Source organism: Pelagimonas sp. (assembly GCF_050633425.1).
Lineage (GTDB): Bacteria > Pseudomonadota > Alphaproteobacteria > Rhodobacterales > Rhodobacteraceae > Pelagimonas.
This window is the reverse complement of the sequence record NZ_JBOEGM010000013.1, coordinates 280,827-326,767: the sequence shown is the minus strand read 5'-3', so window position 1 is coordinate 326,767 and position 45,941 is coordinate 280,827. Positions and strand designations below refer to the sequence as shown.

General features: G+C 56.4%; 45 protein-coding genes and 1 tRNA gene (1 of these 46 only partly in view). 30 read left to right on the top strand and 16 right to left on the bottom strand.

Going from position 1 to position 45,941, the window contains the following annotated elements:
- Positions 1–193: 193 nt before the first annotated feature.
- Positions 194–280 (bottom strand) — tRNA-Leu (locus ACRBB0_RS12760).
- Between the two features lie 203 nt (positions 281–483).
- On the opposite strand from ACRBB0_RS12760, the gene ACRBB0_RS12755 reads away from it, so the two are divergent.
- Both ACRBB0_RS12755 and lipB read left to right on the top strand, forming a co-directional pair.
- Positions 484–732, top strand: a complete 249-nt coding sequence (locus ACRBB0_RS12755; RefSeq protein WP_431374811.1) for a hypothetical protein — start codon at positions 484–486, stop codon at positions 730–732.
- A 112-nt stretch (positions 733–844) separates the two neighbouring features.
- Entirely contained in the window at positions 845–1,525 is a 681-nt protein-coding gene (lipB, locus tag ACRBB0_RS12750; RefSeq protein WP_431374810.1) for a lipoyl(octanoyl) transferase LipB, read from the top strand.
- Between the two features lie 252 nt (positions 1,526–1,777).
- Here the strand turns inward: lipB and ACRBB0_RS12745 are convergent, their stop codons facing one another.
- Both ACRBB0_RS12745 and ACRBB0_RS12740 read right to left on the bottom strand, forming a co-directional pair.
- Complete coding sequence (locus ACRBB0_RS12745) at positions 1,778–1,993, bottom strand: hypothetical protein (RefSeq protein ID WP_431374809.1); 216 nt, start codon at positions 1,991–1,993, stop codon at positions 1,778–1,780.
- Between the two features lie 308 nt (positions 1,994–2,301).
- Positions 2,302–2,766, bottom strand: a complete 465-nt coding sequence (locus ACRBB0_RS12740) for an Lrp/AsnC family transcriptional regulator (RefSeq protein ID WP_431374808.1) — start codon at positions 2,764–2,766, stop codon at positions 2,302–2,304.
- 122 nt (positions 2,767–2,888) lie between these two features.
- On the opposite strand from ACRBB0_RS12740, the gene ACRBB0_RS12735 reads away from it, so the two are divergent.
- A complete protein-coding gene (locus ACRBB0_RS12735) occupies positions 2,889–3,926 on the top strand; it encodes a Glu/Leu/Phe/Val family dehydrogenase (protein WP_431374807.1) in 1,038 nt (345 codons plus the stop codon).
- 494 nt (positions 3,927–4,420) lie between these two features.
- Entirely contained in the window at positions 4,421–6,094 is a 1,674-nt protein-coding gene (gene ctaD, locus ACRBB0_RS12730) for a cytochrome c oxidase subunit I (RefSeq protein WP_431374806.1), read from the top strand.
- Positions 6,095–6,373: 279 nt separating this feature from the next.
- On the opposite strand, the gene ACRBB0_RS12725 is transcribed toward ctaD, so the two are convergent.
- Positions 6,374–6,994: a LysE family translocator gene (locus ACRBB0_RS12725; RefSeq protein WP_431374805.1), complete on the bottom strand. Its 621-nt coding sequence runs from the start codon at positions 6,992–6,994 to the stop codon at positions 6,374–6,376.
- 216 nt (positions 6,995–7,210) lie between these two features.
- Here ACRBB0_RS12725 and ACRBB0_RS12720 point away from each other — a divergent pair, with 216 nt between their 5' ends.
- The 5 genes from ACRBB0_RS12720 to ACRBB0_RS12700 all read left to right on the top strand — a co-directional run bounded on the left by ACRBB0_RS12720 (position 7,211) and on the right by ACRBB0_RS12700 (position 10,196).
- Entirely contained in the window at positions 7,211–7,774 is a 564-nt protein-coding gene (locus tag ACRBB0_RS12720) for a hypothetical protein (protein WP_431374804.1), read from the top strand.
- A gap of 107 nt (positions 7,775–7,881) precedes the next feature.
- Positions 7,882–8,208 (top strand): ArsR/SmtB family transcription factor, encoded by a 327-nt coding sequence (locus ACRBB0_RS12715; RefSeq protein WP_431374803.1) that lies wholly within the window; start codon positions 7,882–7,884, stop codon positions 8,206–8,208.
- 26 nt (positions 8,209–8,234) lie between these two features.
- Positions 8,235–8,690, top strand: coding sequence for an SRPBCC domain-containing protein (locus ACRBB0_RS12710; protein WP_431374802.1), 456 nt, complete (start codon positions 8,235–8,237; stop codon positions 8,688–8,690).
- An 84-nt stretch (positions 8,691–8,774) separates the two neighbouring features.
- Positions 8,775–9,284 (top strand): DUF2244 domain-containing protein, encoded by a 510-nt coding sequence (locus tag ACRBB0_RS12705; protein ID WP_431374801.1) that lies wholly within the window; start codon positions 8,775–8,777, stop codon positions 9,282–9,284.
- A 3-nt stretch (positions 9,285–9,287) separates the two neighbouring features.
- The gene (locus ACRBB0_RS12700) at positions 9,288–10,196 is read left to right on the top strand and encodes a hypothetical protein (RefSeq protein WP_431374800.1); all 909 of its coding nucleotides are present in this window, start codon (positions 9,288–9,290) and stop codon (positions 10,194–10,196) included.
- 74 nt (positions 10,197–10,270) lie between these two features.
- Here ACRBB0_RS12700 and ACRBB0_RS12695 read toward each other — a convergent pair whose 3' ends face one another.
- Positions 10,271–10,735 carry a GatB/YqeY domain-containing protein gene (locus ACRBB0_RS12695; protein ID WP_431374799.1) on the bottom strand — a complete coding sequence of 155 codons (465 nt, stop codon included), beginning with the start codon at positions 10,733–10,735 and terminating at the stop codon, positions 10,271–10,273.
- A 199-nt stretch (positions 10,736–10,934) separates the two neighbouring features.
- Between ACRBB0_RS12695 and carA the strand changes: the two genes are divergently transcribed.
- Together carA and ACRBB0_RS12685 are read left to right on the top strand one after the other, a co-directional pair.
- Positions 10,935–12,080 (top strand): glutamine-hydrolyzing carbamoyl-phosphate synthase small subunit, encoded by a 1,146-nt coding sequence (gene carA / locus ACRBB0_RS12690; RefSeq protein ID WP_431374798.1) that lies wholly within the window; start codon positions 10,935–10,937, stop codon positions 12,078–12,080.
- 76 nt (positions 12,081–12,156) lie between these two features.
- Positions 12,157–14,040 (top strand): glycosyltransferase, encoded by a 1,884-nt coding sequence (locus tag ACRBB0_RS12685; protein ID WP_431374797.1) that lies wholly within the window; start codon positions 12,157–12,159, stop codon positions 14,038–14,040.
- Between the two features lie 6 nt (positions 14,041–14,046).
- Here ACRBB0_RS12685 and ACRBB0_RS12680 read toward each other — a convergent pair whose 3' ends face one another.
- The gene (locus tag ACRBB0_RS12680) at positions 14,047–14,706 is read right to left on the bottom strand and encodes a GntR family transcriptional regulator (protein WP_431374796.1); all 660 of its coding nucleotides are present in this window, start codon (positions 14,704–14,706) and stop codon (positions 14,047–14,049) included.
- Positions 14,707–14,805: 99 nt separating this feature from the next.
- Here ACRBB0_RS12680 and ACRBB0_RS12675 point away from each other — a divergent pair, with 99 nt between their 5' ends.
- The 3 genes from ACRBB0_RS12675 (at position 14,806) to ACRBB0_RS12665 (ending at position 17,027) form a co-directional block, all read left to right on the top strand.
- Complete coding sequence (locus ACRBB0_RS12675; RefSeq protein WP_431374820.1) at positions 14,806–15,450, top strand: pyrimidine 5'-nucleotidase; 645 nt, start codon at positions 14,806–14,808, stop codon at positions 15,448–15,450.
- A 97-nt stretch (positions 15,451–15,547) separates the two neighbouring features.
- A complete protein-coding gene (locus tag ACRBB0_RS12670; RefSeq protein ID WP_431374795.1) occupies positions 15,548–15,751 on the top strand; it encodes a hypothetical protein in 204 nt (67 codons plus the stop codon).
- Positions 15,752–15,833: 82 nt separating this feature from the next.
- On the top strand, positions 15,834–17,027 hold the full coding sequence (locus tag ACRBB0_RS12665; protein ID WP_431374794.1) for a UbiH/UbiF family hydroxylase: 1,194 nt from the start codon (positions 15,834–15,836) through the stop codon (positions 17,025–17,027).
- A gap of 48 nt (positions 17,028–17,075) precedes the next feature.
- Here ACRBB0_RS12665 and ACRBB0_RS12660 read toward each other — a convergent pair whose 3' ends face one another.
- The 3 genes from ACRBB0_RS12660 to ACRBB0_RS12650 all read right to left on the bottom strand — a co-directional run bounded on the left by ACRBB0_RS12660 (position 17,076) and on the right by ACRBB0_RS12650 (position 19,193).
- The gene (locus tag ACRBB0_RS12660) at positions 17,076–18,203 is read right to left on the bottom strand and encodes an aminotransferase class V-fold PLP-dependent enzyme (protein WP_431374819.1); all 1,128 of its coding nucleotides are present in this window, start codon (positions 18,201–18,203) and stop codon (positions 17,076–17,078) included.
- A gap of 68 nt (positions 18,204–18,271) precedes the next feature.
- The gene (locus tag ACRBB0_RS12655; RefSeq protein ID WP_431374818.1) at positions 18,272–18,727 is read right to left on the bottom strand and encodes an Lrp/AsnC family transcriptional regulator; all 456 of its coding nucleotides are present in this window, start codon (positions 18,725–18,727) and stop codon (positions 18,272–18,274) included.
- Positions 18,728–18,737: 10 nt separating this feature from the next.
- Positions 18,738–19,193 (bottom strand): Lrp/AsnC family transcriptional regulator, encoded by a 456-nt coding sequence (locus ACRBB0_RS12650; protein WP_431374793.1) that lies wholly within the window; start codon positions 19,191–19,193, stop codon positions 18,738–18,740.
- A gap of 140 nt (positions 19,194–19,333) precedes the next feature.
- On the opposite strand from ACRBB0_RS12650, the gene ilvC reads away from it, so the two are divergent.
- The 4 genes from ilvC to ACRBB0_RS12630 all read left to right on the top strand — a co-directional run bounded on the left by ilvC (position 19,334) and on the right by ACRBB0_RS12630 (position 22,447).
- Positions 19,334–20,356 (top strand): ketol-acid reductoisomerase, encoded by a 1,023-nt coding sequence (ilvC, locus tag ACRBB0_RS12645; protein WP_299933435.1) that lies wholly within the window; start codon positions 19,334–19,336, stop codon positions 20,354–20,356.
- 85 nt (positions 20,357–20,441) lie between these two features.
- The gene (locus ACRBB0_RS12640) at positions 20,442–20,909 is read left to right on the top strand and encodes a hypothetical protein (protein WP_431374792.1); all 468 of its coding nucleotides are present in this window, start codon (positions 20,442–20,444) and stop codon (positions 20,907–20,909) included.
- Entirely contained in the window at positions 20,906–21,805 is a 900-nt protein-coding gene (locus tag ACRBB0_RS12635; RefSeq protein ID WP_431374791.1) for a DMT family transporter, read from the top strand. The genes ACRBB0_RS12640 and ACRBB0_RS12635 overlap by 4 nt, the downstream gene beginning before the upstream one ends.
- Positions 21,806–21,880: 75 nt before the next feature.
- Positions 21,881–22,447 carry a hemerythrin domain-containing protein gene (locus ACRBB0_RS12630; RefSeq protein WP_431374790.1) on the top strand — a complete coding sequence of 189 codons (567 nt, stop codon included), beginning with the start codon at positions 21,881–21,883 and terminating at the stop codon, positions 22,445–22,447.
- A 285-nt stretch (positions 22,448–22,732) separates the two neighbouring features.
- Here the strand turns inward: ACRBB0_RS12630 and glyS are convergent, their stop codons facing one another.
- From glyS to ACRBB0_RS12615, 3 genes are read right to left on the bottom strand one after another with little or no spacing between them, the layout of a single operon-like run.
- The gene (gene glyS, locus ACRBB0_RS12625) at positions 22,733–24,979 is read right to left on the bottom strand and encodes a glycine--tRNA ligase subunit beta (protein WP_431374789.1); all 2,247 of its coding nucleotides are present in this window, start codon (positions 24,977–24,979) and stop codon (positions 22,733–22,735) included.
- Positions 24,980–24,982: 3 nt separating this feature from the next.
- Positions 24,983–25,510 carry a DUF6446 family protein gene (locus ACRBB0_RS12620; protein WP_431374788.1) on the bottom strand — a complete coding sequence of 176 codons (528 nt, stop codon included), beginning with the start codon at positions 25,508–25,510 and terminating at the stop codon, positions 24,983–24,985.
- Complete coding sequence (locus tag ACRBB0_RS12615; protein ID WP_431374787.1) at positions 25,507–26,460, bottom strand: glycine--tRNA ligase subunit alpha; 954 nt, start codon at positions 26,458–26,460, stop codon at positions 25,507–25,509. Before ACRBB0_RS12615 ends, ACRBB0_RS12620 begins: the two co-directional genes overlap by 4 nt.
- Positions 26,461–26,637: 177 nt before the next feature.
- Here ACRBB0_RS12615 and ACRBB0_RS12610 point away from each other — a divergent pair, with 177 nt between their 5' ends.
- From ACRBB0_RS12610 to glmM, 6 genes are all read left to right on the top strand, one after another.
- The gene (locus ACRBB0_RS12610; protein ID WP_431374786.1) at positions 26,638–28,446 is read left to right on the top strand and encodes a serine protease; all 1,809 of its coding nucleotides are present in this window, start codon (positions 26,638–26,640) and stop codon (positions 28,444–28,446) included.
- Positions 28,447–28,695: 249 nt separating this feature from the next.
- Positions 28,696–31,188 (top strand): putative PEP-binding protein, encoded by a 2,493-nt coding sequence (locus ACRBB0_RS12605; protein WP_431374817.1) that lies wholly within the window; start codon positions 28,696–28,698, stop codon positions 31,186–31,188.
- Between the two features lie 120 nt (positions 31,189–31,308).
- Entirely contained in the window at positions 31,309–31,965 is a 657-nt protein-coding gene (locus ACRBB0_RS12600; protein WP_431374785.1) for a cell wall hydrolase, read from the top strand.
- 112 nt (positions 31,966–32,077) lie between these two features.
- On the top strand, positions 32,078–33,016 hold the full coding sequence (locus tag ACRBB0_RS12595) for a dihydroneopterin aldolase (protein ID WP_431374784.1): 939 nt from the start codon (positions 32,078–32,080) through the stop codon (positions 33,014–33,016).
- A 51-nt stretch (positions 33,017–33,067) separates the two neighbouring features.
- Positions 33,068–34,090, top strand: a complete 1,023-nt coding sequence (folP, locus tag ACRBB0_RS12590) for a dihydropteroate synthase (protein WP_431374783.1) — start codon at positions 33,068–33,070, stop codon at positions 34,088–34,090.
- Complete coding sequence (gene glmM / locus ACRBB0_RS12585; RefSeq protein WP_431374782.1) at positions 34,080–35,423, top strand: phosphoglucosamine mutase; 1,344 nt, start codon at positions 34,080–34,082, stop codon at positions 35,421–35,423. Before folP ends, glmM begins: the two co-directional genes overlap by 11 nt.
- Before the next feature lie 29 nt (positions 35,424–35,452).
- On the opposite strand, the gene ACRBB0_RS12580 is transcribed toward glmM, so the two are convergent.
- The 3 genes from ACRBB0_RS12580 to ACRBB0_RS12570 all read right to left on the bottom strand — a co-directional run bounded on the left by ACRBB0_RS12580 (position 35,453) and on the right by ACRBB0_RS12570 (position 37,881).
- A complete protein-coding gene (locus ACRBB0_RS12580) occupies positions 35,453–35,968 on the bottom strand; it encodes a DUF2937 family protein (RefSeq protein ID WP_431374781.1) in 516 nt (171 codons plus the stop codon).
- A 68-nt stretch (positions 35,969–36,036) separates the two neighbouring features.
- A complete protein-coding gene (proS, locus tag ACRBB0_RS12575) occupies positions 36,037–37,383 on the bottom strand; it encodes a proline--tRNA ligase (protein WP_431374780.1) in 1,347 nt (448 codons plus the stop codon).
- 63 nt (positions 37,384–37,446) lie between these two features.
- Entirely contained in the window at positions 37,447–37,881 is a 435-nt protein-coding gene (locus ACRBB0_RS12570) for a hypothetical protein (RefSeq protein WP_431374779.1), read from the bottom strand.
- Between the two features lie 82 nt (positions 37,882–37,963).
- Here ACRBB0_RS12570 and ACRBB0_RS12565 point away from each other — a divergent pair, with 82 nt between their 5' ends.
- The 6 genes from ACRBB0_RS12565 to ACRBB0_RS12540 all read left to right on the top strand — a co-directional run bounded on the left by ACRBB0_RS12565 (position 37,964) and on the right by ACRBB0_RS12540 (position 45,768).
- Positions 37,964–38,518: a TetR/AcrR family transcriptional regulator gene (locus ACRBB0_RS12565; protein ID WP_431374778.1), complete on the top strand. Its 555-nt coding sequence runs from the start codon at positions 37,964–37,966 to the stop codon at positions 38,516–38,518.
- 53 nt (positions 38,519–38,571) lie between these two features.
- Positions 38,572–39,639, top strand: a complete 1,068-nt coding sequence (locus tag ACRBB0_RS12560) for an AI-2E family transporter (RefSeq protein WP_431374777.1) — start codon at positions 38,572–38,574, stop codon at positions 39,637–39,639.
- The gene (locus tag ACRBB0_RS12555) at positions 39,639–40,328 is read left to right on the top strand and encodes a chromosomal replication initiator DnaA (protein WP_431374776.1); all 690 of its coding nucleotides are present in this window, start codon (positions 39,639–39,641) and stop codon (positions 40,326–40,328) included. The genes ACRBB0_RS12560 and ACRBB0_RS12555 overlap by 1 nt, the downstream gene beginning before the upstream one ends.
- 59 nt (positions 40,329–40,387) lie before the next feature.
- Positions 40,388–42,559, top strand: a complete 2,172-nt coding sequence (locus ACRBB0_RS12550; RefSeq protein WP_431374775.1) for an RNA degradosome polyphosphate kinase — start codon at positions 40,388–40,390, stop codon at positions 42,557–42,559.
- A gap of 275 nt (positions 42,560–42,834) precedes the next feature.
- Positions 42,835–44,133, top strand: coding sequence for a flagellin (locus tag ACRBB0_RS12545; RefSeq protein ID WP_431374774.1), 1,299 nt, complete (start codon positions 42,835–42,837; stop codon positions 44,131–44,133).
- Positions 44,134–44,226: 93 nt separating this feature from the next.
- The gene (locus ACRBB0_RS12540; RefSeq protein ID WP_431374773.1) at positions 44,227–45,768 is read left to right on the top strand and encodes a Ppx/GppA family phosphatase; all 1,542 of its coding nucleotides are present in this window, start codon (positions 44,227–44,229) and stop codon (positions 45,766–45,768) included.
- On the opposite strand, the gene ACRBB0_RS12535 is transcribed toward ACRBB0_RS12540, so the two are convergent.
- Positions 45,765–45,941: the 3' portion of a hypothetical protein gene (locus ACRBB0_RS12535; RefSeq protein ID WP_431374772.1), read on the bottom strand. It continues 198 nt past the right edge of the window; 177 of the gene's 375 nt are visible here — the last part of the coding sequence; the start codon falls outside the window, past its right edge; it ends in the stop codon at positions 45,765–45,767. The genes ACRBB0_RS12540 and ACRBB0_RS12535 overlap by 4 nt on opposite strands.

Sequence of the window (45,941 nt, the reverse complement as noted above, 5' to 3'; positions counted from 1 at the left end):
TAGTACCAGCCCTGCAATTCCTTTCGAACCCCTACAAACTATGGGAATCGGGCCACATCGCACTACGTCGTGTGGTGCTTAAACTGGCCCTCGCGGACCGTCTGGAACACTGCCGAAATACAGGACCTAGAACCCCATCTTTAGCCTTTCCATTCAAGGCCTTAAGGGGGAATTCAGGACAGAGTGTCCTTTATGGTGCGGTCGAGAGGACTCGAACCTCCACGGGTGTTACCCCACAGCGACCTCAACGCTGCGCGTCTACCAATTCCGCCACGACCGCACTGTCTAGGCTTGGTAGAGCGCTCTCTAACGAAGCATGCGCAGGATGTGAAGAGGAAAAATCACCGGTTTTAAGATTCCCTGTTTTTGGACGTTCCTCAGCCCTGAAACTCACCGAGTGGGATTAGCAATTTGCGCCACATCATATTCTATTTATCGCATTTTTGATAATATTACCTTGTTTGAGAGAGGAAGGAGAACGTTATGAAGAAATTGATGATAGCGGCGTTGGCGCTTGGGTTTATTGGATTGGCCGGGGCCGCTGCGGCCGAACAAGAGTGCTGGGTCGGGGCAAAATACACGGATCATTCCCAGTGGAACATTGCCTGCTCACAAACCTACGGATCAGGGTCGCAGATTCTGGCAACCAACGGCTATGCAAACATCCTTTTTGGTCCAGCAACCTGGGATCAATGCAAAGCTTGGGCGGATAAGAACTTGGCGCAAGGCTGATCTGCACCCCACCATATGGCCTATCCCGGTGACTTGCCCTATTTGTGGTGCAGGTAATGCAGGTGACGTTTCGAGCGCATCGGACGCTTGGATCAAACAGGGAGTGGGCCCAATGGTGGAATGGAAAATCAGTGAGGGCCTCACGTCCTACGAAGAGGCCCTTGCCTTTATGGAAACGCGTGCCGCGCAGATCGCCACGGGCGAGGCCGAGGAATGCATCTGGTTGTTAGAGCATCCGCCGCTGTATACCGCCGGGACCAGCGCCAATATCGAGGATCTCAAAGATCCAGATCGGTTTCCGGTCTATCCAAGCAAACGCGGCGGGCAATACACCTATCATGGGCCAGGTCAGCGGGTGGCTTATGTGATGCTGGATGTGTCAAAACGTGGCAAAGACGTGCGCTGTTTTGTGCGGGATCTTGAGGCTTGGGTGATTAAGGCGCTTGCAGAGTTCGGGCTCACTGGGCACATCCGCGACGGGCGTGTTGGCGTGTGGATTGAGCGGCCTGACAAGGCAAAGACCATCACAGGGGCCATGGCCGAGGATAAAATTGCAGCGATTGGCATTCGGCTGCGCAAATGGGTAAGTTTTCACGGCATTTCGGTGAATGTAGAGCCGGATCTGAGCCATTTCGACGGGATTGTGCCCTGCGGGATCACTGACTACGGGGTCACATCCTTGGTGGATTTGGGACTTCCGGTGGGGATGGACGATCTGGATGTGGCATTACGAACCAGCTTTGAGGCAGTTTTTGGCGCGAAGACGGCGCGCGCCACCTGCGAGGCGCGGTGACACATTCGGTTGGCGGAATTCAGGGCGGCTGCCGGTAAGGCCTGCGCGTCTTTTGCCCCCTCGGATTGAACATTGCGTGATGTCGACGATTGATGAGTGCCCCCCAGCCTAGAGACCTTCCAGCGATACCTGCCCGTGAAAGAGAACCACGGGTCTTTTGCAGCAAGTAAAAATGCCCCGACTGGACCGCAGCAGAAACCGACAACCCAAACAGGGCAGACATAGCCCCCTGTGGATCAGTGCAGTCTGCCCCTAGCGGCCATTTCCGAATACATGAAACAGAATGTCCTGACGCGCCATGCCCTGTGCGGCAAGGTCTGCATCCGACAAGGCGCGCAGTTCCGCAACGCGGGCGGCCAAGCGGCGTTGGCGGGCGTCAAATGGTGTCTCAAAGAAACCTTTGAACGCGGCGCGAAGAGAGTGACGCAGGCCGGACTGGCGCTCAAAACTTGGATCAAAATAAGCCATTTTCTTTCTCCTACCTGGTCTGTGTTGTGCCCCCCGAGGTGTGTGCAGACAGGTGGGCGCTGTTTGGTAACTGGGATCAAACTACGCGATGACGGGCCGGGGCGTCAGTCTGGAAAACCTCCGTCTGGAATTCCTTACTGTTGCCCAGGTCTGTTGCCCTGGTCTGTTGCCCTGGTCTCTTGCCCTGGACTTAATAGCGCGTTTCCCCCGTAAACCGTTTCTTGCGCATTGACACAGTCCGGCGACATAAGCGCATGCGGTGGCCGCCTTCTCGCCCTGCCCTCATCATTGAGCAAGCAGGCCCAGTTTCAAACCACCCGGCGCATGGGCAAAGCAGCGCGTCGGCTTAGGGTGCGCAGCGTGAAGCTTGAGCGCATGTTGCGCACATTTGGCACCGTCATCAGGCGGGTTTGGAGAAATCGATCAAAGGCTTCGAGATCGGCAACGACCACGCGCATCAGAATGTCGGGGCTGCCGGTCATCAATTGGCATTCCACCACCTCTTCGAACCGGGCAATGCGCTTGGTAAATTCCGATACAACTTCGACGCTTTGGCGATCAAGTTCGAGCGTCACAAAAACCGTGACCGCCTGCCCGATCTTGCGTTGATCCACGCGCGCACCGTAGCCGGTGATGATCCTATCTTCTTCGAGCCGCGCCACCCGGCGTGCGCAGGGCGTTGGCGACAGACCGACCTGTTCGGCCAGATCGCCCATGCGAATTCGCCCATCTTGTTGCAGGATTTTGAGTATCTTGCGATCAAGGTCATCCATTTTCTATCGTTTTCCCAGAAAAATTAGAGATTACCTCTAATATTGCCGCAAAAGTTGCGTGAAAACAGTGAAAAAACGTCCCTGTCCGCGACTATCCTTCTTGCAGCTAAGGAGGAACACCCATGCATATCACCGACCTGCCCATCTCGACCCATGAACGCGTTGTCTTCATCGAAGACCTTCCCGGCGGATTGAGCGCCCTGATCGCCATTCACTCCACCGCGCGCGGACCGGGTGCTGGCGGGCTTCGGATGCGTGATTACGCTGACTTTGACGATGCGTTGACGGATGTGTTGCGCCTGTCCCATGGCATGACATTGAAAAACGCTGCGGCGGATTTGGCCTTGGGCGGCGGCAAGGCTGTGATCATTGGAAATCCTGCGACGCAAAAAACGCCAGAGCTGCTTGAAGCTTTTGGTGCGGCGGTTGAGACCTTGGGCGGAGCCTATCGCACCGCCGAAGATATGGGCATGACGCCAGACGATATGGCAGTGATTGCGCGCAAGACCGACTATGTCGCGGGATTGCCCGGTGCCTCGGGGGATCCGTCTCCGATCACGGCGCGCGGGGTATTTTTGTCGATGAAAGTTGCCGCCAAGCACCGTTTCGGCAGCGAAGATTTGACCGGAAAACGGATCGCGCTTCAGGGGCTGGGACATGTGGGCATGCATCTTGCGGACATGTTGCACGAAGCCGGGGCTAAGCTGATTGTCACCGATGTGAACGAAGAGGCACTGGATGAGGCGGTGGTGTCGTTCAACGCCAAGGTTGTCGGCCTCGAGGAGATTTACACTCAGGACGTGGATATCTTCGCCCCTTGCGCCCTTGGGGCGGTTTTGAATGAGAAAACCATTCCGGTCCTGACCTGCAAAATGGTGTGCGGCGCAGCCAACAATCTTCTGGCGACGCCGGAAGATGGGGCAAGGTTGGCGGCGCGGGACATTTTATATGCGCCTGATTTCGTTGCCAATGGCGGTGGCATAATCAACGCTGCGCCAGAAATCCTTGGGGAGACGCATGGGCCGGATTGGTTGGAGGACAAACTGCAGGCGCTGGCCAGCAATCTTGATGCGATCCTGACGCAAGCTTTGGACACAGATGTGCCACCACATGAGGTGGCCGAACAGCTGGTTGACGCGAAAGTGGCGCTGGCGGCGTAACGGCGCGGTTGTCCGGGCAACCGGCAAATAACCGATAGGCGTGCGTTAATTGGCCCCCAACAACCAATCGCGCGCGCCAAATGCGCTTGCATAATCTGGCTGCAAAGGCGGCCTAGGGAAATTTTCCGACGCCGTGGTCGCGGGAGAGAGCGGCGCTTCAGTGGCGATCACACGCAACACAGCTGCTGAAACCCCCGACACAGATGGGCATCACCGACTGGCCAGCGAGACGAATCTTGGGGTGGACATTGGCACCGGTTGGGGGCGGATTTGGGCTGGTCCAAGTCAACTACACGCGATGTATCGCGACACAGTTCACCGAATTTGACGTCGAAGCGCACCATTTGCGCGCCCCTGCGACATTTTAGTTTGATCTGCGTCAAATACCACCGTTGCTCCCCCAAAGATCACCTTCTAAAACATGAATAGATTTTACGGGCGTGATCGGATTCTCCGTCGCGCCCGCGCTAGTAGGGACAAAAGGGAGGCACGATATGGCAGACGCCGCCATTCACGGCCACGAGCATGAGGACAACCGAGGGTTTTTCACCCGCTGGTTCATGTCCACAAACCACAAAGACATCGGGATACTATACCTGATCGTATCGGCCCTTGTGGGTCTGGTTTCAGTTATATTCACCGTTTACATGCGCATGGAGCTCATGGAGCCCGGCGTGCAATACATGTGCCAAGAAGGTTGGTTCCTGATCGCCCGTGCGGTTGAGGAGTGTACCCCGAACGGTCACCTCTGGAACGTGTTGATCACTGGCCACGGCATCTTGATGATGTTCTTTGTGGTTATTCCAGCGCTGTTTGGCGGCTTTGGCAACTACTTCATGCCGCTGCAGATTGGTGCGCCGGACATGGCCTTCCCGCGGATGAACAACTTGTCCTTCTGGCTCTATGTTGCTGGCACAACCCTCGCGGTTTGCTCGGTCTTTTCGCCCGGTGGCAACGGTCAGCTTGGATCCGGCGTGGGTTGGGTTCTCTATCCACCTCTGTCGACCAACGAAGGCGGCTACTCGATGGATCTGGCGATCTTTGCGGTTCACGTTTCGGGGGCCTCGTCCATCCTTGGCGCGATCAACATGATCACCACTTTCCTGAACATGCGGGCCCCTGGCATGACGCTGTTCAAAGTGCCGCTGTTCTCATGGTCGATCTTTGTCACAAGCTGGTTGATCCTGCTGTCGTTGCCAGTTCTGGCGGGCGCGATCACCATGTTGCTGACCGATCGTAACTTTGACACCACCTTCTTTGATCCTGCCGGTGGCGGTGATCCAGTTCTGTACCAGCACATCCTGTGGTTCTTTGGTCACCCCGAAGTTTACATCGTGATCCTGCCGGGCTTTGGGATCATCTCCCACGTGATCGCGACCTTCTCGCGCAAGCCGGTCTTTGGCTACCTGCCAATGGTTTGGGCGATCATCGCGATTGGTGCCTTGGGCTTTGTTGTGTGGGCGCACCACATGTACACCGTCGGGATGAGCCTGCAGCAGCAGTCCTACTTCATGCTGGCGACCATGGTCATCGCGGTGCCAACAGGTGTGAAAGTGTTCTCTTGGATTGCCACCATGTGGGGCGGTTCGGTTGAATTCAAAACACCAATGATGTTTGCACTGGGCTTCCTGATGCTCTTCACCATTGGCGGCGTGACTGGCGTTGTTCTGTCACAAGCTGGTGTGGACCGTGGCTACCACGACACCTACTACGTGGTTGCACACTTCCATTACGTGATGTCATTGGGTGCGGTTTTTGCCATCTTCTCGGGGGTCTACTTCTACTTCCCGAAAATGACCGGCAAGATGTATTCCGAAAAGCTGGGTCACATCCATTTCTGGATGTTCTTCATCGGGGCCAACCTGACATTCTTCCCGCAGCACTTCTTGGGTCGCCAAGGCATGCCGCGCCGCTACATCGACTATCCTGAGGCATTTGCCACATGGAACTACTGGTCGTCGCTGGGTGCGTTCTTGTCCTTTGCTTCATTCCTGCTGTTCTTTGGTATCATCATCTACGCCCTGCGTGCCGGTGCCAAAGCCACTGAGAACAACCCATGGAACGAGTATGCAGATACTCTTGAATGGACCCTGCCATCGCCTCCGCCCGAGCACACGTTCGAGCAGCTGCCAAAGCAGGAAGATTGGGACAAAGCTCCCTCTCACTGATTTGGCGCAGTAAACCGATCATGATTTAGAAAAGGCCCCGCCAAATTGGTGGGGCCTTTTTTCATGGACCGATCTAAGGGCAGCAGGCTCATCGCGCCGCCCTACTCCAGTCCAACTTAGGAAAAGACGTGGTCCAAGGTCTCTGTCCTACCCAGAGTGCCGCCGTGGCGGTTCCCCCTCCTCCGATGCAGTTCTCCGTCTGGAACGACCAGTCTTGGGGGCGTAGCGCATTGCCGGATTTTGGCCAGGACTGACTGGGGTCTGCTTGGGGTGACGGGCCTAGCGTGGCCCAAACGCGGCCAGCACAACAACGGCCATCATCGTCACAGCCATCGCAATATTGATGCGCGATTGGTTGCGCTCGGACAGGTTCAGCCGATGAAGCGACACCCCTGCCCATAACCACAAGAAGTGGATCGGGATCCAAATCGCGTTCATGATCAGGAATTTCAACCCGACCTCCAACGCATAATTACTCGGAAGAAAAGCGAAACCGGTGAGCATGGCTGTGTTTACCGCATAGGCTTTGGGGTTGATAATCTGCAGCATGATCCCGCCAAGCATGCCCGGTGGACGCGCCGCCTCGATAAAGGCAAGACGTTTGCCCGCAAACCCAATCCGAAGTGCGAGAAACGCCAGATATCCAAATGAGGCCACAAAGAAAACGGTCCGCAAACGAGGGTCAGCCAGAAGCAGGGTTGCCAACCCGCTGACCACCGCCAGAGCAACCAGATTTGTCCCCAAGAACAAGCCACCGACATAGCGCGTACCGGCGCGAAAACCAAAGCCCGCCCCGACTCCGGCGGTCGACAAGACACCGGGACCCGGTGTGATGATGAGGAAAAAGACGGCAGCGGCAAAGGTCAGCATTCTGTCGCGATAGTCGCATTGCAATTGCATTGCAAGATTTCCGCGCAACGCCAACGACTTCGGCCCCATACCAAAAAGACGGGGCGCACAGCGTATCGCTCAGCGTATCAATGCCCCCACCTCAGTCCCCCTCGACAGAGCCCCAAGCGCCGTTGCGCGCATTTGACGACAACATGTCAGAGGTCGCACCTTGTAGGTTTGGACCCCGAAGGTGATGATACGAATCCAAAACAAAGGTTTGTCGCCATGCGCGTTGTTCCGATCATTCTTGCCTCTTGCATCGGTGCTTTGGCTGGACTGTCCGCTTGCAGCCCCGACAAAGCCGGGCGCATCCTTGCGCCTGAACAATATGGCATGACCTGTGTCAGCGCCACGATTTGCCTTGAGGATACGGGTCGCAAAGCACAGGCCGAAGCGTTGTATGCGCAAGCAGCGCGCACCGTTCAAGCCCAGCTGGTACCTTTCAAAGCCCCCCCAAGGATGTTGTTTTGTTCGACCAAAGCCTGTTCCGCCCAATTTGGCGAGGATCACAGTCAGGCTTTGACCTTGGGCACCTATGGCATTCTGATCCGCGAAGATGGTTGGCATGGGTACACGCTGCGTCATGAGATGATCCATCACCTGCAAGCCGAACGCTTTGGTATCCGCGCAACCAGTTATACTTTGCCGAAATGGTATATCGAAGGCATGGCCTATACGCTCGCCGGGGATCCGCGCCAGCCCCTGCCCCGACCTGAACTTGAAGACTACAGAGAAGCCTACAAAGCGTGGATTGCCGCCGGAAACACCTGGAGCCAGCCCCCTAAATAAGGCCTGTCGCATTTGTGGCGGTTGCGATGATCTTCAAAACCTCGGAGCCAGCAACCGGGGTTTTCTTTTGCCTTGACTCATCCGTTAGTTACGACTTACGGTAAGTTATGACTTACGTAATATCACCTTCCCACAAAGCACTCACGGCACTGGGGGATCCTACACGGCGCGCCTTGTTTGAGGCCGTGGCCGCCCAGCCGCGCAGCGTTGCTGACCTCGCCAAAACCCAACCGATCAGCCGCCCCGCCGTAAGCCAGCATCTCAAGGTGCTTAGCGATGCCCAATTGGTGAGCGCAGAACCACAAGGAACACGGCGGATTTACCGTCTCAACACCGCCGGGCTTGAGGCCTTGCGCAGCTATCTCGATCAATTCTGGGGTGATGCTTTGGGGGCTTATGGTGCAGAAGTTCGCCGCCGCACACAGCCCAATTGACCCATCCCCACTTGAAAGGACCAACCATGCTAGAGCCCATTATCAAAACCATCACTGTCCCCTGCCCACAGGACAAAGCCTTTGAAATCTTTGTGGATATGGCCAGTTGGTGGCCGCTCGACAAGCGATCAATGTCGTTGATGCGCGCGGGTGGACCGGCCAAAAAGCTAGAGGTAGACGCGCGCGAAGGTGGCCGGATTGTTGAAACCGCACTAGACGATGAGGAATGGCATTGGGGCACCTTTATCAAATTCGAGCCGCATGCCTTCTTGCAAATGACCTTTCACATGGGTCTGCCCGAAGACAAAACCGGGCATGTGGACGTCACCTTTACCCCGGTGGATGCGACAAGCACCAAAGTTGAGCTGAAACACCACAATTGGGAAGGATACGCAGATATGGCCGAAATGATGTATCAGGGCTATGGCAGCAGCTGGGATTTGCTGTTTGTTGAACAGTTTGGTGCGGCCTGCGGCGGATAATATGCGGTTTTTGAGACGAACAAAGGGACAAGGCGCGGCACCTTGTCCCTTAACATCTAGGGTGGATGTACTAATTTCGGGTCCATGCCTTATCGCTGGACCACCTCCCCTGCTGACACTGACACTGCCGAGCTGCATCTGTGGCCCTATAACGCGCTAAAACCAGAAGGTTTTGCCGCCATGGTTCTTGGCTTTTTCACCTTTGCGATGATGCCGCTTTTTGCAGTCTTGGGGACGCGACTGTTTTGGGGGCTGTTGCCGTTTATGGTGGCGGCGACGGGAGCGCTTTATTATGCGCTGCGCAAGAACCGCTTGGATCGCCAGGTTATCGAGGTGTTGACCCTGACACCCGATCTCACGCGCCTCACACATAACCCGACAAAAGGGGCGGTTCAAAGCTGGGAAGCCCAGACCTATTGGGTCAAACTGTCCCTGCATCCGACCGGCGGCCCGGTCCCAAACTATGTAACCCTAAAAGGTGGCGGCCGAGAGGTTGAGCTTGGCGCGTTTCTGAGCGAAGACGAGAGGACAGCACTATACGCTGAACTTAGCGAGCGGATTCGCCTGATGGCGCAGTCCCGATCAGAAGGGTGAAGAATGGCTCAGGCCCCGGCGACATCAAAGGCCCATCGTTTTGGGTTGAAACTGGCGGCATCGCTTGGATTGACCCCATTGGTGATAAGGATGAACCCGGTCGAAAGCGAAATCGCCGCGCTTGAATTGCGGGCAGAGGATGCGCATCACGTGCCGAAACAGCGCAAACAGGTGACGTTTCTTGTGCCGCTGGTTGGACCGCATCACGTCGGAGATTGGCCTGCGGTGGTTGAACGTCTCGACGCAACGCTGCGATGTTTTCTGGCGCAGGACAATCCGCATTGGAATGTTGTGGTTTGCTGTCAGGAAAGCCCCGCCCTGCCAGATGATCCACGCATCACCTATCTGCCGTTTGATGATCCCGAACCTGGCAATGACAAATGGCGCAAACTGGCGGCGCTGTGCGATCACCTGCCTGAAATGAACCTCGCTCCCGGTTATGTCATGAGCTTTGACGCCGATGATCTGTTGCGCCAGGGTGTCGTCGGCGAAATGCTGACACGGCAAGCGCCGGGTGGGTATTTGGTTGAAGCGGGTTATGTGATGGATGCGGGAACCGGTGTGATCGCACTGGCAGATGCGCCAACCTTCAAAGAGCCACTGCGCAAACCGTTTTGGAAACTGTGTGGGTCATGCGCAGCGATTGCCTATGACCCTGAGATGCCCCAAAGCACTGCGTTTTTGCGTGCGATGACGGCGCATGAACACCGGATGTTTCCCTATCTCGCAGAATTGGCTGGCCATGGGCTTGCGCCCCTATCACGCCCGGCGGTGCTTTATGTGCTCAATCATGGTGAGAATTTTGGCGCGCGGCGCGGTCGGGTTGGGTTTAAGACCCGCTTTGTTGAGCGCTTTCGCATTGACGACCCCAGCGAATTGGCCGAGATCGCCGAAGGGTTTCCCCAACCGTAATCAGGTTTGCCAGAATGACCTGTTTGCCAGAATGACCTGCCGGAAATCATCCGGCAGGACTTTCATTGCAAGGCTTACCCGGCAGACAGGCGGTCTTTGACTTTGGGGCCAACAGCGCCAAAATCCATTTGCCCGGTGTATTTTGCCTTGAGCGCGCCCATGACACGGCCCATGTCGCGGATCGATTCTGCCCCGACTTCTGAGACAGCGTCAGCAACGGCCTTGTCGACCTCGGCGCTGCTGAGTGCTTTGGGCAAATACTCTTCGATCACTTCGATCTCAGCCAGCTCCCGCTCGGCCAGATCAAGGCGGTTGCCTTCTTCGTAAGTCCGGGCGCTTTCGCGACGCTGTTTGACCATTTTGCCAAGGATTGCCAACACTTCGGTCTCATCGACCCCGTCGTCATTTCCTTCGGCCCGTGCGGCAATATCGCGATCCTTAATCGCCGCACTGATTAATCTGAGCGTTGAAAGACGGGCTGTCGCCTTGTCCTTCATTGCTTGCTTTATCGACGCCATAACGCGTGCACGCAGTTCCATGAGCTATCTCGTCCCCAATGTCTGGCCCAAGTTTCTGGCCCAAGATTGAAACCTACCCCAAGCCTCCCCTCATGGCAACAGCTTGCACACAATGGCTAATGCGCTGAATTTAAACAACTATTCATTTCAACTCCCCCCTTGACCCCGCTTGCGCCGCGCCGTAGTTTCCGCCCAATTTGCCTATATTCGGAGAAACAACATGTCTGCTGCCCAGACCAAGCCAACCGCATGCCTTGCGCTTGCTGATGGAACCATTTTCATGGGACAGGGGTTTGGCGCGACCGGACAAACCACCGCGGAATTGTGCTTCAACACTGCGATGACCGGATACCAGGAAATCATGACCGATCCGTCTTATGCCGGCCAGATCGTGACGTTTACCTTCCCGCATATCGGCAACACCGGAACCACCCCCGAAGATGACGAGACCGGTGAACCGGTCGCCGAAGGCATGGTTGTCAAATGGGCTCCGACACAAAGCTCAAGCTGGCGCGCGGTGTCTGAACTGTCGGATTGGCTGGCCTCACGCGGGCGGATTGCCATTGGTGGCGTCGATACCCGCCGGTTGACCCGTGCCATTCGCCAACAAGGTGCCCCGCATGTTGCGTTGGCCCATGATCCAGACGGAAATTTCGACATCGAAGCCTTGGTGGCCAAGGCGCGGGCCTTTGCCGGTCTTGAAGGTGTTGATCTGGCCAAGGAAGTAACCTGTGCGCAAAGCTATCGTTGGGATGAAATGCGGTGGGCTTGGCCAGACGGTTTTGCGCGCCAAAAGGATGCCAAACACAAGGTGGTCGCGCTGGATTTTGGGGCCAAACGCAATATCCTGCGGTGCTTGGCCTCTGCGGGGTGTGACGTGATGGTTTTGCCTGCGACGGCAACCTACGATGAGATCATGGCCCACGAGCCAGATGGTGTGTTTTTGTCCAACGGCCCCGGCGATCCGGCGGCGACTGGCGAATATGCGGTGCCAATGATCCAAGAATTGCTGAACAAGACGCAACTGCCGATCTTTGGGATTTGCCTTGGTCATCAGATGTTGGCGCTGGCGCTTGGTGCCAAGACTATCAAAATGAACCACGGCCATCATGGGGCCAACCACCCGGTGAAGGAAAACGCGACGGGCAAGGTTGAAATCACCTCGATGAACCATGGTTTTGCGGTTGATGCCCAGTCATTGCCTGACGGTGTGATCGAAACCCATGTGTCCTTGTTTGACGGTTCGAATTGCGGAATCAAGTTGCAAGATCGGCCTGTGTTCTCGGTGCAACAGCACCCTGAAGCGTCGCCGGGCCCTCAAGACAGTTTTTACCTTTTTGAGCGATTTGCAGCCTCAATGTCCTAAGGGCAAGCACCAAAAATTAACCATCTATTAAGGCTTTACGTGCCATTTTGCTGCCAACCTTTTGAGCAGTGGGACTATGAGCACGCAACGTCTGGACATGGCGGAACGCTTGCTGAAGCAAGCAGGCAGCAAACGCGGCCAACCGGTTAGTCATATCCTGATGGATAGTGGCCACATCACACCGCGCGTGATGCTTGGTGCGATGGTCGAAGCGGAAAGGCTTCACCAACCGCTTGAACATGTGGTCGCCGCCGAGGCGATCTTATCGCGCGAATCTGTGCTTGAGGCGCAGGCCCAGCACTATGGCGCGATGGCTTTGCGCCGCGATGTGCATCCCCCGTCTGAGGCGATGGCAACTGTATTGCCCGCTGCGTTTTGCCTTGAAAAAGGTGTGTATCCTTGGATGCGCATAGGCGAAACTTTGGTTTTGGCGACGTCCCGGCCGGAACGGTTTGACGCCCTGCTGCCTGAGCTCCCCCCCGGAATCGGCCCGGTGATGATGGCCCTGACGCTTGAGGGCGACATTCACGCTGAAATTGCGGCCCGGCATGGGGATGCCCTGGCGCGTCAAGCTGAAACCTGGGTCCCTGATGAGGCCAGTTGCCGTGATCTCAGCAGCAGCACCAAGAGTGCGCGCTATCTGTCGCTCCTAGCCGCCGCGCTCTGTATGGCTTTTCTGTATTGGCAACCGGTTGTCTTTTTCGCCTGCGCATTGACCTTGGCCATGACATCGCTGGTTCTCGCCCAAGGGCTCAAAGTTGCGGCGTTTCTGGCGCTTCCCAAAAGGCAAACCCTAAAACCGCCAATCCTTCCTGAAAACCCGCCCCAAGTGTCTATTCTGGTCCCCCTGTTTCGCGAGAAACAGATCGCTGGAAGTTTGGTCGCGCGACTGTCACGTTTGACCTATCCAAAATCCCTGCTCGATATTGTTTTGGTCCTCGAAGAAGGTGACACAACCACGCTGGACACCCTGTCGCGGACCAGACTGCCGCCTTGGATTCGCACAATCAAAGTTCCCCCCGGCGACGTGATGACCAAGCCACGGGCCTTGAATTATGCCTTTCGTTTCACCCGAGGCGAGATTGTTGGCATTTACGACGCCGAAGACGCGCCCGCCCCGGATCAAATCAACAAAGTGGTCGATCACTTTGCCAACGCCCCCGATGATGTGGGCTGTTTGCAGGGCATTCTTGATTTTTACAACCCGCGCGCCAATTGGCTTTCGCGGTGTTTTGCCGTTGAATATGCCAGCTGGTTCCGCGTGTTACTACCCGGCCTGTCACGGCTGAAATTTGCTGTGCCATTGGGGGGAACAACGGTTTTCTTACGCCGTCATGTGCTTGAACAGGTCTGCGGCTGGGATGCTCATAATGTCACCGAAGATGCCGATCTGGGCATACGACTTGCCCGTCATGGCTTTCGCACCGAGCTGATCCAAACCGTAACCCGGGAAGAGGCTAATAACAGATTTTGGCCATGGATCAAACAACGGTCACGTTGGCTCAAAGGCTACGGGATCACGTGGTGGGTCCATACGAGAAACCCGATTAAGCTATGGAAAGATTTGGGGTTTTGGAAGTTTACCGGCGTACAACTGATCTTTTTGACAACGCTGGTACAGTTTACCTTGGCCCCTGTTCTGTGGTCTTTTTGGCTGATCCTGTTTGGCTTGCCGCATCCCCTAAACGGGGTTTTGGATGGCAATCAGGCTAAAATTTTGACCGGGACGTTCCTTATGGCAGAAGGGATCACCATCTTGATCGGGTTTGCCGCGATTTCGCGAAGCCCTCATCGCCGGCTGATCCCCTGGGTGCCGACCTTGTTTGCCTATTTTCCGCTTGGCACATTTGCCGCCTACAAGGGGATTTGGGAAACCATCACCCAACCGTTTTATTGGGACAAAACGGAACACGGCCATTCCGCCCCGGACGAACCCGGGTCAGATATGGATCATAGCTAAGGGTGGCTAGTCCATTTGCTGGCTTGCATCCAGTTTGAGACGGGTCACAAACGCCACAGAAATATGATCGCGAAGCGCCTTGTAGGCTGCATCTTCATCCCGTTTCGCGATGGCGTCGACAATCGCCTGATGCTCTGACATTGCATCTTCCCCCCGGCCTTCTGCCGCCAAGGATGTCGTCGCCATCAACGCCATAGACCGATGCACCAAATCAAGCTGCTGTACCAAAAACCGGTTGTGAGAAGCCTTGTGGATCATGGTGTGAAAGCGGCGATTTGCGCGGGCCAAAGCCTGCGGATCATCCATCAATTCACGATCATCTTCGACCATTTCACGCAGCACTTGCACTTCTTCTTCGGTTGCATGACGCGCCGCAAGGCGTGCCGCCAACCCTTCCAATTCTGTGCGCACCGCATAAAGCTCGGCCATTTGATTATGGTCCAACGAGGCCACAATCAATGATCGACCATCCCGCGCCAAAAGAGATTGTGTTTCAAGGCGTTGCAAGGCTTCCCTAATCGGGGTTCGCGAGACTTTGAACCTTTCGGCCAATTCACTTTCGACCAATCGGTCGCCAGGGCGATAATCCCCGCTGTCGATCGCCTCAAGGATCAGGGTATAGGCGTCCTTATTGCTTTTGACATGCCCGATTTTTCCCTGGCTCATTTCGCCTCTCCCTTTGACGTCTCGCAACGTTAACCGCCCCCTGCCCCAAGTTTCAAGCCGTGCATTGCCTGATCCGCTTGGGTGCCTTACATGGGCAACATGCCAAAGCGTCATTTTGATCATATCCGCACATGGGTGTTTGACCTCGACAACACCTTGTATCCACCAAGCCAAAAGCTGTTTCCACAAATTGAAGTCAAGATGACCGACTTTGTGATGCGGGCCTTGGGTGTAAACAAGGCAAGGGCCGATCAGTTGCGGCAAGACTACTGGCGTGATCATGGCACAACATTGGCTGGTTTGATGCGCGAACATGACATTGAACCCGACGCATACCTGCATGAGGTGCATGATATTTCATTCGACGTACTGGAACCCGATCCCTATCTCGCGCGTTTGATTGCGCAATTGCCCGGTCGCCGCATCGTTTACACAAATGGCAGCGCGCCTTATGCCGCGCGCGTCCTGGAAGCACGCGGATTGAGTGCGGCTTTTGATGAAATCTATGGGGTTGAGCATGCAGATTACGCGCCCAAACCGGACACTCAGGCTTTTGAGACAGTCTTTGCTCTGGATGGTTTAGACCCTGACAGCGCCGCCATGTTCGAAGATGATCCGCGCAACCTTGCCGCCCCTCACGCGATGGGTTTGCGTACGGTACATGTGGCCCCCATTCCCGAACCAGCACCCCATATCCACCATCATACAGATGATCTCAACGGCTTTCTGGAGAAGCTGACCTAACAGCCCATAGACATGGTCGATATGTCCAATGCGACTATTTGCCAATGCCGCGGCGCAGCAAACTGCCCTATGACGGCGCACAACCACTGGAGCCCTCATGACCGACGTAACTGTTTCACCCGCCGCTGTTGAAGACAAAACCATAGCCACCGAAAAGTGGGCGCTGCTGATCGCTTTGATACTGGTTGCGGTGCTTGCCATGAACACAGCGCTCTTTGGATTGGTCGGCCTGTCCATGACGGCTCTGACACTGGTGCCCGTGATTTTTGTGGTCTTGGTGATCATCATGGTCGGCGGCTGACCGACCGCAATTGGCCGCATGGTATTTTGAAAACCCTTGCCCTAAATGAACAGGGCAAGATGTTCAAAAATCGAGACAGGCCATGGATTACGATATCGTCATTTCAGGCGGCGGAATTGCCGGGTTAACGGCAACTGCCGCCTTTGCGCAGGCCGGTTTTTCTGTCCTTTGCGTTGATCCGACCCCGCCAGTCACGGATCGCGACGCTGCTGGCGCAGATCTTCGGACCACCGCCTTTTTGCAACCTGCTCAGGCCTTTCTGGAGGAAATCGGGTTGTGGGCCCGGTTGGCGGATCACGCCATGCCCTTGCAAACCATGCGGATTGTCGATGCGGGCGGCCCAGAGCCCGAGCCTCGGGTGACCAAAGATTTCAATGCCTCTGACATTTCCGACCGCCCGTTTGGGTGGAACTTGCCCAATTGGTTGTTGCGCCGTGAGATGGCCGCCCAACTTGAGGCGCTTGATCGCGTCGATTTTCGCCCCGGCACCGCAACCACGACGCTATTTACCCGCGAGGGTGAAGCCCGCGTTGGTCTCTCCGATGGGAGCCGCCTGCGCAGCCGTTTGCTGATTGCCGCAGATGGCCGCCATTCTCCGATGCGCAAGGCCGCTGGTATCGACGTGAAAACCACCGGATTTGGGCAAAAGGCGCTGGCCTTTGCGGTCACGCATCCTATTCCCCACGACAATGTTTCGACCGAAATTCACCGCACCGGCGGACCGTTTACACTGGTGCCGCTGCCGGATCATCAAGGGCGCCCCTCATCGGCGGTAGTCTGGATGGAAGAAGGGCCCAAAGCCCAAGCGTTGATGGCGCTGCCAGATGCCGAACTCGAAGAGGCGATGTCCGTCCGGTCTTGCCACTTGTTCGGCCCGCTCAAAATTGCCTCACAGCGGACGATTTGGCCAATCATTGCCCAAGAGGCCGATCCTCTATGTGGCCAGAGAATAGCCTTGGTTGCCGAAGCGGCCCATGTGGTGCCGCCGATTGGGGCGCAGGGGCTCAACATGAGCCTCAAGGATATCACCGCCCTGCGCGATCTCGCCGTTGCCAGCCCGTCAACCTTGGGCGACCGCGCCATGCTGGACGCCTATCACCGTGCGCGTATCACCGACATCCGTGCCCGTGTGGCCGGAATTACGGTGCTCAACAAAACTTCGATGCTGTCGAACCCTTTGCTGCGCGACAGCCGTGCCGCGGCCCTCAATGCGCTCTATAGTGTAAAACCGGTTCGTAAAACCCTGATGCAACTGGGCCTTGGTGCCAAGGGCTGATAATCGCGATTGGCGACACCGGGGGGCACTGGGCACCCCCCAACTGTTTTACAGAACCTCGTCCAGAACGCTCCGCAAGCGCGCCACGGTCGCATCAACATCATAAAGCTTGTCCAGCCCAAACAACCCAAGGCGGAAGGTCGAAAACCCGTCACCTTCGTCACATTGCAGCGGCACGCCAGCGGCAATTTGCATGCCACGCGCGGCAAAAGCCCGGCCCGATTGCACCTCAGGGTCGCTGGTATAGCTCACCACGACACCCGGCGCACCAAACCCCTCTGCAGCAACAGACCGAATACCCTTGTCTGCCAAAACAGCCCGCACTTTGTTGCCTAGATCAAACTGTGCCTCGCGCAGTTTATCGAACCCATAGTCGCGGGTTTCGATCATCGCGTCGCGAAACATTTGCAGGCCCTCGGTCGGCATGGTGGCGTGATACGCATGTCCGCCCCCCTCATAGGCGGCCATGATGCTGTGCCATTTCTTGAGATCAACGGCAAAGCTATCCGACGCTGTTTCTTCCAGACGGGCGACCGCGCGCTCCGACATCATCACCAACCCGGCGCAGGGGGTTGAGGACCAGCCCTTTTGCGGCGCAGAAATCAAAACATCGACACCCGTCGCCGCCATGTCGACCCAAGCGCAGCCCGAGGCAATACAATCCAGCACCATCAAGGCCCCGACCTGGTGCGCAGCGGTGGCCATCCGGGTAATATACTCATCGGGCAAGATCATCCCCGACGATGTTTCCACATGCGGGGCAAAGACCAGATCCGGTTTTGCCTCGGCTATTTTGGCCTCAACCTCTTCGATGGGGGCCGGTGCAAAAGGCGCATCAACGCCATTGCCCGACCGACGGGCTTTGAGAACCTCGGTTGTATCGGCAAAGCCGCCAGCGTCAAAAATCTGGCTCCAACGGAAAGAAAACCAACCGTTGCGCACAACGAGGACATCAGCATTACGACCAAATTGACGGGCTACGGCCTCCATCCCAAATGTCCCACCACCGGGAACCAAAGCCACTGCGTCGGCTTTATAGACCTCCTTCAACATGCCCGAAATGTCGCGCATCACCTGCTGAAACGCCGCCGACATATGATTGAGCGAGCGGTCGGTAAACACGACCGAAAATTCTTCGAGCCCGTTGGGGTCCACGTTTTCGAGCAACGCCATGATGTTCTCCTGATTTGTTGGGATCATGCCTAGCGCAGCTTGGCACGGGATCAAAGGGGGATCGCAGAGGCTCAGATTGGTCCGGGGCGACGTTCTTCACTGAGCAAAACATTTGCCTCAACATTGCCCAACCCCGGTAAGGTCATCACACGGCGGCGCAGCACCCGTTCAAAGTCGGAAATATCGCGGGCGACGACGCGCAGGCGATAATCATAAAGCCCAAGCACATGTTCCACGGTTTGCACTTCGGGGATGGCAGTGACGGCGCGCTCAAAGTCTTCCAAAGACACGCGTCCCTTGGTGGCAAGTTTCACCCCCAAAAAGACCGTAACGCCAAACCCCAAGGCGGCGGCATCCACCTCAAGCCGGGTACCCCGAAACACCCCCGCCTCCTTGAGGCGCTTGATACGGCGCCAACAGGCCGGTTGCGACAGGCCTAAATCACGCCCCAAGGCACCGGCATTGCGGGTCGCGTCTTCGGCCAGCGCCCTGATCAAAGCCCGATCCGTTTCATCAAGATCAATCATATTGGCCCCATCATATTGGTAGTGCCTCATGGCCCTTGACCCGCGCGACCTGCATAAGCGCTTCGATGTCATTGATATGAGGCAGCACCAAAAGTTGGTCGCGATAGAGCTGTTGATAATGCGCCATGTCGCGGGCAATCACCGACAAGCGCACATCGACTTGTCCGAGGAAGGTTTGAATTTCAATGACTTCGGGCACCAAACGCGCCGCCGGGATGAACTCATCAAAGGCGCGAGCCTCGGTTTTGTCTAGCGTGACGCGCAAGGACACCTCAACCTCATAGCCAAGCGCGGGCCAGTTGATCACATTGCGCACGCCTTTAAGAACACCCGTATCACGCATCCGATCCAACCGACGCGATAGCGTCGTGGCCGTCACACCGGCGGATTCGGCCAACCGTGCGGCGGGGGCCTCGGGATCGGATTGATAGTAGCGCAGAATGCGCCGATCAGTGTCATCAAGCATGAAAACTCACATATCATCTGAAAAAACGAATGAAAACTCCGTTAAATCGCAAATTCCTATGCGCTTTGCCGTTTTCACCACTGGAAACTCCCTATTGTGGCCCTCAACCAAACAACACCACGCTGATAAGGATTATCATCATGCGCGTTTACTACGACCGCGATTGCGACGTGAACATCATCAAAGACAAAAAAGTTGCCATTCTCGGCTACGGCTCGCAAGGCCACGCCCACGCGCTGAACCTGCGCGACAGTGGCGCGAAGAACCTTGTTGTTGCGCTGCGCGAAGGTTCTCCTTCGATTGCAAAAGCCGAAGGCGAAGGCCTTAAGACAATGGGTATCGCCGAAGCCGCCGCTTGGGCCGATGTGATCATGTTCACAATGCCCGACGAACTACAGGCCGAAACCTACAAGAAATACGTCCACGACAACATCCGTGAAGGCGCTGCCATCGCATTTGCCCACGGCCTGAACGTTCACTTTGGTCTGATCGAGCCCAAAGAAGGCATCGACGTGATCATGATGGCCCCCAAAGGCCCCGGTCACACCGTGCGCGGCGAATACACCAAAGGCGGCGGCGTGCCTTGCCTTGTTGCCGTTGATCGCGACGCAACCGGCAAAGCGCTGGAAATCGGCCTGTCCTATTGCTCCGCCATCGGTGGCGGCCGCTCGGGCATCATCGAAACCAACTTCCGCGAAGAATGTGAAACCGATCTGTTCGGCGAACAGGCGGTTCTGTGTGGCGGTCTGGTTGAACTGATCCGCTGTGGTTTCGAAACACTCGTCGAAGCGGGTTACGCCCCTGAGATGGCTTATTTCGAATGCCTGCACGAAGTGAAGCTGATCGTTGACCTGATCTATGAAGGCGGCATCGCCAACATGGATTACTCGATCTCCAACACTGCGGAATACGGCCAGTATGTCACCGGCCCACGTATCCTCAACTACGACGAAACCAAAGCCCGCATGAAAGACGTTCTGACCGATATTCAGGACGGCAAGTTCGTACGTGACTTCATGCTGGAAAATGCGGTTGGTCAGCCAACCATCAAAGCCGCCCGCCGTCACAACGACGAGCACCAGATCGAAGCCACCGGCGAAAAACTGCGCGGCATGATGCCGTGGATCTCTGCTGGCAAAATGGTCGACAAAGAGCGCAACTAAGCGTCTTGCGGTTTGAACCGTAACCTAGTCAAACAAGGGGTGCCCTAGAGATTGGGGCACCCTTTTTGTTTTGTGGACGTGCCAAATGTATTCAGAACGCGATCGTGAGCTGCACGCTGACAAGCTTGCCAAATTAATTTTATTTTCGGTCCCGATCGGTTTCCTAGGTCTTTGGCTTTACTTGGCCCAGTTTGCTTGGTTCGACACGAATTGCTCCAACCTTAAGCTGCCTCCCAAAGAGCGCTTGGACTACTGTGATCGCAGCGATGCCAGAGCGAAGATCGTTCATAACGTCCTCCCGCCCGCGGATCACAAGAGAGCCAAGGGCAAAAACAAGGTATTGAGATCCCGCGCCATCGCGCATGCCGAACTTGGCAACAGCCAAGAAGCCTTGGAGCTGTTTCGAAGGTCCTTGGCGCGTTGGCCAACGGATTTCAAAAAGCTTACTCGCAGCCAGAAGAGCGCAATCGGACACATGGAACACAGCTCCACCCCCAGGTTCGCGCACGATATCTGGCGTATCGCAATAAATGAACATTTTGAGGCCCTATGATCGACACCGCGACACGCACCGACTGGCTCTCTATCTGCATTCTCGCCCTCGTTTGGGGCAGCGCCTTCATGTTCATGTCGGTCGCTCTCGAAGGGTATGGGCCAATCACCGTTGCCACGGCGCGCACAAGCCTTGGCGCGCTGGTGTTGCTGATCGCGATGCCTTTGGCCGGTCAGGGCCTTCCCGCACCACAACCCGGCCTTTGGCGCTCTATCATCACCTTGGGTTTGCTCAGCACTGCCGTGCCGTTTTTGCTTCTGAGCTGGGGCTTGCAACATGTCCCTTCAAGCTTTGGCGGATTGGCGATGGCGACCATTCCCTTAATGGTCTTGGTTCTGGCGCATTTCTGGGGTGACGAGCGCATGATCCTCCGGCGCGCGGTTGGTGTCGTCGTCGGCTTTTGTGGCGCTTTGGTCCTGATCGGTCCGGGGGTGTTAGAGCTTGGTCAATCCACCGCTCCCTTGGCACAGCTTGCCTGCCTGGCGGCCGCGTTTTGTTACTCGGTATCATCAATCCTGACACGCAATTGCCCACCTGTTGCGCCGCTCACCCTAACGGCCCTCACCATGGCGGTCGGAGCGGTTGTATTGATCCCATTGATGTTGTGGATCGAAGGCGTGCCAGACTGGCAAGGCATCCGCCCCGGCGGGGCGATCTTGATGCTCGGGTTGATGCAAACGGCCGCAATGAACCTTTTGCGCATCCGGGTGATCAAAAGCGCCGGATCGGTATTTATGACGCTGGTGAATTATCAGGTGCCAATCTGGGCAATGATCTATGGCGCATTTTTGCTGGGTGAGGAGCTGCCATGGCAATTCTTTGTCGCGCTTGTGTTGATCCTGAGCGGGATGGCATTGGGGCAATGGCGGTCATTGATCGGAATTTTCCGCCGCTAGTTGGTGCGATTGCGCCCCAACTCTGTGCACGGATGCGTCATTGTTATATTATAACCCACACCTATCTGGGTTGGCATGACCCAATACAACATCAAAACCCGTAAAGGCCTGCCAACCGAAATGCAGGCCTTGCTTCGGACCCTTCCACGCGATGGCTGGAAGGACCATCCGAATTTCGCCCGCTCTATTCAGAATTGGATGGGCGCACATCAAATGTTCCGCGATCTAACAAGATTGGTGCAGGAAGACACACAAAGCTTTTTGGATCACGATCTTGAAGACAAAGTCTATACTGGGCGTTTGGCTCATTTTGGCAATCTTTTGATTGGCAACCTGCACGGGCATCACGGCTGGGAGGATCGTTCGTTCTTTCCCGAACTTGAGGCCGCAGACCCGCGATTTGCCCGTGGGTTGGAGATGCTGGAAAGCGATCACGAAGAGCTTGATGCGCTTTTGGATCGGTTGGCCAAGACAGGCAATCGGGTGGTGCAACTGGCGACGCTAGAACCCGCTCAGATGTATGATGAGGCAGGCGTGTTGCATGAAACGGCAGAGGCCATCGGCGGTTTTCTGGAGCGCCATCTGAACGATGAAGAAGATCTGGCAGTGCCGATCCTGCTGCACCACGCCCTGCGCGGGTAATCACAGAAGCGCCGAGCCCAAGAGCGGGCAGTCCCCGCCAATGCAAGCGGTCCGGGGCTTGCCTGCGCTAAGCCGAGCGGGACTGTTTACAACCCCTAAAACGTCACAGGGCGGGGAAAGCCCCCGCCCTGTCTCTATCTCGAGCTTTGATCGGGTTTCTGCCAAACCGTCGCATATTTGTTTCGGCCGCCCTAAGCGCGACCCATGTTATGATTAGGCTCCGCCCGTGATCACCATGCTTTGTCCCCCGGACAAACCACCGGCCTCAAGAGGCCGGACTGATGATCACCCTTCAAGCTTCGTCAAATCGGCGACTTGCAGGCATGTCACCCGAATGCGCGACAACAGGTTCAAGCGATTGCGGCGCACCACGGAGTTATCCGAATTCACCTGAACCGCCTCAAAGAACGCATCAATCGGGGCGCGCAGACCGGCCATGGCTTCCATTGCAGCGGCATAATCTTCGGCCTGCATCGCCGGGGCGATTTTGGCATCCGACGCGTCCAAAGCTGCAAACAGCGCCTTTTCGCTGTCATCCTCGGCGAATTTCACATCCGCCCCATAGGAATACTCAACCCCATCCTTTTCCTCGGCCTGTGAGAGGATGTTATTGGCGCGTTTGAAACCTTGGACGAGGTTCACACCGTCGTCGGTCTTCATAAACGCAGCCAGCGCTTCGGCGCGGGTGACCAACAGACGCAAATCATCGCCGCCTTCCATCGCAAGACAGGCGTCAATGACATCATGCCGGATGCCTTCGTCACGCAGGTGCACCTTGAGACGATCATGGAAAAACGCCAGCAGATCGGTCGACAAATCAGGAACCTTGTCACCAACGGTGCGCAAAACAGTGCCTTCTTCGGCCTCGACACCTTCGCCCTTGACGCGGTCCAGAATAGTGCGCAGTGCAGCACCAAACACGCCGTGATCAGCGATTTCATCCACCAGTGAATCCAAAGCTTCGAGATCAACACGATCCGCACCGTTTTGGATATGGCGTTCATGGCGCACCAGCTGTGCGTCGATGAAGCGATCCAAATGCAAACGCGCGCCATTGGACAACACCAACCGGATCACACCCAGCGCAGCACGGCGCAGCGCGTAAGGGTCTTTGGACCCGGTGGGTTTTTCGTCGATGGCCCAGAAACCGGTGAGCGTATCGAGCTTATCCGCCAAAGACACTGCAACGGAGACTGGCGCTGATGGGACATCATCAGACGGGCCAAGCGGCGAGTAATGCTCTTCACAGGCATTGGCGACCTCATCCGGGAGGCCTGCAGCCTTGGCATAGTACCGCCCCATAAGCCCTTGAAGTTCAGGGAACTCATAGACCATCTCAGAGCTGAGATCAGCCTTGGCTACGCGCGCCGCCTGTTCGGCCAAATCCGCGTCGGCCCCAACCGCAGGGGCAAGCGCCCGTGCCAGTTTGGCGATGCGATCAATCCGGGCTGATTGCGAGCCAAGCTCGCGGTGGAAAGTCACGTTGGACAAACGGTCTGTCCACGCACCCAAGCCTTCGCGCTGCGCAACGCGCAAATCGTTTTCCCAAAAGAATTTCGCATCCGCCAAACGCGCCGCCAGAACCTTTTGGTTCCCAGCAAGGATGGTCGCGCCATTATCAGCGGTTTCGATATTGGAAACGGTGATCCATTTTTCGATCCGGTCGGTCTTGGGATTGCGCACCGAGAAAAACTTCTGGTGCTCTTTCATCGACGTCTGAAGCACCTCAGGCGGCAGCTCCAAAAACTCATCGTCGATGTCGCCCATCAACACGACTGGCCATTCGACCAGACCGGCAACCTCACGCAACAGCCCCTTGTCTTCCACAACCTCAAGGCCCAGCGCAAAGGCGGCATTGGTCGCGTCGTTCCAAATCGCTTCGGCGCGTTCATCCGCAGAGAGCACAACGCGGTTGCGTTTCAGCTGGCTTTCGTAATCCTCAAACGAGGTCACAGTAAACGGCTCGCCGCCCATGAAACGGTGGCCTTCGGTGGTCTGACCAGACACGATGCCATCAATGTCCAAAGGCACAATCTCTGTCCCGGCTTCGTCAACCAGAATGCAGGTGATACGATGCAAAGGACGGACCCAACGCAAAGCGCCAGAGCCCCAGCGCATAGACTTGGGCCACGGGAAATTGCGGATAGTTTTTTCAAGCACCTCAGCGGTGATCGCAGCCGCCGGGCGGCCTTCGGTCACAACGCAGGCATAGAAAAACGAACCCTTTTTGTCCTCACGCTCTTCGAGCTGATCACGTGTGACCCCGGCCCCCCGCATGAACCCTTCCAGCGCTTTGTCCGGTGCACCGACTTTGGGGCCGCGACGCTCTTCGCGCAGAGTTGGTGACTGGGCCAACAGCCCATCCAGCGCCAAGGTCAACCGGCGCGGTGTCGAAAAGGCACGCGCGCCCGCATAGGTCAAACCGGCCTCAACCAGACCGTCGGTGACCAGTTTCTGGAGGTCCGCCGCCGCTTTGCCTTGCATACGGGCTGGAATTTCCTCGGAAAACAGTTCGATCAATAAGTCGGGCATGGGTTATTCTCCGTCTCGGGGCGGGCAATCTTTGCCCAGTGGTGAGCCGTCATAGGCCTTATCACCACATTGATTAATCTCGTGCCAGACATAGCCGCGCCCATCATCGGTGATGGCAACCACGCGGTCGATGCCCCATTCAAAGTTGCGCTGCCCGGTAAAGACCAGCGCCGTACCGGCCTCGATCTCGGCCCCAATGGCAGCCGCGTCAAAACAGTCAAACCAATCGGGGGCGTTTTTGGGAACCGCGCCTTCGTAGTTTTCATAGGTTTCTGTCAACATCGGGAAAGACATTGGCGTGGTGAAGCAAGCACGATAGCGGATCGGCGAGCTTTCGGCGTCAATTGCTTTGAAATCCTCATAGAGGATTGGTTCAACTGTGCCGGATGCCATAACGGTCATTTCAACATCAGCGGTGCCGTTGGCCTTCACCTCTTCGTAGAAGTGATAGATCTGCATATAGTAAACAACGGCCCCGAAAACCAAAGCACTCACGACGATTCCCCCACCGATCAGTTTGCCAGCGTTCACGCCGCATTCCCCCCATTGGCACTTGGGTCGAATCCACCAGCTTCGGTCAGCACAAAGGCATCGGCGCACATTTTGGTCAGCGCACGCACTCGGCCGATATAGGCCTGACGTTCGGTGACCGAAATCACGCCACGTGCATCGAGCAGGTTAAAGATATGGCTGGCTTTGATCGCCTGATCATAGGCCGGGTGGACCATGATGATGCGCTTGCCGGTTTTGGGGTCGACATGGTCCTGCATCAGAATTTTGGCGCATTCGGCTTCGGCCTCTTCGAAATGGCGCAGCAATACATCCGTGTCGGCCACATCAAAGTTCCAGCGTGAATATTCCTGTTCGGTCTGTTTGAACACATCACCATAGGTCAGCGGATTGGGCGACGTCGGGTCGTTAAACGGCATGTCCATGACGTGATCGACACCCAGGATATAGATCGCCAACCGTTCCAAACCATAGGTCAGCTCACCAGATACCGGTGCGCAGTCATGGCCGCCAACCTGTTGAAAATAGGTGAATTGCGACACTTCCATGCCGTCACACCAAACTTCCCAACCAAGGCCCCACGCACCCAGTGTTGGGCTTTCCCAATCGTCCTCGACAAAGCGCACATCATGCAGAGCCATGTCGATACCAATCGCTTGGAGAGAGCCAAGGTAAAGCGCCTGCAAATCGGGCGGGCTTGGTTTGATGATGACTTGATACTGGTAATAATGCTGTAAGCGGTTGGGATTCTCACCGTAGCGACCATCGGTCGGACGGCGCGACGGCTGGACATAAGCAGCCGCCCAAGCGTTGGATCCGAGCGAGCGCAAAGTGGTCGCGGGATGGAAGGTTCCGGCCCCGACCTCCATATCGTAAGGCTGCAGAATTGCACAACCTTTTGACGCCCAATAGGTTTGAAGGCGCAGGATGATTTCCTGAAAGCTTCTTGGTTTGGGCAAAGTCTCGGCCATCACATCATTCCTGGTCTGTCGGAGCGTTCATACGTGTCGCCTGATTAGGCGGGCTGGCGGCTGGGGTCAACTCTGGCTGCGGGCGCGCACGTACTTTTGACGTGCAACCGGGCAAGCATCTGCTAAGAATGCCTGAATGGACAGGATATTGATTGTGACCCGGGGTCTAAATTGCGAATGAAGAAGAGTTTGATTGGAGGGCTGACAGCCTTGGTGCTGACAGCGGGCGTGGCCTTTGCGCAAGACGAGTCCGTCTTCATCCAGATCGAGGCGCGCACCTCTTTGAATGGTGCGCAAAGCAGCGTGAATGATTATGCAGGCAAATTGCCCGATGTGAACGGGTTTTCGCTTGGTGGCGGGTGGTATGGCGTGGCGCTTGGCCCCTATAGCCGCACCGAGGCGCAGGACGTTTTGTTTGATCTGCAGCGCCGCCGCCTCATCCCGGCAGATGCCTATATCGAAGTGCCGCGGGCCTATGGGCGTCAGTTTTGGCCGGTTGGGTCGCAGACACTGACCACACTTACGCCGCGCCCTACACCAGAGGTGACGCAAGCTGAACCGGCTCAAATTCCGGCGGAACCTGTGGCCGAAACTGTGCTCGAAGCCGCAACCCCTGCCCCGCAAGCCGCACGACAACCGGCCCCTGAACCCGAAATCGTCGAAGAGACTCCGCGCCAAGCTCGTGCCAGCGAAGCCAAGCTGACCCGTGACGAACGCAAGGATTTGCAGATCGCCATGAAATGGGCCGGCGTTTATACGGCCGGCATTGACGGAGCCTTTGGACGGGGCACCCGCCGCGCTATGGGCGAATGGCAAATTCAAAACGGTTTTGAAAAAACCGGTATTCTAACCACCCTGCAGCGCGCCGAATTGCTGCGCCAGTACAACGCCATTCTCGATGGCATGGGCATGGCCGAGTTCAGTGACCCGCGTGCGGGGATTGCCATGCAATTGCCCATGGGAGCGGTATCGTTTGATCGCTACGAAGCTCCATTTGCCTTGTTGAACGCGACGGGTGTTGTCGACGGTGCGCAGGTTTTATTGATCAGCCAACCGGGCGATCGCAAAACCATGAACGGCCTCTATGAGATCATGCAAACGCTTGAAATCGTTCCGCTCGACGGCAAACGCAAGCGCGACAAATCGGGCTTTTTGCTGACGGGTGAAAACGCAAAAATCACCAGCCATACCGAAGTTGGCCTGCGCAATGGAGAGATCAAAGGCTTTACCCTGATCTGGCCAACGGGCGATGAAGAACGCCGCACACGGGTCTTGGCACTGATGCAAGACAGCTGGCAGCGCACCGAAGGCGTATTGGACCCGGCCGCCGTCACAGATGCCGGACAAGCGGTTGATCTGGTGTCGGGCCTAAAAGTGCGCACACCGCGTGAAAACGCCTCCGGCTTTTTTGTCGATAACTCCGGCACAGTGCTGACCAGCGCCGCAACCGTTGCGGGCTGTTCACGTCTGACATTGGATGGTGTCTTTGAGGCCAAATTGGTCGCCAGCGACGAGGCCCTTGGCGTCGCGATTCTACGCCCTGCCCAAAGCCTGGCACCGCGTCGTGTTGCGGCTTTTCGCACCGATGCCCCGCGTCTTCAGTCGGAGATTGCTGTAGCAGGCTATAGCTTTGGTGGCCGCCTAAGTGCGCCGACGTTGACCTTTGGGACGTTGGAGGACTTGCAAGGCCTGTCGGGCGAAGCTGCAATTGCACGTCTGGCTCTTGCATCGCTGCCCGGCGACGCTGGTGGCCCGGTGTTTGATGCAGGCGGCTTGGTCGTGGGCATGATGCAAACCAAGGCCGAAAGCGGAAGTCGCCGTTTGCCCGAAGATGTGAGCTTTGCCGCCAAAACCGAGCAGATCACAGCCTTTTTGCAACGCAATGGCATTCGCTCTGCCACTGGCCGCGGGGCCAGCGTTATGGCCCCCGAAGACCTGACGGCGCTGGCCGCAGATACAACTGTTTTGATCAGCTGCTGGGAATAGGTCACAACTCCGCTGCACACCGCCAAACAGCGATGTGATCAAAGGTTAAAACTCATTCGGGCGGCCAACAAACGGCCGCCCGAAACGTTTCTTTCAGCCTCTTGCACCAGACTGCGACATTAACGAATTGCTAAACCGGCTTGCTTGAGCGTTTATCCAGCCTATGCTGCCCGGCAAGAAAAAGGTGCCGCAGTGCAGAAACCCGACGATCAAAATCGTAACGTGACCCTGATCACCGCCTCTTCACCGATGGCGACACCCACCCATGGTGGCCGGGCGAAATGCTTGCAACGTTTGGTGCGGCTCGAATTGCCTGTGCCGCGCACCGTGGCCCTGTCGTTTGACATGGTGCATACGATTGCCAGCGGTGGCATGCCAGATACACAGGCCCTTGTTGATACGTTTTGCGACGGGGCGTTGCTCTGTGTGCGTCCCTCCTCGGAAGACCCCGACTGGGGCGGCCCCGGTGCGATTTTGAACATCGGGATGAATCATGACCGGCTCGCGGATCTGACCAAAACCCTTGGCCCTGACGCCGCCTCCGAATTGTACCTGCGCTTTGTGCAAAGCTTTGCGATTCACGTCGCCCGCCTTGATCCCGACATGTTCGAAGAGATCGAGGCGACCGGTGCCGATGGTCTGGCCGAAGCCCTGCGCGCCTATGAAGACGAAGCAGAAGAGCCTTTCCCCCAAGATCCTGCCGTCCAGTTGGCCGAAGTCTTGCGCTCGATGGCGCGTGCCTGGGAAGGCACAACCGCGCGTTTGCTGCGGCAGGCCAAGGGGGCTCCGATGGACGCGGGGCTTGGCCTTGTGGTGCAGGAAATGGCGCTGGGGTTGGGTCAGGGCGAATGCGGTTCAGGGGTGTTGCAGCTGGTCAATTCGGAGACCGGCCTGCCACAGGTCACCGGCCGGTATCTGAGCCAGAGCCAAGGGCGCGAAGCGCTTCAACAAGGCAACGAGAGCCTATATCTGGTGCGCGACCCACGCGGCCCTTCGCTCGAAGAAGCCGAGCCTGAAATTTTTGCGACGCTTAAGAAAAATGCCGAGCTGATGCGTCGCCGACTGCGCGAAGAGATGCAGATCGAGTTTACCTTGGTTGGTGGTCAGGTTCACATTTTGGACGGCGTGCGAGTTCAGCGCACCCCGCGCGCAGCGGTGCGCATCGCTGTGCGGCTGGCGGAAGAGGGTATCATAGCACGCCAAGAAGCCGTAATGCGGATTGAACCGCGCGCGATTTCTGAGTTGTTGCACCGACAGATTGCCCCTGATGCGCCCCGCGATGTCATCGGCAGCGGCATCGCCGCCTCGCCCGGTGCAGCCACCGGCCGGATCGTTTTTTCAGCCGCCGAAGCCCAGGCGAGCCATGCCCGCAACGAACCCTGCATTCTAGTACGGCGCGAAACCTCCCCCGAGGATATTCGCGGAATGCATGCCGCCGCTGGGGTGCTGACAGAACGCGGAGGCATGACCAGCCACGCGGCGGTGATTGGACGAGGTCTTGGCACGCCGTGCGTTGTTGGGGCTGCGCGGATGAAGCTCAACCTCAAGCGCAAAACTATCAGCGCCGGCTCGGGCAAGGTTTTCCGCGAGGGGGATATTATTACGCTGGATGGCACCAATGGTCAGATTCTGGCCGGGGCACCGCAAACCGTTGAAGCCGCGCTGGATGACGCCTTCCAGGTGCTGATGACCTGGGCTGATGATGAGCGCGATATTTCCATTCGCGCCAATGCGGATACCCCCGCCGATGCCGCCACAGCCCGCAATTTTGCCGCGCAGGGAATTGGTCTGTGCCGGACCGAGCACATGTTCTTTGAGGCCGACCGCATCACACCGATGCGCGAAATGATCTTTGCCGACACCGCCGAAGATCGTCAGGCCGCCTTGGCGATATTGCTGCCGATGCAACGCGCGGATTTCTCAGAGCTGTTTCGCATCATGGAAGGCTTGCCGGTCGTGATCCGCCTGTTTGATCCGCCCTTGCACGAATTCTTGCCAAGCGACCGCGCCGGATTGCGTGATCTGGCCGAAGCGCTTGATCTGCCGGTCTCAGATGTGACCCGGCGCGTGGATGCCTTGGGGGAATACAACCCGATGCTCGGGTTACGTGGGGTGCGCTTGGGAATCACCCTGCCAGAAATTTACGACATGCAGGCCCGCGCGATTTTCGAAGCGACTTTGGACACCTCCGAAGAAGGCGAACCAGTTGTCCCTGAAATCATGCTGCCCTTGGTCTCGGCCAAGCGCGAGGTCGAACTTGTCCGCTCACGCATTGACGCCGTCGCAGCCGCAGTGCGGGCCGAACGCGGAGAGGAGTTCACCTATCGTCTCGGCGTTATGGTCGAGACACCGCGCGCCTGTTTAAGGGCCGGTGACATCGTTCCCCATTCTCAGTTTTTGTCGTTTGGGACCAATGACCTGACCCAAATGACCTATGGATTGTCGCGCGATGACGCCGGGCGGTTTATGTCGGATTACGTCCAACAAGGTGTCTTTCGCGAAGACCCATTCCATATGCTCGATGTCGAAGGTGTTGGCGAATTGATCGCCATTGGGGCCGAACGGGCGCGGCTGGTTCAGCAGGATGTGACTCTGTCGATCTGCGGTGAACATGGCGGCAATCCGGCCTCAATTGCCTTTTGTCGCGCCGTCGGCATGGACTATGTGAGCTGCTCTCCCTTCCGCGTGCCCGTGGCCCGGCTCGCAGCGGCACAATTAGCGATCACCGACAAAATAAGCTGATAGTTGCAGTTTTGCCCCCCATATCTGGCCGGGTTTACGCAATTTGAAGAATTTTGTATGAATGCCGGGTTTGGTGGCGGGGGACCGCTTTTTCAGATGAGAAACGTGTTGAGAGGGCAAATGATCCGAACCTTGAGCCTTGTTGCGACCCTTGTTGGCGCCAGTGTATTCGCGAGCGTTCTTGCCGTTCAACCGGCCGTGGCAGACAGCACCCATGTCAAAGCAAAACGCTTGATGACGATGGAGCAACGCGCCTTGGAACAGGCCAATGCCGCCCACCTGACCAAGCTCGTCACAGCTATCCCACAGGCCACACCTGCGTCCTATACGGGCACTTCGCGTATTCGTTACGACAAAGCCTGGCTCAAAGCCCAACCCAAAGCCGCAGGTGGGAGCGAATGGCGCTGCCTCTCTGAAGCACTGTACTTCGAAGCCCGTGGAGAAACCGTCAAAGGCCAGTTTGCAGTCGCCGAAGTGATTTTGAATCGCGTCGACAGCAGCCGCTTTCCCGGCTCGGTCTGCGGTGTGATCAACCAAGGAACCGGGCGCAAATACGCCTGCCAATTCACCTATACCTGCGACGGCCGCCCGGAAAACATCCATGAACCTGCGTCATGGGAACGGGTCGGAAAGGTCGCCAAGCTGATGCTGGACGGGGCTCCACGACAGTTCACCAAAGGTGCCACCTATTACCACACCACCGGTGTAAGCCCGAACTGGTCACGTAAGTTCAATCGGACGGCGCATATCGGCGTGCATCTGTTCTACAAACCCTGACACAAATTCTGACTGTGTCGCTGTTGCCGTCCTAGCTGCCGTCTCTGCTGGTTCCCATTGCCTTGGGTTCGGCGTATATGGCCCAGACCTGATGCCTTTGGAGCCGCGACACATGGCCAGTGAAACACGTCTTGCTTTTGCACACCCGTCCGAACGGGCCATTGCCACCGCCGGAGATGAACCGCGTGATCGGATCAGCCTGCGCGACCATGTGGCCGAAGTGGAAATCGGGGCCTTTCAGGATGAACGCGGCACCACCCAGCGTGTGCGCTTTAACGTCGTGGTCGAAGTCCTGCCATTTAAGGGGCATATCGACGACGATGTTGATCGGATTTTGTCTTACGACCGGGTCACAGAAGCCATTGCCCACGAGTTAGAAGCCGAGCGGCTCAACCTTTTGGAAACGCTGGCAGAGCGGATCGCTGAGCGCATTCTGCTTGAACCTCAGGCACTTCGGACCTTTGTTCGGATCGAAAAGATTGATCGCGGCCCCGGTGCACTGGGTGTTGAGATTGTGCGCAGCAAACGGGACGTGGCTGAGCATCTCGAAAGCCTTGCGGATGAAGTCGCTCAGGAACAGCCGCATCCACGGGTTGTTTATCTCTCCAACGCTGCGATGGCTGATCCGCGATTGACAGAGTGGATCGACACGCTGGCCGCGCGCAAAGCACCGTTAATTTTATGCGTTGGATTGCCGGACACCCCGCGCCCGCATTCGGGACATGTCATGACCCAGCGCCGGATTGACTTATTGGCGATCGAACAAAACGGATGGTGCCTTGCCGCGCGTGATCTGCGTTGCAAAGTTGTAGCAACCCGCACGGAATTGGACTGGGCGATGAAGAACAACCAGATCTGCGTCTGGGCACCCTCTAAAATCGTTTTGGATGCAGTCCAAGGCCCTGAAACAAAACCCAAAGACTCTGTTGCCCTCTCGGCTTGGTTTGCCGGTGAAATTGACGCTGTAGAACTGTTGGTCATCGGCGAAGCTTTGCCTGAGACCAGCCCGGTCAGCATCCGTGCCCTTGCCCCCGGTGATGGCTTGTTCTAGCGACGTGTGAACAGACTTGCCAAATTGGCAAGGATCAGTCACGGAAGCAGAATGAACGAGTACTACCGACCACTTGTCCGTTTTGACATCCCGCGTCCGTCCAATGCCTTGGCGGTTGCTGGGGGATCTGGATGGTTCACACACGCCGTTTTGCACCGGCGCGACGATGACAGCCAGACGGTCATTCATATGGACGACGTCCCCGCCGACTGGATAGCCAAGATCAGCGCCCCACGTGCCCCGATCGCGGGCATGACTTTGGATCAACCCCGCCTTATGGGCATTTTGAACGTCACACCTGACAGTTTCTCGGATGGCGGGCTGCATGTAACGCCCGCGCGGGCCTTACAACGAGCGGAACAAATGGCTCAAGACGGGGCCGATCTTTTGGATGTGGGCGGTGAAAGCACCAGACCCGGTGCCCAAACCGTTCCTGCAGAGGCGGAAATCGCCCGGATTGAACCGGTTATTCGCGCCGTGCGTCACAATCAGCCGCTTCCAGTATCCGTAGATACCCGCAAATCCAGTGTTGCCGAAGCCGCCGTTCATGCCGGTGCCAGTATCATCAATGATGTGTCCGGCTTCACCTATGACCGCATGCTCGGGCGCTATTGCGCCGAACAGAACCTGCCAGTTTGCATTATGCATTCCCAAGGTGAACCAGAAGACATGCAGTTGGATCCAAATTACGATTGCGTCTTGCTGGATGTGTTCGATTTTCTCAACGCGCAGATTTCGATGCTCGCAGAGCTTGGTATTTCGCGGGACAATATTATTGTCGATCCCGGTATCGGGTTTGGCAAAAGCCTTCAGCATAACCTTGCTCTGTTAAACGGAATTTCGCTGTTTCACGCCCTTGGCTGCCCAATTTTACTTGGGGCCTCGCGCAAGGGATTTATTCGAAAAATTACCGGGGTCCTTCCAGCCTCGGCGCGCATGCCTGGGTCCGTCGCAACGGCCCTCGCGGCGGTTGGTCAGGGCGTTCAGATCCTGCGCATCCACGACGTCGCTGAAACCAAACAGGCCATCGACGTCTGGAAGGCCATTTGGAAAGGAGAACAATTTGACACGTAAGCTTTTTGGAACGGACGGGGTTCGTGGAACGGCGAATGCCTTCCCAATGACGGCAGAAATGGCCCTGATGTTGGGCGCGGCAGTGGGACGGTATTTTCGCAATGAACACGGCGGCGTACACCGTGTCGTCATCGGAAAAGACACGCGTCTTTCGGGCTATATGTTTGAAAATGCGCTGACCGCCGGGCTGACCTCGACGGGGATGAATGTTCTACTCTTGGGGCCGGTTCCCACCCCTGCCGTTGGCTTGTTGACCCCCTCAATGCGGGCCGATCTGGGCATTATGATTTCGGCCAGCCACAACCCGGCTGTTGACAACGGCATCAAATTTTTCGGCCCCGATGGGTTTAAGCTCTCGGACAAGGTCGAAGCCGAAATCGAAGCCTTGGTGTCGGCCGGAGTGCGCCCGGCCCATCCCGAAAATATCGGCCGAGCCCGACGCATTGACGATGGCCGCTCGCGCTATCAGGAGCGCGTAAAATCAACGCTGCCATCGGGGTTGCGTTTGGATGGCATCAAGGTTGTTGTCGACTGCGCCAATGGGGCCGCCTATCGCTCGGCACCTGAAATTTTGTGGGAACTCGGCGCGACAGTTGTTCCCATCGGGATTGAGCCGAACGGCCTCAACATCAACGAGGGTTGCGGATCAACCAAGCCGCAAAAAGCGGCCGCTGCTGTGATCGAAAACGGGGCCGATGTTGGCATCTGCTTGGATGGCGACGCGGATCGGATCATTTTGATCGACGAAAAGGGTCAGATCGCGGATGGTGATCAGATCATGGCGCTGATGGCGGAACGCTGGGCCGCCGAAGAGCGACTTGCCGGAGGGGCTCTGGTTGCGACGGTCATGTCAAATCTGGGGCTTGAGCGGTTCCTTGAGAACAAAGGGCTTCGTCTGGAGCGCACCCAGGTCGGTGACCGATATGTTGTTGAAGCCATGCGTAAAAATGGCTGGAACCTTGGCGGTGAACAGTCGGGCCATATCGTAATGACGGACTATGCCACAACCGGTGACGGGCTTATGGCGGGCATGCAGTTCTTGGCGGAAATGGTGCGAAGTGGTCGCCCGGCTTCTGAATTGACACGCCGCTTTGAACCCGTGCCGCAATTGCTCAAAAACGTTCGTTTCGGCGAAGGTCAAACGCCTTTGGATGTTGGGACCGTTAAAAACGCGATCAGCGAAGCCGAAGGTTTGTTGCACGGCAAGGGCCGCCTCTTGATCCGCAAATCCGGTACGGAGCCACTGATCCGAGTTATGGCCGAATGCGAAGACCCCGGCTTGTTGGAACAGGTCGTCGATGGGATTGTCGCCGAGGTGCAAGCCGTCTCGTAAGGCTGGTGTTTTAAGTTAAGGCTGGCGTTTTAAGTCGCGCGTTTCCGGAATATGCCGGTGACGCTTGTCCACAGCCCAGTCAAAAGCGCGAACACCGCGCTGAGGCTGAGCCATCCCCCCAGAAACCCGGTTCCGGCAAAAACAGCGCCTTCGAAGGTCGCTGGGAGGGCGGGCTTGAAGTCGTCAAACGCCTGTTTGGCAACATCCTGATCGCCCATATACCCCGCCAGCCGCGCCCGCATAAATGGCCCTGCCCCGTTGAGCGCCTCTTGGGCGGACACCAGATAGCTGTGCCGTTGCACATGGGTTGACATATTTGTGGCTTGGGTTTGGCTCAGCGGCCCTTCTTGCGACAGGGACTGAATATAGGCGTCAAGAGACAACCCCGCTTGGGCAGCGTCGGTTTCATACTTTTGGACGATCGCAGACATCTCATCTACGGCGCCGCCCAATCTCTGGGCATATTGTTGTGAAAATTCAGGGAATTGTGAGAATCCAACCGCACCGGCCAATCCGCCTGCCATTGCCAAAACTCTCAGTACCATAATATGCCCCGCCTGTTTTCGCCCAGCCTAAAACAGGCAGGGCGAACTGTCAGGGGGAATTTGCCAGATTAACTGGCAACCGCCTTGCCATAGATTTGCGCGATACGCTCGATCGCGGCTTCTGGCGGCATTTCTTCGCTTTCGCCGGTCCGGCGCGAGGTCAGTTCCACCACACCGTTTTTGAGCCCACGTGGACCAACCGTGATCCGCCAAGGCAGGCCGATAAGATCCATCGTGGCAAACTTGCCCCCAGCGCGTTCCTTGGTGTCATCCAGGAGCGGCTCAAGACCAAGTGCTGTGAGCGCGTTATAGATTGTATCACAGGCCGCATCCGCCGCCTCATCGCCAGCCTTAAGGTTGACGATCCCGCAATGGAACGGCGTCACACCTTCGGGCCAGATGATGCCCTTGTCGTCGTGCGACGCTTCGATGATTGCCCCCAACAGACGTGACACGCCAATGCCGTGCGACCCCATATGAACCGGAACCTTTTTGCCATCGGCGTCTTGCACGCTGGCCGCCATGGCTTCGGAGTATTTGGTACCAAAATAGAAAATCTGCCCCACTTCGATACCGCGCGCGGTGCGACGGCGTTCCTCGGGAACCTCGTTAAACAGCGCGTCATCATGGGTTTCATCAGTGCGGGCGTATTTGGTTGTGAACTCTTCCAAGACGCCTTGGCACTGTTCAACGCTGTCGTAATCGATGTCACGATCGCCAAAGCTCAGGTCGGTCACGGCGCTGTCATAGAACACTTCGCTTTCGCCGGTGTCTGCCAACACGAGGAATTCATGCGTGTAATCGCCCCCAATTGGTCCACCATCGGCCCGCATCGGAATCGCCTGCAGCCCCATGCGTTCATAGGTGCGCAGATAGCTGACCAAATGACGGTTATAGGCGTGCAACGCGTCCTCTTTGGTGAGATCGAAGTTATAGCCGTCTTTCATGTAAAATTCACGGCCACGCATCACACCAAAGCGCGGGCGCACTTCGTCACGGAACTTCCATTGCACATGATACAGTGTCAGCGGAAGGTCTTTGTAGCTGTTCACATGGCTGCGGAAAATGTCGGTGATCAGCTCTTCGTTGGTGGGACCATAGAGCATATCGCGGCCATGGCGGTCATTGATGCGCAGCATCTCTTCGCCGTAATCGTCATATCGCCCGCTCTCACGCCACAGATCCGCCGATTGCACCGTTGGCATCAGCATCGGGATATGCCCGGCGCGGACTTGCTCTTCGTGAACGATGTTTTCGATGTTTTTCAACACCTTGAAGCCAAGCGGCAGCCAGGAGTAAATCCCCGCGCTCGATTGTTTGATCATCCCAGCACGCAGCATGTAGCGGTGGCTGACGATCTGAGCCTCGGAAGGTGTTTCTTTGAGAACCGGCAGAAAATAGCGGGAAAGGCGCATCAGTATGTCCCTTGATACAGTGTCCAAGCGGTTTTGAGCTATGCTGCCGCGCTTGGCAAGGGCTCAGCGCGCCTCGCCCTGTCTATTCGCCACCGCTCTGATGTGTGACGGGCCCGAGCCGACCATATTGCGCCGCTGCCGTTCGGCCCAATAGGCCGCCATCGGAAAGCCCAGAAACAAGACCCATTGGGGTTGGGTGCCAAGCTCACCAAGCTGAGTGATGCCGTAATACAGAAAAAGCCCTGCCCATCCGATTTGCAAGACCGAGACGGCGACACACAGCGCCGGGTTGTGATGGAACGCAAGCCACATATAGCTGATCGCAAACCCAATGAGCGCAACAGTCACCGCATGCCACAGCACGCCAGACATTGCGCGCAGATCAGGGGTCGAGAGCTGCTCGGCAAATGCAGCAGCATATTGCGGACCGCCCAAGAACACATGCACAACGACGATAAAAATCATCAAGACAGTTAGTCCAAGATAGGGTTTTGACATGCCTTCACCTCCATACGGTTGCGTATGGTTTTGCTCCAGCGCTACACCGAGTCAATACGTTACCGTATGGTGAGGCCGACTGATGCAAAAACGATTGTCACAAGAAGACTGGCTGGCTGCCGGGTTTCGCGCGCTGGCCCAAGGTGGCCCAAGTGCTATTCGTGCTGAGGCAATTGCCCGTGATCTCAAGACAACCAAGGGGTCATTTTACTGGCACTTTAAAGACCTCAAGGCATTCAAAACGGCCATGTTGACGCTTTGGAAGGACAAAGCGACAGACGCAATCATTGCCAATTTGCAAGATTTGCCGAAAGGGCACAATCAACTGCTTGCGCTGATCAAAACCGCCAGCCACGCGCCCGACAGGTTTGGCGGGATCGGTGTTGAGCCCGCAATTCGGGAATGGGCCCGCACCGACCCAGACGCTGAGGCCGCGCTCATCGACGTTGACAAGCGCCGGATCAGCTTCCTGCACGAACAGCTCACCCGATTGGGCACGGATGCCGACATGACCCATGCCCGACTGTTCTACGCGGCCCATCTTGGGCTTGAACAGCTGGCACGCACGACCGGAGAACGAGGCGAAATTGAACGGCATTTGCTATTATCCCTGATGCAGGCGGATAAAGCGGGATGAACACTTGAAACAACGCGGTTTCCACGCAATGTAGAGACGGAAAAGGAGCGCAAATGGCCCTGCCCGTCAAAGATCAGATCAAGTACTGGGGAATCACGACAGCGGTGTCTGCGCTGACCCTGTGGTTTCTCGGTGATGTATTGCTGCCGTTTGTGATTGGCGGTGCGATTGCCTATTTCCTTGATCCCGTTGCCGACCGCCTTGAAAGCATGGGCCTGTCGCGCTCTGCGGCCACGGCGACGATCACGGTGATCGGCGTTTTGACCTTTGGGATCATGTTGCTGGCCGTTATTCCGACCCTGATACAACAGGCGGTGTCCTTGGCTCAGACCGCGCCGCAATTGCTCCGAGATTTGCAGTCATTCCTGAACGAACGGTTCCCCTATCTGACGGACGATGCCGGCGTCGTGCATGATTCCCTACTCAAAATCGGCCAGATCATACAGGAAAAGAGCGCCCAGGTTCTTGGAACCCTGTTCAACTCAGCAAAATCCATCGTCGACGTCGCCATCTTGATGCTGATTGCACCGGTGGTGTCCGTCTACCTTTTGGTGGATTGGGACCGCATGGTTGAGCGCATCGACTCCCTTTTGCCCCGCGACCATGCCCCCACCGTTCGCATGCTGGCGCGTGAAATCGACGGGGTATTGTCGGGATTTGTTCGCGGAATGGGCTCTGTTTGTTTGATCCTTGGCATCTATTATGCCTTTGGCCTGTGGCTTGTTGGCTTGCAATTTGGCTTGGTCGTCGGCGTCATCGCAGGCGTGCTGACCTTTATTCCCTATGTCGGGGCACTGGTTGGGGGCGCTTTGGCAATTGGGTTAGCGCTCTTCCAATTCTGGGGCGACTGGCCGCTGATCATTGCGGTTTGGGCCATTTTCCAATCGGGTCAGATTATCGAGGGCAATGTCCTCACCCCACGGCTTGTCGGCTCTTCGGTTGGTCTTCATCCGGTTTGGCTTTTGTTGGCGCTGTCTGTGTTTGGCTCTCTCTTTGGATTTGTCGGAATGCTGGTCGCCGTTCCGGTTGCCGCTGCAATTGGGGTCTTGGCTCGCTTTGCATTGTCGCAGTATAAGGGCAGCCTTCTTTATCGCGGACTGGCGGAAGACAAGGATACATAATGTTGGTCGAACAATTGCAGATCCCCCTGCCCGTTTTGACGGCGCTGGGTCGGGACGACTTTTTTGTCAGCGAATCCAATGCCATTGCCGTGGCCTTGGTTGAAGGCTGGGAAAACTGGCCGTCGCGTAAGATGGTGCTTAACGGGCCGGCAGGATCTGGAAAAACTCATCTTGCGCATGTCTGGGCCAAGAAATCCGGCGCGCGCATTGTGGCGGCGCAGGGATTGGAATACGCCGATATTCCGCAATTGGCCCAAGGGTCGATCTGTGTTGAAAACGTTGATCAAATTGCTGGAAACATGCATGCCGAAGAGGCGCTGTTTCATCTGCACAATCTGGTGCTTGAACAGGGACATTCCTTGATGATCACTGGGGCGGCCGCGCCCAATCTCTGGCCGCTAAGCCTCCCTGATTTGCACAGCCGAATCATGGGCGCGCAATCGGCGGCGCTGAGCGGGCCCGACGACATGCTTTTGTCGGCTTTGTTGGTGAAACTGTTTGCGGATCGCCAAATTGTTCCGGCCAGCGACGTGATCCCCTACCTGTTGCGGCAAATGCCCCGCAGCTATCACGCAGCGCGAACAATTGTGGATAAGCTCGATCGAGCATCATTAACCCGCCCATCTGGGGTCAATCGACCATTGGCTATTCAAATTTTAGCCGAGCTAGAAAGCCCGTCTGACACATAGAAGTTTGAGTGATAGACTTATGTCATTAAAGCTTTGCAAAAAAGATCGCATAAGACCCTATGACACAAGCTGACTTTCTCAAATCCCCGCTGCCCGCCGCGACCGACCTTCCTGATTTGGACATCACCGGACCCGGTCGTTTCTACAACCGCGAACTTAGCTGGCTCGGCTTCAATTGGCGCGTTCTCGAAGAGGCGGAAAACCCACGGGTTCCACTCTTGGAACGCATGCGCTTTCTGTCGATTTCAGCGACCAATCTGGATGAATTCTATACGGTTCGCGTCGCTGGTCTTCGCGAACTGGCGCATGCCGGGAACACAACGCCCGCCGCCGATGGGCTAAGCCCCGCCGAACAATTGGTTTTGATCGACGAAGACGCCCGCGATCTGATGGCAAAGCAACAGCAGGTTTTTGTCAAACTGCGCGCGGAACTTGAAACCAAAGGCATTGAAATCGTCACTCGCGATGGCATCACCGAAGACGACAAAGCCTTCTTGAATTCCGCGTTCTTGGATCAGGTCTTTCCGGTATTGTCGCCTCTGGCAATTGATCCCGCGCATCCGTTTCCCTTCATTCCCAACCTTGGATACTGCATTGCGATGCAGCTTGAGCGGTTGAAAGACAAAAAAGGGTTACAGGCCCTGGTGCCGATTCCGGCCCAGATTGACCGCTTTATGAAACTACCAGCGGCGGACGGAACACACCGGTTTATCCTGCTTGAAGATGTTTTACTTCTTCATATCGAGGGGCTGTTTCCAGGTTACCGCTGTCGCGATCATTTCGGCTTCCGTGTCCTGCGTGACAGCGATATCGAAGTTGAAGAAGAAGCCGAAGATCTGGTGCGTGAATTTGAAGTCGCCTTGAAACGTCGTCGTCGCGGCGAAGTTGTGCGCCTGACGATCACAGGAGGCACGTCTGACAAACTGCGCGACATTGTCATGCAAGAATTGCATGTCAACGAACAGGATGTCATCGAACAAGAAGGTCTGATCGGCATCGCAGACACCAAACATTTGGTGATTGACGAGCGGCCCGATTTGCTCTGGCCGTCTTTTACACCGCGTGTGCCCGAACGGGTCCAAGACCATGATGGCGACATGTTTGAGGCCATCAAACAAAAAGACATGTTGCTTCATCACCCGTATGAAACCTTTGATATGGTGGTGCGCTTTTTGCGTCAGGCAGCGATGGATCCCAATGTCGTGGCGATCAAACAGACCCTTTACCGGACATCACATTATTCACCCATCGTTGAAGCCTTGTGTGAGGCCGCCGAAGACGGCAAATCGGTCACGGCATTGGTGGAATTGAAAGCACGCTTTGATGAGGCGGCTAATATTCGCCAGTCGCGCAAATTGGAACGGGCTGGTGCGCAGGTGGTTTATGGCTTCCTTGATTGGAAAACCCACGCCAAGATTTCAAGCGTCGTACGCCGCGAAGGTGACAAGCTTGTCACCTACACCCATTGGGGCACCGGCAACTACCACCCGATCACCGCCAAGATTTACACCGACCTGAGCTTTTTCACCTGTGATAAATCCTTGGGGCGGGATGCTGCCAAGATCTTCAACTATCTGAGCGGTTACGCCCGTCCGGCTTCGCTCGATAATTTGTTGATTTCGCCCCACACGCTCAAGTCCTCGATGATCGAGATGATCGAAGCCGAGGCAGCACACGCGCGTGCAGGCCGCCCGGCGCAGATATGGATCAAGATGAACTCGCTCATCGAACCCACAGTCATTGATGCGCTCTACAAGGCGTCTCAGGACGGTGTGCGCATTGATTGTGTGATCCGCGGGATCAGCGGATTGCGTCCGGGGATCAAAGGGTTGTCAGACAATATTCGGGTCAAATCGGTTGTTGGTCGTTTTTTGGAACATTCGCGGATCGTCTGTTTTGGCAATGGCCACGGGTTGCCGCACAAAAAGGCGCGGGTCTTTATGTCCTCGGCGGATTGGATGGGGCGCAACCTGAACCGCCGTATCGAAACCGGGGTTGAGATCGAAAACGCCACCGTCAAAGCCCAGATCGTCAGCCAAGTTATGGCGGCGAACCTTGCGGATACAGCTCAGAGCTGGGTGATGGAGCCAAGTGGCAAATTCACGCGTCACGATGTGCCAACAGGTGAAAAACCATTTAACTGCCACCGGTTCTTTATGGAAAATCCGTCCTTGTCTGGACGTGGTTCCGCCGGGGCCAAAGATGTGCCCAAACTGACCCACGGCGATTAACCCCCTCGCAAGACAGGTGAACAAAGCCGGGTTATCATCAACCCGGCTTTTTCAGATCGGGCGGTGTGCCACATTTACGCCATAGAATGACCCTGCAAGCGCCGCAAAGTGTTAAAGCCCAGTTAAGACCGCTTTGACAGTGTGAATGTGCACTTGACCAACAAGTGGCGCAGTCCGCCCTTCGGAACTGCACTCGTCAGAAGACGCTGGATTTGCCGTGTGAATGCGCGGCACTGGCGTGCAAACGCCTTGACCTGAAAAATGAGGCGAGACTGATGTCGAGTATTCTAACAAACAATGGCGCTAGTGTTGCGCTGCAAACGCTCAAAGCAATCAACAGCGAGCTGAGCACCGTCCAGACCGAGATTGCCACCGGTAAAAAAGTATCACGCCCCGGCGACAATGCGGCTGTATGGGCCATATCCAAAACCATGGAAGCCGATGTCGCAGGTTTTAAAACGATCTCTGACAACCTAAGCTTGGGCCAATCAACGGTGGCTGTTGCCCGCCAAGGGGCCGAAACAATCACCGACCTTTTGACCGATATGAAAGGCAAGATTGTCGCCGCCCAGGAAGACAACGTTGATCGCACCAAAATTCAAGCGGACATTGAAGCGCTGACCACGCAGATCAACGACATTACCAATGCGGCGCAATTCAACGGTGAAAACCTCTTAAAGAGCCAAGACAGCGCGGCCGGGTCTGGCAGCATCAACATCATGGCATCTCTTGATCGCTCCTCAACCGGGGTGTCGACCAGAACCATGAATGTCAAAAAGCATGACTTGTCCACCAACACCTCAACAGTGGCCGCATCGGGCGGGACCTATACAGCGGACGCCGCCACGGCAACGTTGAACGGCACGCAAACCGCGACCATCGACGCCAGTGGGCTAACCGCCGAGGCCGGAGCAGTGTTTTCGATTTCGGTCTTTGGGACGGATGCAAACGACTCTGGCTTTGTTCAGGCCGATTTCCGATCAACCGCCGCCTCAGCAGAAACCCAAGCTGAAATGGCTGCGGGTGACATGAGCTATGTGGCCCATGAGGGCGACACAATGGCCGATGTGGTCAATGCTCTTGGCAAAAAATGGCAAGCCTTTGCCCATACCAACAACCATGATAGCGACGCCCTGACCTTGGATTTTTCAGGGTCCAGCATTGCAATGTCGTCATCCGTAACCACCGGATCAGACACCATCAAAGTGGCCATCAACCGACTGGATGCCGATGCCGGCAGCTCCATTGGTGGCGGGCTGGAAGATCTGGCGGATCTAGATGTTTCGACCGCCTCTGGCGCAGACGAAGCTTTGGGACGGATCGAAGGGCTTTTGCAAATCGCGGTCGAGGCCTCGGCCTCGTTCGGGTCGGACCAAGGGCGGATCGAAACCCAATCCAACTTTGTCTCTAAACTGACCGACACGTTGAAATCGGGCATTGGGGCGTTGACCGACGCTAATATGGAAGAGTCTTCGGCCAAGCTTCAAGCTCTGCAAGTTCAACAACAACTTGCGGTTCAGGCCTTGTCGATTGCAAACCAATCTCCTCAAACCTTGCTGGCGCTCTTCCGCTAAACCTATGGTTGACGATTAAAACAAGCGCTTTCAAGTGATTGACCCCCGGGTGTTCCTCAGGCCATATGTCCGAAAGAACGGGGGTCAATCACCATGCAAAACAGCCTTCCGCCGGACGACTGGGGCTCCTTTGGACGACCCTTGTTTGATGACCCAAAATCACGCGACCTGTCTCGGGTCGGCGTGGTTGATATCGGATCAAACTCGGTCCGAATGGTTGTCTTTGATGGCGCAGCCCGCAGCCCTGCTTATTTCTTCAACGAAAAAATTCTTTGCGGCCTTGGCGCAGGGATGAATGAAACCGGCCAGCTCAACCCCCAAGGTAAAGAGCGCGCCATGACGGCCCTACGCCGTTTTAAGTGTTTGGCCGATGGCATGGATTTGCCGCCGCTTACCGTGGTCGCCACAGCCGCCATGCGCGAAGCATCAGACGGCTCAGAATTCAAAACCGAAATTGAAACGCAGACCGGTCTCAAGGTCTATGTCATTGACGGCAACGAAGAGGCCCGTTTGTCCGCCCAGGGTGTGTTGCTTGGTTGGCCGGGCTCCTATGGGCTGATCTGCGATATTGGCGGCTCGTCGATGGAGCTTGCGGAAATCAATCACGGTGAAGTCGGCCGCAGGATCAGCTCATCGCTTGGCCCGCTTAAACTGCGCGACATTCCCGGTGGCCAAGAGGCACGCCAGACGCAAATCCGCAAGGTCATGCAGGAACTCAAAGACCATATGGGCAAACAACGCGATCGCCTGTTTTTGGTCGGCGGCAGCTGGCGGACCTTGGCAAAGATCGACATGCTGCGCCGCGACTACCCGCTGCATGTTTTACATGAATACCGAATGGATGCAGACTCGGTTGCAAAAACCATTGAATTCATTAAGCAATACGAACCAAATGAGCTTCGAAAGCTATGCCAAATTTCCTCCACACGTATGGCGCTGGTTCCCTATGCCGCCGAAGTTTTGTCTGAGCTGTTAGACAAGTTCAAACCCAAAGATATTGCGATCTCCAGCTATGGGATTCGTGAGGGTATGCTCTATGAGCAAATGCCAGAAGAGCTTCGCCGACGCGACCCGCTCATTGAAGCCAGCCGTTTTGCCGAAGCAAAAGATGCTCGAATTCCGGGATTTGGCAAACGGCTGTATGACTTTGTGTTGCCGCTGTTTCCCGAGGCTGACGACGCGCGACAGCGGCTTATCAAGGCTGCTTGCCTGATGCACGATGTCAGCTGGCGCGCTCATCCAGATTATCGGGCCGAAATCTGCTTTGACAACGCCACCCGTGCCAATCTGGGCGGGCTCAAACACTCGGAACGCATATTCTTGGGCATCGCGCTGCTATACCGGTATCGCAACAAACCGGACGGCACACATTTTGAACCCCTGTTTGAATTGCTCGAAGACGCAGACCAGCTTGAAGCCGAAATTCTGGGAAAAGCCATGCGCTTGGGCGCGATGCTTTGGATGGAAAAACTAACAGAGGAAGAAGCCCATTTGATGTGGGATATTCAAGATCGCCGGCTATTGCTCCGCCTGTCAGAGACGGCCGCGCCTCTTTACGGTGAAACCACCGAGGCGCGCTTCAATTCCTTGGCACTTGCTCTGGCGGCAGAAAATCATCAGGTCGAAACGGTCTAAAGGTCGATTTTTTCGCCTTCATCGACACTGGCACCATCATCACCATCGTCCAATTCCTTGGGCGTTTTTCGGCGGATGATAATATCCCCATTGGGGAGCGTTTCGGGAAGCTGATACGCCGCCCAATCGTCGACCTCGTCTAGCAGCTTTTCCATAACGGGGGCCATCTCGGC

Coding starts and splice junctions, on each gene's coding strand:
- folP (WP_431374783.1), top strand. CDS start 33,068: ATGAACGAGTACTACCGACCACTTGTCCGTTTTGACATCCCGCGTCCG.
- lipB (WP_431374810.1), top strand. CDS start 845: ATGGTGGAATGGAAAATCAGTGAGGGCCTCACGTCCTACGAAGAGGCC.
- ACRBB0_RS12630 (WP_431374790.1), top strand. CDS start 21,881: ATGACCCAATACAACATCAAAACCCGTAAAGGCCTGCCAACCGAAATG.
- ctaD (WP_431374806.1), top strand. CDS start 4,421: ATGGCAGACGCCGCCATTCACGGCCACGAGCATGAGGACAACCGAGGG.
- ACRBB0_RS12560 (WP_431374777.1), top strand. CDS start 38,572: ATGGCCCTGCCCGTCAAAGATCAGATCAAGTACTGGGGAATCACGACA.
- ACRBB0_RS12755 (WP_431374811.1), top strand. CDS start 484: ATGAAGAAATTGATGATAGCGGCGTTGGCGCTTGGGTTTATTGGATTG.
- ACRBB0_RS12670 (WP_431374795.1), top strand. CDS start 15,548: ATGACCGACGTAACTGTTTCACCCGCCGCTGTTGAAGACAAAACCATA.
- ACRBB0_RS12555 (WP_431374776.1), top strand. CDS start 39,639: ATGTTGGTCGAACAATTGCAGATCCCCCTGCCCGTTTTGACGGCGCTG.
- ACRBB0_RS12735 (WP_431374807.1), top strand. CDS start 2,889: ATGCATATCACCGACCTGCCCATCTCGACCCATGAACGCGTTGTCTTC.
- ACRBB0_RS12595 (WP_431374784.1), top strand. CDS start 32,078: ATGGCCAGTGAAACACGTCTTGCTTTTGCACACCCGTCCGAACGGGCC.
- ACRBB0_RS12695 (WP_431374799.1), bottom strand. CDS start 10,735: ATGGAACTGCGTGCACGCGTTATGGCGTCGATAAAGCAAGCAATGAAG.
- ACRBB0_RS12605 (WP_431374817.1), top strand. CDS start 28,696: ATGGCGACACCCACCCATGGTGGCCGGGCGAAATGCTTGCAACGTTTG.
- ACRBB0_RS12740 (WP_431374808.1), bottom strand. CDS start 2,766: ATGGATGACCTTGATCGCAAGATACTCAAAATCCTGCAACAAGATGGG.
- ACRBB0_RS12685 (WP_431374797.1), top strand. CDS start 12,157: ATGAGCACGCAACGTCTGGACATGGCGGAACGCTTGCTGAAGCAAGCA.
- ACRBB0_RS12540 (WP_431374773.1), top strand. CDS start 44,227: ATGCAAAACAGCCTTCCGCCGGACGACTGGGGCTCCTTTGGACGACCC.
- ACRBB0_RS12680 (WP_431374796.1), bottom strand. CDS start 14,706: ATGAGCCAGGGAAAAATCGGGCATGTCAAAAGCAATAAGGACGCCTAT.
- ACRBB0_RS12570 (WP_431374779.1), bottom strand. CDS start 37,881: ATGTCAAAACCCTATCTTGGACTAACTGTCTTGATGATTTTTATCGTC.
- ACRBB0_RS12675 (WP_431374820.1), top strand. CDS start 14,806: ATGCCAAAGCGTCATTTTGATCATATCCGCACATGGGTGTTTGACCTC.
- ACRBB0_RS12665 (WP_431374794.1), top strand. CDS start 15,834: ATGGATTACGATATCGTCATTTCAGGCGGCGGAATTGCCGGGTTAACG.
- ACRBB0_RS12650 (WP_431374793.1), bottom strand. CDS start 19,193: ATGCTTGATGACACTGATCGGCGCATTCTGCGCTACTATCAATCCGAT.
- ACRBB0_RS12715 (WP_431374803.1), top strand. CDS start 7,882: ATGACTTACGTAATATCACCTTCCCACAAAGCACTCACGGCACTGGGG.
- ACRBB0_RS12745 (WP_431374809.1), bottom strand. CDS start 1,993: ATGGCTTATTTTGATCCAAGTTTTGAGCGCCAGTCCGGCCTGCGTCAC.
- ACRBB0_RS12725 (WP_431374805.1), bottom strand. CDS start 6,994: ATGCAATTGCAATGCGACTATCGCGACAGAATGCTGACCTTTGCCGCT.
- ACRBB0_RS12635 (WP_431374791.1), top strand. CDS start 20,906: ATGATCGACACCGCGACACGCACCGACTGGCTCTCTATCTGCATTCTC.
- ACRBB0_RS12720 (WP_431374804.1), top strand. CDS start 7,211: ATGCGCGTTGTTCCGATCATTCTTGCCTCTTGCATCGGTGCTTTGGCT.
- ACRBB0_RS12615 (WP_431374787.1), bottom strand. CDS start 26,460: ATGGCCGAGACTTTGCCCAAACCAAGAAGCTTTCAGGAAATCATCCTG.
- glyS (WP_431374789.1), bottom strand. CDS start 24,979: ATGCCCGACTTATTGATCGAACTGTTTTCCGAGGAAATTCCAGCCCGT.
- ilvC (WP_299933435.1), top strand. CDS start 19,334: ATGCGCGTTTACTACGACCGCGATTGCGACGTGAACATCATCAAAGAC.
- ACRBB0_RS12710 (WP_431374802.1), top strand. CDS start 8,235: ATGCTAGAGCCCATTATCAAAACCATCACTGTCCCCTGCCCACAGGAC.
- ACRBB0_RS12705 (WP_431374801.1), top strand. CDS start 8,775: ATGCCTTATCGCTGGACCACCTCCCCTGCTGACACTGACACTGCCGAG.
- ACRBB0_RS12600 (WP_431374785.1), top strand. CDS start 31,309: ATGATCCGAACCTTGAGCCTTGTTGCGACCCTTGTTGGCGCCAGTGTA.
- ACRBB0_RS12580 (WP_431374781.1), bottom strand. CDS start 35,968: ATGGTACTGAGAGTTTTGGCAATGGCAGGCGGATTGGCCGGTGCGGTT.
- ACRBB0_RS12550 (WP_431374775.1), top strand. CDS start 40,388: ATGACACAAGCTGACTTTCTCAAATCCCCGCTGCCCGCCGCGACCGAC.
- ACRBB0_RS12545 (WP_431374774.1), top strand. CDS start 42,835: ATGTCGAGTATTCTAACAAACAATGGCGCTAGTGTTGCGCTGCAAACG.
- ACRBB0_RS12565 (WP_431374778.1), top strand. CDS start 37,964: ATGCAAAAACGATTGTCACAAGAAGACTGGCTGGCTGCCGGGTTTCGC.
- proS (WP_431374780.1), bottom strand. CDS start 37,383: ATGCGCCTTTCCCGCTATTTTCTGCCGGTTCTCAAAGAAACACCTTCC.
- ACRBB0_RS12655 (WP_431374818.1), bottom strand. CDS start 18,727: ATGATTGATCTTGATGAAACGGATCGGGCTTTGATCAGGGCGCTGGCC.
- ACRBB0_RS12640 (WP_431374792.1), top strand. CDS start 20,442: ATGTATTCAGAACGCGATCGTGAGCTGCACGCTGACAAGCTTGCCAAA.
- carA (WP_431374798.1), top strand. CDS start 10,935: ATGTCTGCTGCCCAGACCAAGCCAACCGCATGCCTTGCGCTTGCTGAT.
- ACRBB0_RS12610 (WP_431374786.1), top strand. CDS start 26,638: ATGAAGAAGAGTTTGATTGGAGGGCTGACAGCCTTGGTGCTGACAGCG.
- ACRBB0_RS12700 (WP_431374800.1), top strand. CDS start 9,288: ATGGCTCAGGCCCCGGCGACATCAAAGGCCCATCGTTTTGGGTTGAAA.